Raw genomic sequence first — 42,615 nt, forward strand, 5'->3', positions numbered from 1 at the left:
GAAAATGGCGCCAATACAGCGGCGCGGACGAAGGCAACGATTCATCGCCAAAACGTTCATGAAAAATTCGTCTGTATGTTGTAGTATTTAATTGTGAGCCGTGTTGTCAGCGCGTGGCTGCTCGTCATATGGCTGCACGCGACGCCGATCCCGGCGATGGCAGATCCCGGTCCGATTGGCGGAGCGCAGGGCGGAACTGTCGAACCGGTGGCTGAAGCGCACCCGGAGATCTTTCTAGTAGGGTGGCGCGATAGCTGGCGGAAAGAGGCTCGAATCGCGGCTCATCGACGAGTCGGGGCGCAGTTTATCCGTGAGTTCAAACGCTCGAAAGTGGACGTGGTCCGCATTCGCCGTGAGGCCGACCGCGAACGCGCCATCAAGGCCTACCGCAGCCGTCGTGAGGTCCGATTTGTTGAGCCTAATTACCGGCTTCGAAAATTAGTAGTCCCGAATGATCCGATGTTTTCAGACCTGTGGGGTCTACGAAACATAGGACAGGGTGGCGGAGTTCCCGGAGCCGACATTAATGTGACAAATGTTTGGGCGCTCTATGGTACCGGAAATACAAATGTCATCGTCGCTGTGATCGATACGGGAATCGACGTTACACACCCCGACCTCGTCGCCAATCTCTGGCAAAACCCCGGTGAGATTCCAGGAAATGCGGTAGATGACGATGGAAACGGTATTGTTGACGACGTCTTCGGCGCGCGTTGGACCAACGGTGATGGATCTCCGACCTCCGGCAATCCGATGGATGGAGATGGACACGGAACACACGTCGGGGGAACGATCGGCGCTGTCGGCAATAACAATCTCGGCGTCGCAGGAGTCAACTGGGCCGTTCGGTTGATGGCTCTCAAATTTCTGGACGATAGTGGATCCGGTTGGACTGCGGATGCGATCGCCGCGATCGAATACGCGATCTCAAAGGGCGCCCATATCCTCAACAATTCATGGGGTGGAGGCCGTTTTTCGCAGGCCCTTGAGGAGGCCATTGAGGCAGCGGGGGACGCAGACCAGCTTTTTATCGCCGCTGCCGGAAACAGCAACAATGACAACGATTCAGTTCCAATGTATCCCGCCTCTTACGATGCGTGGAACATCATCGCTGTGGCGTCCAGCGATCGAAGGGATAGGATGTCATCATTCAGCTCCTATGGTCGTTCATCCGTAGACCTGGCTGCGCCGGGCAGTGCAATTCGCAGTACGGTGCCCGGTGCCGGATATGACGACTACAGCGGGACATCAATGGCCACTCCGCATGTCGCCGGCGCGGCCGCTCTCCTGAAGTCAATTTTTCCGAATGCTACGGCGGAACAATTAAAGCAAATGATCCTCGATGGAGCGCGCCGCCTTCCTGTCTGGGAGGGGAAGACGGTCACTGGTGGTCGTTTGGATGTCGGCGAAAGCGTGCGGATCGGCCTGTTGCCGCCGGTCGTTCAACCGGTATCCTCCTTTTTCGCGAGCAGCGCTGATTTCTCCAATTATGTGGATCTGGTCTGGTCAAGCCCGACGTCGGCTTTGTTCTCTCATGTTGTCGTTCGTTCGAACACGAATGGCTATCCCGGCAATTGGTCCGAAGGTGCGCTGGTTTATACCGGGGTTGCTGAAGCGGTACGGGATGAGCCGCTGGAAGTGGGGCAGCGAAGATTCTATTCGATCTGGGCGGTATACTCGACCGGGTCCACGACCTTCTATTCCGCGGCTCGCCACGCGAGCGTAACAGTGGGTGGGGACCCGACCGATTATTTTACGGAGATCTTCTCCGCGAACGACAACGACCTCTCCTACAAGACCTTGACGCTGATCCCCGACGGTTCACTAAATCGATATTCGGCCTTCTCCGACCCGGCGACGAATTTTTTTGTCGATCCCTCCGGAGGTGTTCCGCTTTCTCTCGGGGATGATTCCTTCGTCGCCGTCGCCATCACCGGCGGTCCTTCTGTGAAACTTTATGGTGTCGCCTACACAAATTTGTTTGTTGGATCCAATGGATATATTTCATTCGGTACGGGAGACACCCGCTACGTTGAACGTCTTTCCACTCACTTTGACCGGCCCCGCATCTCGCTGTTGTTCGACGACCTGAACCCGGCGAGCGGCGGAATCGTTTCACGCAAGCAGTTGGCAGATCGCTTTGTCCTCACTTATCAAAATGTCCCGGAATACGGCGCAAGCTCCCCAAACAGTTTCCAGGCGGAGCTGTTCTTCGATGGCCGAATTCGCATCACTTGGCTGGCTTTGGCTGCGCGAGACGGCCTCGCCGGCATTTCGGCCGGGAATGGTTTACCGGCGAATTTTGCCGAGAGCGACTTGACGTCTTATCCGCCGTTCGACGAGCTGCGAGTATCCCCTGCTTCGGCTTATGAGCCTGCCGGTATCGCCGGTGGTCCGTTTGCGCCGGCCGAATTCGTTTATGTTCTCTCAAATTCGATGGCCCTGACCATTTCATGGTCGTCCGGACTTTCGGTCAATTGGCTTGAGATCTCACCGCGCTCGGGCGTTCTGGCTTCGGGGGAGACCGTTAGCGTGACAGTGTCCGTTTCGGCTGTGGCCCAGACTTTGGCGCCGGGCCTATATGAGGGTTGGATCTATTTTACGAACCAGACTAGCGGGCGAATCCATGCGCGGTCGGTGCGATTGAGTGCCGCGCGTCCGGATTATACCGCCCTCTACTTTGCGGATCGTCACCGCCGCCCGGATCCTGTATTGCCGGCCTTGCGGAGCGTTGGATATCTGGTGCGGGTGGCCACCAATTGGCCCGCATTTGTGTCGAGCTTGCAGACCGGCGAATACTTCATTGCTGCAGCGGTCTCGCAGAATGGCCCGCCTTCGCCGGCTGCGTTTTCGGCGATGTCCAACTATTTGTCGAACGGTGGGCGCGCTCTGCTCATTGACCGCTCCAAAAATCCGATGTGGGCAGAGTTATTCGGCGCGGCGCCGGTCGGGTCGGACAATCGAAACCCGGTGATCATCACGGAGCCGGATCTTTCCGCAGGTATTTCAAACCCAATGACTTTGTTCAATCCAGGACAACCCCGATTCTCGTGGGGTCTTTCCCCGCAGACCGGTTCGGAATCAATCGCGGAATACCGCGACGGCCGCTCGGCCCTAGTGTGGGGAAATCAGCGCAGGACCGCCATTCTGGGTTTCACCGCTGATGCCCTCCCCACGAACCAGGCAATCCGCTTTTTCGAAAATTTGATCAGACTGATTGAATCCGGCGAGGTCGCGTTATCGGTCGAGCCGCCCACGCGCTGGGAAATTTCCGGATTTGAAGGGGGGCCTTTCAGCCCGGATGAGCGACTGTTCACCGTACGCAATCATTCCTCGAATCCGATCCCCTGGTCTGTAGCGGCGTCCGCTTCATGGCTGTCTTTGGCGCCATCAAACGGAGTTGTGGCGCCCCACGACGCCCAGATAATCACGGCGAGAGTTGCCTCTTTGGCGGATGAATTGCCGCCGGGCGAGCAGCACCAGATGCTCGTGTTCAGCAACACCGTGTCGGGCGGCGTGATCAAACGACAGGTGAGGATTCTTGTTCAGCAGCTACCTGGCGAAATCATTGTATGGGACAGCATCTCGCCGACCAATGACACAGCGATGCCGTTCGGCGATCTGACGGTGGGAAATTCACGAAGTGAGCAGATCCGGATCGCCAACATCAGCGCGGACCGTCCGTTGGAGATTTTCGGTATCGGCCTGTTCAGTGCTGATGCCTCGGAGGCCGGGGGGTTGACGGTTGACTCGGTGCCGAAGTTCCGCCAGACCGACCGCCCTCGTGAGCCTTATCATCCGCACATTCTTATCGTAGGTTTCAAAGATGGAATTCAGGCGGCTCAACGGGACGCGATTCATCGTCGGATTGGCGCGGAGAGGCTGCGGCGTTTTCGACGGATTGCGGCCGATGTTGTGGAGTTGAACAAACAAGCGGACATTCACGCCGTCCGAAAACAGTATCTCGCGGATCCTGCGGTCGCCTACGCGGACCTCAACTACTTGGTGTCCACCCTCATAATTCCAAACGATCCGCTCTTCGGGCAGCTTTGGGGCCTCCGAAACGTGGGTCAGACGGGGGGAATGCCCGGCGCGGATATTCGCGCGCCCGCTGCATGGTCGCTTGTGCGGGGCGGGAGCAACGTCATCGTGGCCGTTATCGATACGGGGATCGATTACTCCCATCCGGATCTAGTGGAGAACATGTGGCGAAATCCAGGCGAAATTCCGGACAACGGGGTTGATGACGATGCGAACGGCGTTATTGACGATGTGTACGGTGCACGATGGACCTCCGGGACCGGTGTGCCCGTCAGCGGAGATCCGATGGACGACAACGCCCATGGCACACACGTTGCCGGCACGATCGGCGCGAGGGGCGACAATGGGATCGGCGTGGTCGGCGTCAACTGGCGTGCGCGAATGATGGCGCTAAAATTTCTGAATCAATCGGGTGCGGGGTACACGGCGGACGCCGTCGCGGCTCTTGAATACGCGATCGACATGGGCGCCCGAATTTCGAACAACTCGTGGGGCGGCGGGGGCTGGTCCCACGCGCTCAAAAACATGATCGATGCGGCTTCAGCGGCAGGGCACCTCTTCGTTGCCGCGGCAGGAAACTCCAATTCTGACAATGATGTAGCTCCTTCCTACCCGGCTTCCTATCCCTGCTCAAATATTTTGGCGGTCGCCAGCAGCGACCATAACGACCAACGTTCGGCGTTTTCTTCCTATGGCCGGACTACCGTCCATCTTGCGGCGCCCGGGTCCACGATCCTGAGTACCGTACCTGGTGGAGGGTACACGAATTTTAGCGGCACTTCGATGGCCACGCCCCATGTCGCAGGGGCTGCCGCGCTGATCTGGTCACTCAATCCGCTTCTCTCCGATCAGGCCGTAAAGGAGGCGATCATAAGCGGCGTGGATGTTTTGCCGGAGTGGACGAACCGCGTGTTGTCGGGAGGTCGCCTCAATCTTGAAAGGGCGTTGCGCCGAATTTCCCCCCATTTCCATATCGAAGGCGCTGAGATTCTTCCCGCCATAGTGCCGCCGGGGGGCGAACTGCCGCTCACGGTCCATTATGCGCCTCGAACCCCCGGCAGCCACACGGGCCGGGTGTGGATTCTGTCGAATGATCGGTTTTCTCCGACAACCACCGTCTGGCTAGCCGGTTCGGGATTGCCCGACGCTCTGAACATTTCACCGCCGGGCGGAGCGCTTATGAGAGGTCCGGAAGGCGGCCCGTTCTCTCCGCCATCCATCATCTACAGGCTGTCGAACCAGGGTACTTCGCCGATCTCTTGGTCAGCATCCGCCTCCGCCAACTGGATGAGTGTCTCACCCTCTGAAGGGCTGCTGGAGCCACTGCAGACCTCGAGTGTCCAGATTACGATCGCGCCCTCGGCCTTTTCGCTTTTGCCTGGAAGCTATGGCGGTTCGGTTGAATTCGTCAATCAGTCGTCCGGAGTGACCAACATCAGGGAAGTCCTGCTGTTGGTTGAGCCGCAACTGTGCGACGCCGTGGACGCCTGCGAAATGGTATGGTCTTCCGGAGGGGCGGTCCGCTGGATTGCGCAAACCAACGTGTCAGCCGACGGGGTCGATGCCGCAGAGAGCGGCGCGATCGGAGATGATGAAGCCAGTTGGATTGAGACAACAGTGGAAGGCCCGGGGATCTTGTCGTTCGATTGGAAGGTCTCTTCGGAGGAGGGCTATGATTTCCTCAACTTTGAGGTCAATGGGATTACGCGGGCCAGCATCAGCGGCGAGAATGATTGGGAAACACGCCATGTTGAGCTCTCCAATGGGGTTCACGAGTTGCGATGGACCTATGTAAAGGATTTCAGCATTGCATGGGGTGAAGATCGCGGATGGCTCGACCGGGTTGTCTTTCGCCGTTATATCTTTGCGCCCGCATCAGACCACGCTGGCAATTACGGCGCGGCTCCGTCCAATTTCACGCACGGCGCGAACCAGGGGCGCGGCTTTGGTCCGTGGGTCATCGACTCCAGCGGGAATGCCACCGCGGATCTCTTCAACTCGAGCGCGGCGAGTGCCAACATCAATTCAGAAAATGGCGCGGCTTTTCGCTTCTTCGGCGGGGCGGGCGGCGCTTTCGTAAATGCGATTCGAACCTTCGGGTCGCCGCTCAGGTCCGGGGATACATTCAGCGTGACTATCGCATACAACTGGAACGGCGGCGCCCGCGGCTTGAGCCTGTTGGCGAACAACGATGAAGAGCTGTTCAACGTCAATTTCGGACCGGGTGACCTCCTGACTTTCAGGTGGACAAACGGGTCTCCAATCCATCTCTCGACCTACTGGTCGCCCACCACGATTCTCCGAATTGCCGCAACGCAACTTGGCAGCAATCAGCTCACCGTTTCATTGGCGCGCAACGACGGTTTTCAAACGAATCTGTTGTCCAGCAGTCTATTATATCCTGCGGCCAAGGTCAGGTTCTACAACGGTGGTCACCCGGGCGATAACATCCGATATGCGCTATTCGCAAACTATCTTGGGATCGCCCGCTCTAATGCCCATGACGCCGACCAAGATGGTCTGCCGGATTGGTGGGAGTCGGAGTATTTTGGAAATCCGACCAACGCGAGCCCCGATGCGCTCGCCGCGGAAGGTTCCTACACGTTGCTCGAGGCGTGGGTGGCCGATTTGAATCCGCTGGATCCGGCGGCCTCCTTCCCGCGAGCCGGCATAACGCTGGGCCCCGACTCGAGCCCTCGCGTTTGGATTGAACCGACCTCGGTCCAACGGCTCTACGGGGTCGATTCGACAACAAATCTGGCGACGCCGATTTGGATTCCGCATCTGCCGATGGCCACGGGCACAGGCGGTTCGGTGACGATTCCCGTCACCCATGAGGAACCAGCCCGCGTGTATCGAGCCACCATCCGCCTGCCCTAAGGTCGGACCACGGCGTTGATGGGGCCGGTGCTCGAATCAAAAGGCGTAAAGGATGCCGAGGCCAATCCCGTAGGAATCAAGGGGGAATTCGCCGAAGGCGAACGGCTCATCGGCATTTTTGCTGTAGTACGCCTTGGCGTCGACTGTGGCGTTGAGAATCGCGCGGGTGTAAACGTTCAGCGAGAAGTTTTCGGAGAGCGAGATGTCGATACCCAGTCCCACCACGGCAGCCAGCGGATCATCTATATCCATGACGCGACGACCAAAGGGTCCGGCCCGACGCCACGATTCGTCAGCCTCGAATTCGGTGGAAAAGAGACCGATTCCCAGTTCGGCGAAGGGTGAGATCCGCTCTTCCACCTTCATGCGGCCAATTGCGTAAACGATTGGTCCGTAAAGATTGATATATCCGTCAGACCCATCCTCGTCCCGAGTGTCAATATCCATTTCGTCATAGGACAGCCCGACGCCGAAATGTTTGTGGAAAAAATACTGCGCGTAGATTCGGGTAGGCATGTAGTTCTGGTCGACTTCCAATTCACTGATGGTCCCGATGAAACGACCCGAATACGAGGTCGGGCGGGACGGGTCGGCAAAAGGGTTGAGCGTTCCTTTACGCGTATCCTCGGCGAGCCAAATGTGGAGAGCCCGAGTTCCGACTTCCAAATTCTCCCACCATCGGGCGGCTTGTTCAGTTTCTTGAGCTTTCGCCGCGAAAAAGCCGGCAAGATAGATGGCGAAGATCCGAAAAATACGAGTCGACATTTGAAGCCTCCGTGAAAAGATCTCAGTGGGTGTAATGTCTCCTTTCGAATTTGGCAAGAAACCATTGCATGATGACGTTCAAACCAGCCCCAACTGATGGGACCTTCTACCGACTTTCCGAGGCGGAATGGACCGCCCGTCGGGCAGCTCATGAGGAACGGCTGCGGCCGGTGGTCGAACCTCATCTCGCGAGGCAATCCCGCCATGAATCGCACCCGGTAATCGATTTCCTATTTCAGTATTACGGGTATCGGGCGTCGGCGCTCCTGCGCTGGAGCCCGGGACTCGGCGTGATTCTAGAAGGGGATCGAGCCCGTGAGTTTTTGCGGGACCCTCGGTATGAAGAACGCGATGGCGGAGTTGCCCTCAGGAGTCCACGCTTCTCGCCCACTCGTCTCGAGGGGATCCGTTGGATATTGAATCTGCTTGAGACGACGGCGAGCCGGCCGCCGCGTTTCGGATGTTTCGGCATGCATGAATGGGCGATGGTCTACCGCGCTTCTTCTCGCCGCCATTCGGGTGTCCCGCTAAGGATGGGGGACGACGAACTGGCAAAATTCGTCGAGGTGCAGCGCATCGCTTGTTCCCATTACGATGCATTTCGCTTTTTCACCCCCGCGGCGCGTCCGCTCAACCGGTTGCAGCCCTCTGCGCAAAATCGAATCGAGCTCGAACAGCGCGGCTGCCTCCACACCAACATGGATTTATACAAATGGGCGATGAAAATTTGGCCCTGGGTCGAATCGGAGCTGGTCGGCGACGCATTCCTGTTGGCTCTCGAAATCCGAGAGCTTGACATGCGCGCAAGCCCCTACGATCTGAGTCGATATGGTTATGCCCCCGTACGGATTGAGACGCCCGAGGGACGACTAGAGTATTCCCGTTTGCAGCAGCATCTCGCTGAAAAGGCCGTTCCTGTTCGTCTGCGGCTCATTGACGCCTACTGCAAGGTCTTGAATTCGACGACACCCAACGTCGAGTACGCCGGATCGTGCTGTGGCGAATCCCTGAGTGGGACTGCCTAGCCGTCCAACTCACTTCGGCAAGGCCGGCGAGCCCTCAACCGCTGCAGAAGCAGTCAGGAATTTTGGGGGCTCTCCATCGGCCGAGGATTGAGGTGGTCCGTCCCGTCGGGCCGGCCGACATCCTCCTCTTCGCCTTCTCGGACTAGACGCGCACTGTTGAAGACAACAATCATCGAACCGGCATTGTGAGTGAGGGCGGCCAGGATGGGATGCATCCAGCCAAGGCCGGACAGAGAGAGTCCCACGGCGATGAAGACCAGACCGATGGCGAGATTTTGATAGACGACCTTGCGGGCCGAGCGGGACAGTCGAATCAGGAAGGGGATGCGCCGAAGATCGTTGCTCATGAGGGCAATCGCCGCACTGTGAATCGCCACGTCGCGCCCGGCGACCCCCATCGCAATGCCAGTATCGCTTGCCGCGAGCGCGGGGGCGTCGTTCACGCCATCTCCCACAAAAGCGACCCGATAGCCTTTCGCTTTTAGCGAATTGACCCAATCCACCTTTTCGGCAGGTAGGCATTCGGCTCGCCATTCAATCGATCCGGCTGCGGCGCCGATTTCATCTGCCAGTCGTCGCGCAACGGCCTCTCGATCTCCCGTGACCATGGCCAGTTTTCGAATGCCGGACATGGCGGCTAACTCGGCGAGGGCCTGACTTGCTTCCGGCCGGATCTGATCGCGAAGACCGATCCAGCCCAGATAAGCGCCGCCTTCCGCCACGTGGATGGTGCTCAAGGATTCCACGCGGGCCTCGGAGTCGGATTCGAGCGACGGATCGGTCACCCCGTTTTCCCGCAACCATGAGGCCCGCCCGCACACGAGAAGCCTGTCTCCCAAACGCGCGCGGACCCCACGGCCCGGTTCTTCGTGAAAATCGGTGACGGAAGCCGGTGCGATTCCCGCCTGTTCCGCGAGCTGGAGAATCGCGCGGGCCGCCGGATGCTGGCTAAGGGACTCGGCGGCAGCGGCCGCTCCGAGCAGCCGCGCGGGCTCGACGTTCCTAACCGGGGCGAGACGGACCACGCCCAGCATCCCGGAGGTCAATGTGCCCGTCTTGTCGAAAACAAACGCATCGATTTGCGCAGCACCCTCGAGATATGCCACGTCTTTGATGAGAATCCCCCTTCGCGCCGCGGCGGATAACGCCGCGACCATCGCGGTGGGCATGGCCAGGATAAAAGCACAGGGGCACGAAATCACCAAAAGGGCAACGACCCGGTCCCAATCATCTGTAAAGTACCAGACGATCGCCGCAAGCATCAGGACGGCCGGGGTGTAGTAACCGGCGTATCGGTCAACAAGCCGCATGACCGGCAGCCGGGTCTTCTCCGCGGCGAGGATAAGCTCGCGAACGCGGCCAATTGTTGTGTCTTCCCCTGCTCGAGTCACCTCGACGTCGATGGCGCCCGTCAGATTCAGGGTTCCGGCAAATACCTCGTTGCCGGGTTCACGGTCGACGGGTAGCGATTCTCCCGTAATCGCAGATTCGTCGAGGGTGGTCCGTCCGCCGCGAATCACGCCATCGGCAGCCACGTGGTCGCCCGGGCGGATTCGAATTAGGTCGCCGGGACGAAGATGGCTGGCGGGCACTTCCTCTTCCGTGCCGTCGGGTCGAATTCGCCGCGCCACTGCTGGGGTAAGACGGATCAGGCTTTCAATCGCCCGGTGCGCGCCCTCGGCTGTGCGAGTTTCGATCACGAGCGAGAGCAACATGAAAAAGGCAACAATGCCCGCGGTTCGGAAATCGCCCTGCGCCATGGCCGCTAGGACGGCCAGCGCGACCAGTTCATCCATATGCAGGTGCCCGCGGATAAGGTCGCGCAGAGCGGCGAGGAAGATCGGAGCCGCCAGAACCAGGGCCCCCGCCGCCGCGCTCATCTCCGCAGCCAGCGGATTGTCAGGCAGAAGCCAGTCCGCTACATAGGAATTGAGCACCAAGGCCGCCCCCGTCCAAAGCCATCCCGCCCGAACCCGATGATGGGCGTGATTTTCAGGTGCCGCCGGTGAGCAGCCGCACGAGGCTGATGGGGCGGTACGCTTCACGGGGCAGTCGACTCCCGTACCGCGGAAGGCGGCGATCCAAAATTCATGCGCAGCTCCGTTTCTTTCCCGCCGGCAACAATCACCTTTCGCCCCGCGTTGGCTAGCGCCTCTCGGACCGCATCCTGGCGCAATGTTTCCCTGACGAGCGCAGGATCCTTCTCCCAGGCAGATTGAAGCGATCGAAAGGCGTCCGCCCGAGCGGTTACCGTCGCCACACGCCGCTCCTTTTCGGACTCGGCAGCAACGCGGGCCCGGTCAGCCTCCGCCTTCGCTTCGTTCAAGGTTCGGGTTGCCTCCGCCCTCGCCTGGTTGCTCTGCTGGTCGCGCTCTTGGGCGGCCTGAATGACTGAGTCGAATGCGGACGCCGTCTCCTTAGGCGGCGCAACCGCGAGTAAATCCACTCCCTGTATTCGCAGGGCGAGCCCGATTTCGTCCATGCGTCTTCGAAGCTCGGCCTCGACATCCGCGCGAAGCGAATCGATATCGCCCCGCATCGCACGGTCGATCGGATAGGCCGCGCTGACGCGGATCACCGCCCGCTCCAACTCCGCGAGCAGGGTGCGCGTCGGATCCTCATGCCCGAAAGCGTACCGCCTCGGGTCAGCGATGGTATATCGCACGGCCCATCGGGAGTGCAGGACATTCGCGTCCCCGGTCATGGCATAGCCCGGGCCTACTTCGTCCAGGCCTTCCGCCATGCGAGCGGAGCGAGTCGCCTCATCGACGGAATGCCAAAAACGGGCTGTGGTAACGCTTTGGACGCGCCCCGCCGGAATTCGGATGATCTCCGTGAAGGGTCGGGGAAGCGTCCAGTGCAATCCTGGTTCGGCGATGACATCGGCGCCAGTTCCGGCAGCCTTCCCGAAAAGCAGCACGATCGCACGCTCATGCTGGTCGACGATGAATATCCCCGAGGCCGCATAACCGATACCGACCAGTACGAGGAGCAACCGCAGGATGCGAAAGGCTGACCGCAGCGCGTTAGCGAGCGCCTCCTGTCCGGTAGCCGGTATTTGTTTAAGAGGTCCTTGTTTCACGGATCGGGAATTGTCTTGGAGGACGTGTTGCCTGGAGGGGTATTCGGTGTCGGCAGCAGGAGGTCGAAAGGCTCCACATCCGCTCCGAGAACCAGCGTGGCACGCTCCCCGACGGTCTCCCGAAGCGCATCTAGCTTGCGGAGCCAAAGGGCCAGCTCAAGATTTTCAGCGAAAATCCGATAGGATTTGGCGGCCTCCGCTTCTGCCTCGGCGCGAATCCGGCGGGCATCCGCCTCCGCGCGGGCCAGAAACTGTGCGCGCTCGCTGTCGGCCCGCGCTCGAATTCGAATGGCTTCCGCCTCGCCTTCGGATCGATACTGCTCGGCCAACTCTTTTCGCTCAGCGCGCATGCGCTCATACACGGATTGAAGGATAGAGTCCGGCAGACCCAATCGCCGTATTCCCACGAAGCAAACCTCAATCCCGTATCTGCGGTCCGCCTCACTTCTGACCGCCGCCAAAACCTCCCTTTCGATCTGGTCGTGCACAAGCCGCTCCGCCGCTGTGTTGACCAACTCGGAGAAGAGTGCCTTCCCAACGGCCGCGCTCTTGTATGTTCGAATCAGGCCGTCCAGACTGGCTTCAGCCTGCTCGACTGAACCCAGGCGCTCGAGAAAGAGAAGGGGGTCGCGAATCCGCCATCCGCAATACATGGACATCAGGATATTTTTGCCGTCGGCCGTAAGGGTCTCCTCATAGGCGCTCCGGAGCGTATGGATCCGGCCGTCGAAGCGGTGAACTCGTTCAAGGGGCCAGGGGAGCCGCGTTTGGAGTCCCGCCTCTTTTATCGTGCGGTGAGGGCGGCCCATGCGTGTGATGACGGCCAACTCACCCTCTCGGACGATGAACAAAAACTGCAGCACGGCGAACAACGCGAAGAGGGCGCATCCAACAGCCAATGGCAAACGACGTGCGGTCATGGCGTTTCATCTCCGAGTGGAAAGGGAGCGAGCTCATAGAGTTCCGGCAGGCTCTGGCCTCTGAGGTCGAAAAACAGGCTCTTTCTCGCCTCGGGGTGTGCGAGCACAGTATACGGCCGGTCGTGCAGCGCGTCCCGAACGGCGGTAAGCCGCAGATCCTGTCGAAGCACTGCCGACGCGGCCCGATCCGATTCGAGAAGACTTGAAAAAAAAGCGGCCTCCGAAGCCGCGCGCTGTCGCACGGACTCTGCATCGGCCTCTGCCTCGAGGCGAATCTTCTCGGTCTCGGCCTGCGCACGCGGGGCGACCGAGGCGGAATAGGCCCTTGCCTCCAGTAACCGGGCGTGCCTTTGTTCCACCGCGGCAATCACTGACTGGAACGCGTCGGCGGCGGGCACGGGCGGATGGATGCCCAGGTCCATCACTGACTCAATTTCCACTCCGATCCCAAGGCGGTCAGCGTCGCGCTGGATTTCAGCACGTACATGCTCGGCGAAATCGCGTCGCCCCCCTCCGAGCAGGTCAAGAAGGTCGCGGGCAGCGAAAGTCCGCGTCACGACGCGATACGCACAATCCCGGAGCAGTTCACCCGGATCACGGTGTGTATAGGCGAAGGCGAGGGTGTTCGTGACGCGATACTCGACCGAAAGATTGATCGTGGCGACATTGACACCGGCCGCTTCCGAGTCAATTCGACCACCACGCGGCCGGGCTGCCGTCACGAAAATTTCCTCATCCGAGTAGTGGGGCACTGTCCAGAGTATCGTCGCAGGACGTTGAGAGGCCGTGCCCGCTTCGAAACCAACGTCGAATCGCAAGATTCGCTTGGCTTCCACCCGGCGCACGGTCTCGATAGGCCAGGGCGCCAGCAAGTGGAAACCGCTGTCCAGTCTCCATTCCGGCGAAACGGGTCGACCGAGGCGCTCCCGGATGCCAACTTCGTGAGGCTCAATAAACACGAGCGAAGTCAATCCGTACAACAGGACTGCCTCCAGCGCTACGATGGGCAAAACGCCCTTCCGAAGAAAATGGCGAAGCGCTTCCTGTCCGGATCGGACGCCGAATTGGTAATCCACAGATGATGCAAGCGACCGGGACCATCCGGTCGGATCGGTGAGCCACTCGCCGATTCGACTTTGGATGGTCGGCAGTCTTCGATGGACCGGCACATAGAAAGCGGCCAGAACTAATACAGCCTGCTCGATCGCGAGCACCCCTCCGGCAACCAGGAAAAGAAGTTGCAGAATGCGGTCCGCCTGCCACCCCTCCACACGTGAGGCAACGGAAGCTGCTGCGGCGGCGAAGGTTGCCAACGAAATGATTCCCAGCGCGATCCCCGCCGGGCGCGCAGGGGCAGTCGATTTGTCTCGTGAGATCGCGATGAGGAAGCGGCTGCAGAGAAAGAAAGCGAAGCCCTCCGCGACGAGAAAGGCGGTTGCGACAAGCGGATCGACCTGCAGGTCGGCCGACGGGGCTGTCGGTCGTTGGAGCCTGATCCATGCCCACGCCCCGAGTCCGAGCGCCAGGGCAACTGAAGCGGAGGGGATCCCGAACCTTTCGAATCTCGCCAGGGAACGTGCCGCGGTGAACGGCTCGTCGGATCCGGTGCTGAACAGCGCCGTCTGAGCCGGGCTCTGGGTGCTCCGCTCTTGCGACTCTTCATTGGCAAGCCGGCGAAACCGGGCGTGCGCGAGTGACAATGCGCTGACAATCGCGGCCCACGCCGTCAACGCCAGCCAGCCTTCCCAGAAGGCGAGGGGAACCTTTGAAGCAAGTGCCGCATTTACGGCGGCGCCCAAGGCCAGGGAGCCAAGCCCCACGGCGATCGCTTGTTCAGCGGTCGACTTCATCCGCGCAGTTCCATGCCTCGAAAGGCAGCGATTCCGGACGAGATTACCGCCGTGAGATACGCCAACGTATAGAGAGCAGCCTTTCCCACATAAGCCCACGGGATGCCATCGCCCGCCAGCGCGTCTGCTGCCCAGAAATGTTGGAAGTTGGGAAGAACCGCATCAGCGAGACCGAAGAGCGGAAAATTAGAGGCGCGGCGAGCAAATAAATAATCCGACATGAGCCCTAGCATGAAAATTGAGCTGCAAACGGCGAGCGAAGGCACGATGTCCAGCCTCGTGGCGAGCGAAGTCGCAATCCCCGTCAGCAGCAGGATTGCAAGCGAAATCAAGGCTGAGGCCGGAACAATTTCGAGAGGCAGATGGAACGATTCGGACGCATCCCCCGCGTGACTTCCCGCGAAGCCGCCGACAACGACAGCGGCCGGCACGAAAAGGAGCAACGCGCCAAACGCGCGCGAGGCAAACGGCACGCGCAGGAAAAAGTTCTGAACGCCCCCTGCTGCCAGCGCGAGGAGGATGGCCACAAGAAGCGGGCCGGAGCCCCACAAGTCATAACTGAATTGCAAGGAGGCCGTCCGCGTGGCGAGGAGCACAGCGCATCCCATCAGCAGGGAAAACGCCATCATGACAAAAGCCACACCAACGTATTTTCCGATGAAAAATACCGGCCGCGCCACCGGCTTTGACAAAATCGCGGATGCCGTTCCGCCGCGGAGTTCAGCGCGAAGCGCAGCACAGGCGATCAGGACGCCGAGGATGAGCCCGAGCACAAAATGAAGAGCAAGGGCGCTGTCGCGCACGAGGCGTTCGCCCTCATGCAAAGTATGCGTGAACACAAATGGCATGCAAGCGATAAAGGTGAGCGCAGCCGCCGTCAGCAACACAGTGATTGGCAGACGCACAGCTTCCAGAGCCGTTAACTGAGCAATCGCGAAGCCTTGTCGGACTGCAAGACGCATGAGATTAAGTGTACGCACGGCGCCAATTTCTGCCACGCGAATTGTTGGAGATGGGCGATATCGCGACAGTTCCTGCTGATTCGCATGTGTTATCTTCAGAATTATCGAGCGCATCGGGACAGCGGGATTGACCCTCGATGAGCAAGCTGGCACCATCCCTAATCGGACTCCGGAATAACCGCCCATCTACCCGGCGCGAATGGCAGCTCGCGATTTCATTGAACGAGCCGAGGCCTATGTCCTCAGCGTCATCGAAGATCGTCGGCATGGATTCTGGCCCGGATTGCTGCGAGCCTTCCTCTGGGTGCTTTCACTCGTCTTCCATGCGCTGGTTCAAATTCGACTGTGGTTGTACCGCGTGGGCATCTTCCGTCCGCACGCCCTAGGATGCCAGGTGATCAGCATCGGCAACCTCACCGTCGGCGGGACCGGCAAAACGCCGATTGTCGAAGTCTTCGCCCGCACGCTGCAGCGCAGCGGCCGGAAAGTGGCGATCCTCAGCCGTGGATACCGCAAGGAAGAAGATCCTCTCCTCACGCGGCTGTGGCGCGCGATCACGTTTGACGTTCAGCAGACTCCGCCGCGCGTAGTCTCGGATGGTAAACACCTGCTGCTTGATGCGGCGCTCAGCGGAGACGAGCCCTTCATGCTGGCACAAAATCTCCCCGAGGTCGTGGTTCTCGTGGATGCCAATCGCGTGAAGGCTGGCCGATATGCCATCAAGAAATTCGGATGCGACACGCTGATCCTCGATGACGGATTTCAATACCTGCATTTGAAGCACCGGCTCGATATCGTGCTTGTCGATCGGACGAATCCGTTTGGGAACCGACGGCTGCTGCCGCGGGGAATTCTGCGGGAGCCGATCTCCAACATCAATCGCGCCGGATTTATTTTCATCACCAAATCGAATGGCGACGGCGCGACCGAACTCAAGCAACTGTTGCGGCGATACAATCCGCACGCGGAGATCTCGGAATGCAGGCACTCTCCGAAATATCTGCAGGACATCTACACGAAGGAGCGACTTCCGCTTGACTATCTCAAAGGGTTGCCGGTCGCGGCCGTCTCCGGCATCGCTTCGCCAAAAGGGTTCGAGGACGAACTGATCCGGCTCGGCGCGCGCGTCTTGTACCACAAGCGCTATGCTGACCATCACCGCTACACGCAGCTCGAAATCATTGATGTGATCAACAAGGGATTGCAGCGGGGCGCGCGGATCGTCGTTACGACGGAGAAGGATGCCGTTCGGTTTCCGATGCTCGAGCGGCGCGACCTTCCACTGTATTTCCTGCGGGTTGAAATTGAAATGTTGTCCGGAGCCGATGAATTCCGCGCGTGGATCAACCGAATCTGCTTCAAATAAGGGCGCCTGCCTCGTGGTCGGCGTCAATTGGATCGGCGACGCCGTCATGTCGATGCCCGCCCTGCAGGCATGGCGGCGGGTGAATCCGGGTACACGTCTGTTGCTGCTAACCAAATCACCGCTGGCGCCGCTTTGGATGCTTCATCGGGCGCCCGACGAGATTTTGTTGTATGGAGATTCTATCTCATCGATCGGATGCGCCGCCCGCGAAATCGCCAAACGCGGCATTTCCCGCGCTGTGATCATGCCGAATTCATTTCGCGCCGCCCTCCCCCCGTTTCTCGCCCGTGTGCCGGAGCGCGTCGGGCGCGCCGGCCATTGGCGGAGGTGGCTGCTTACGTCGGTGGCGCCCGACCCGGCGCCGGGCCATCAGTCCTTGGAGGCCTATGATCTGTTGGGATTGGCTCGGCCGCCGACGGGACCGGAAACGCCCGCGCTCCACGTGCCCGAGGAGGCCATGGTGTCGGCCCGCAGAACAGTCGGACGTCTTGCTCGGCCACTTCTGGCGGTCATGCCCGGCGCGGCGAGGGGTCCATCCAAGCGTTGGCCCGCCCTTTCGTTTGGGCGCGTGGCCTCGCGCTGGCACGCGGAGACCGGCGGCGGCGTGGTGGCTCTCGGGTCCGCGGCCGATCGCGAATGCTGCGATCAGGCGACAATCGGGATTGAGGAATCCCTGAACCTCGCAGGTCAGACGAGCCTTTTGGAGTGGGTGGCGCTGCTCGCAGTCTGTGACGCCGTGGTTTGTAATGACAGCGGAGGAATGCACGTCGCCGCCGCGCTCGGTCGGCCCGTGGTGGCGGTCTTCGGCGCTACGGATCCGGCCGTCACCGGCCCGATCGGCCCCCTCGTGCGGGTTGTCACGGACGACGGTCCACGATCGCGCGATATCGGCCGAAGGGACCGGGACGCGGAAAAGCGGCTCGCCGCGTTGCCGCCGTCCCGCGTCTATGCGGCGTTGCGGGAGCTGGTTCCGTGAAGACTCGGCCGAAAATTTCCGCATGTGTGACCACCTTCAACGAGGAGAGGAATATTCGCCGTTGTCTCGAAAGCGTCCGTTGGTGCGACGAAATCGTTGTGGTGGACAGCTTCAGTTCCGATCGGACCGTTGAAATATGCCGCGAGTACACGCCGCGCGTCTACCAGCATCCCTGGCAGGGGTACATCGGTCAGAAGAATTACATTCGCCGACTCGCTTCGCACGAGTGGATTCTTTTCATCGACGCGGACGAGGAAGTTTCGCCAGAACTCCGAGAGGAAATTGAAAGGGAACTCGCCTCCAACGATGGGCGAATCGCAGGGTATCGCTTTCCTCGGATGGTCAATTATCTCGGCAAATGGATTCGCCACGGCGAGTGGTATCCGGATTACAAACTTCGTTTGTTTCTGCGCGAACGGGGCCGGAGCGGCGGCACGGAGCCCCATGACCAGGTCTTTGTCGATGGGGAGGTCAAAACCCTCAAGAGCCCGCTCTATCACTACACCTACGACGATATTCATGACCACCTGGAGACCATGAACCGCTTTTCCAGCATTACCGCGCGTGAAAAGTTCAAAATTCACGCCCGATTTCGTTGGCGGGATTTTCTGTTGCGGCCTCCGTTGCGCTTTCTAAAGGCTTATATTTTTCGGGGCGGTTTCCTCGACGGGCGGCGCGGGTTCCTGATCGCCGTCATCAGCGCATTCGGCGTGTGCATGAAATACGCCAAACTGTGGGAACTTGAGTACCGACAGCAACAGGGCGAACGGCCCGATGTCTGAAGCCGAACGCCGATCGATCCTTCTGATTGAAAAGTCCTTTCTGAAGCCGCCCCCCGATCCATTGAGAGGTGGCGAGTTGTTCACCATGGCCTTGGCGAGGGATTTGGCCCGAACTATGAGGCCCCTTCTCGTTCCCGCCCATGTGGCGTGGCGATCCGAGTTCAGCTTTCGCGGATTCGGCGGATGCGCCGTTTTCTCGCGCACTCCCCTGCGCGGTTTGTGGAGCACGCCTGTGTGGCTTCGCGCCATCGGAGATCGGCGATTTGCTACGCTGATCCTAGGGAATGTGGCCAACGGGCTCATCCCGCTGTTGACATGGCTGCATCTTCGGCGCACGGCTGAGAGATTGGTGCTCATTGCGCACCGGACCCCATCAGGGCGATTCTTACGAAGCCTCCGCCGCTGGCAGGTCCGAATCGTTGCCGTCAATTCAGAGATCGCTCGGCAGTTTTGCGACCACGGCTTTCGAGACGTTTCTATCGATTACGGCGTTGCGGATTGGCAGCGATTCCGGCCCGCTTCGTTTCGCGAGGGGCAGCCTGTGCGGTTCATCGTGCTCGGCGCCCTCGACCAACCTTGGAAGGGCGCAGCGGAGGCGGTCCAGGCGTTTTGCCGCTTATCCCCACGGGCGCGCGAGCGAGCCGAACTCCATCTCGCCGGATATCTTCAGCCTCCCTCGTTTGAAATCCCCGGCCTTTTCGTGCATCGATGGATGCGGGAAAACGAGATTCCCGACTTTTTGCGCGAGATGGATGTGATCGTGTGCCCTTCGCGGGACGAGGGCGTGATGCGCGAGACCTTCTCTCAAGCCATGGTGCAGGGAATGCTGAGTGGGCTGCCGGTTCTCGCGCGCGATTTGCCGGTATATCGGGAGAAATTGGAGCAGGGCGGGGGATTCCTATTCGCAGATGTGAATCAACTTTCTGCTCTGATGGAACTTATGATTTTCAATCCGGATTCCCGACGGCGCGAGGGGAATCGGGCACGAGCGATCGCGCTTGAGCGGTATTGCTGGGACACGGATCGATTTTTGGCCAGCCACATAGATGTTTCAGGCGGATCGTGAACGGCGGCCTCCAACGATTTGGGCCATGGATCGGGCAAATTTCTCCGTCGTTCGACACTCCGGTCGTCCGCCGTCGGCTCGAGCAATTTGACGAATGGCTGTCGAAGGCGAGGCAGAGGCGGCCAGGGCACGCCGAACGGATTTTCTTGGCGGACCTCGATATTGGAGATCGCACCGTGCCCGTCGTCATTCGTGTCGGTGCGCCGGTGTCGGCGTTGGTGTCCTGGGCGGCTCAGGCATTCGGGCTTTCCGAGGCCCGTGCGTTTGCCGCCGCGATGCGATTGATGCCTTATGGACCAGCGGCGCCGGAACCGGTAGCGTGGTTGATTCGCTGGGAGGGCAGCCGAATCGCCGCTCGTTTTCTAATCAGCCGCCGTATCGACCCATCCACCAGCCTTCGAGATGCGCTTGACGAAGCGTTCAGACGGCCCTGCGATTGTGACTTCGTTCTCGCGATGCTATCGGCCGTTTCGCGCACGATTCGCGCAATGCACGACGCCGGCGTACAACACCGCGACCTCGGCAACCAAAACATCCTTCTTCAGCAAGCGGCTCCCGACGACTGGCGTGCAGTGGTTATTGACCTCGGCCGGGCACGACTGTTCGACCGCCCGTTGCGGATCGGGGAGCGAGCGGCCGACTTCGGACGCCTGGACCTGCCCGGCGAGCTGTTTCGCATCTTGTGCGAAATGTATTTTGCCTCGCGCCCTACTAAGTCCTTTTATCGGGCCGTTCGGATCGCGCATTCATTGTATCAGATTCGGGCACGAACTCGATGGTTGCGCCATCCGATTTCTCATTGGCGGAACAGGAAGAAGGAGGCAGCTCATCGCTTGGCGCCGGACCCGCGCGATATCTGGATCTGGGACGAAAAGACGGCGCAGCCAGTTGCCGCGTGGTCTCGTCGGGAGCGCATGAGGTGGTATCCCCACTCAAATTTTGTCGCGATCGGAACCACTGCGATCCGCCTTTTCCCCGCGGCTGCAAAAGCTTTTTCGGATTTGGCGTCACGCGCCTTCGGTTCGCGGCGTAGAATGGAGTCGATCTGGGGAATAGCGGTGGAGCCAAGGCCCGAATCGTGGGAGGAAGAGCGACAGTGGCTACAGCAAATGCCAGGATTGCCCGTGCTCATCCGCGTTTATCGGCACAAAGGCCAGGATCACTGGCGTTTTGTTTGCGAAGCCGGCCGGCGCCTTGCCCAAGATGGTTTTTCTGTCAGTTATTCACTCTGCCAGGACCGCGCCGCGGTGCGCGATCCGGCCCTGTGGCGTGAGATGTGCGATTTCGTGGTCGATCGTTCGGCCGAATTTGCCGAAGCGCTCGAAATCGGGCACGCCATCAATCGGGTGAAATGGGGTCTCTGGCATATCCGGGAATATGCCCAGCTCGCGGCAGCCGCTGCGCTTAGCGCGCGCCGCGTTCCGAGGTTGGCGTTGATGGGGCCCGCATGCATTGATTTTGAGTTTCACCAGGCGGCTGCATTTCTGAAGGTCCTGCCCGAGGAACTTCGGTTGGATGCTTTTTCCCACCATCTCTACGTAGACCGCCGGGGTTCCCCGGAGACGCGCCAGTTAGGGTTTTCTACGGTGGAAAAATTTGCGCTCGCCCGGGCCGTCGCCGCAGCGTCAGGCCGATGCGGGGAGCGAGTGGTGGTGTCAGAAGTGAACTGGCCGCTAGCAGATGCCGGCGAATACTCGCCCGTCGGCTGCCCCTACCTTTATCCCGGACAATCTCTTGGCCGTCCGGCCGTCGATGAAAACACCTACGCTCGTTACATGCTCCGCTACCTCCTGCAGGCCGCATGCAGCGGGCTGGTCGACCGCGTGTACTGGTGGCGGCTCGTCGCGCGCGGGTATGGGCTGGTGGATGATCTCTCAAATCCCTGGCGACCAAGGCCCGCGTATTTCGCCTGGCGACGACTTCTCGAGATGCTCGAAGGCGCAGAATTCGTGCGGAATATTGAAGTCGGAAAAGGAGCCTACCTCCACCAGTTTCGACGCCGCGACGGCGAATGTGTGGCCGTTGGCTACTCGTGGGAAGGACCTCGGCCGCTTCCCGCCAGCCTGCATTTTCGGCGGGCTGAATTATGGGATGGAAAGCTGCTCGAGCCGTCGCGGCCAAGCCTCGGTGAAGACCCGATCTATCTTCGTGGTGTGTCGATGGGGTCTGACGCGGTCGACGGAGGCTGAGTTTTCCAGCGTCGGTGAATCCAGAGCCATTGTTCAGGATGCGCGCGGATGATGCGTTCGAGGACGGCGGTGTACCGCGCGGTGTATTCGCGAATGGTGGCCGATCGTAGATCTGGCGGCGGCTCGATTGGCGATTCAAGATGAAGCTGGTGGCGGCCCCTTTCTTCCCGAATCATGTATGCGGGAAAGACAGGCGCCCTGGCCAGCGCGCTCGCGATCGCCAGGCCCGGCGTTGTGCAGGCCGGTCGCCCGAAAAACGGTACGAAAATGCCGCGCCTCAAACGCATGTTTTGGTCCAGCGGCATGGCAACGATTTCGCCGCGTGCCAACGCGCGGAGGATCGGCCGTAGAGATCCATCCCGCGAATAGAGTCGCAGGCCCATCCGCTCGCGTCTCCGGCAAACGAACGCCGACACACCTCGCGCCTTGATTGGTTTCACGACGCAGCCGACCGGGCCCCAGCGTGAGGCCGCTGCCGCCATGAGCTCCCAATTCCCGATGTGCGCCGTTAGGATAAGCGCCCCCTTGCCGGCGGCCAGCGCGGCTTCCAACGCCGAGCCGCCGGTGATCGAAACGTGTCCGGCGAATTCCCTGGAGCGATGGCCGCTGTAGCGCAACCACTCGACCGCCGACCAACCGAGGTGCCGGAACATCGAGGCAATCACCTTACTGGCGTCATCTTGCCCGAGCCCAAGACTTTGCATGACGGCGGATTCTGCTTCGCGCCGTCGGTTTCGGAGGGCCACCGAAAGCGCGAATCCCGCCGCAGTGCCCAACGGGCGAAGTGCCTCGTCGGGCAATCGTTCCGCGGCGAACGCGATGGCTTCGAGCGCGAGGCTTGCCGGGTACCGCATGACGTCATTGCCGACGAGGCGCGCCCGCTTGTCAACGCCGGCGAATCCGCGCTTGCGCGGTCGGCGGCATCGCACTAGCGTCATTCCTACATTGCCTGCAGTCCGACAGATGGCGTCCACCAGGTTCCGGCGATGCCTTTCCACCCGGAGGACAGAGTCGGGGGGCCGAGGTCTTGGCATAGCGCCATGAAAGTCCTCTACCTGACGCGCGAAAGTGATTTGCCGGAAACGCATTTGATGATCGGACTTCAAGCGGCCGGTTTCGAGGGATCCGTGATGGGATCCCTGTTGCCAGCCCTCGAAGCAAAAGTGCGTCAAGCAGGTCTGCTGACCGAACTGCTGGAAATTCGCTCCCGGCTGGATGCGGCCGCCGTGCGGCGGGTTCGTCAGCGCATACGCGAGTGGCGGCCAGACATTGTCCAATGTTTCACCTCGCGCGCGCTGACGTGCGCTCTTGCCTCGCGCCTGCCGGCGGATGTCTGTCTAGTCGCGTATAGAGGAGCGATTGGCCGGCTCTCCCGCTTTGATCCCGCCAATGTTTTCGGCGTCTTTCACCGCCGTGTGGACGGAATCCTGTGCCTGTCCGACTCTATTGTGGAAGCGCTGGCCGCGCGAGGAGTGCCGCGGTCAAAGCTGTTCAAGATCCATAAGGGCCATGAGCCGTCGTGGTACCCTGCGGAGCCGTCGGAGCGGCGGCGCGATCCCAGCGAATTTGTCATCGGGTTCATCGGGAACATGCGGAGGGTGAAAGGCGCTCATGTACTTCTTGAAGCGGCGCGTCATCTCGATTCTCGCTTGAAATATCGCCTCGTACTCATCGGAGAGATTTTGGATCCGCTGGCGCGCGAGTTGATCCGTTCGCCAGAGCATGCCGGTCGCATCGAGGCGCCTGGCTTTGTGCCAGATGCCTTCCGGCGCATACGAGAATTCGATGTGCTGGTGGTTCCCTCGCTGGAGGGCGAGGGACTTTCCAAAGCCGCGATCGAGGCGATGGCTCAGCGTGTGCCGGTGGTTGCCTCCGCGTCCGGAGGGCTGGTGGAATTGGTCGAGGACGGCGTATCGGGCAGGCTCGTTCCACCGGGTAATCCGAATGAGCTGGCCCGGGTGCTCATGGATTTGGCCGGCGATCCGGCTGCTCGGGAGCGGCTTGCCGAGGCGGCGTATGCGCGGATTACCCGAGAATATCACATCTCAAGGACAGTTCAGCAGGTGGCAGAGATTTATAGATTGTTGCGGTCGGCCCGTCCCGCGCGAAAAAGCAGTCGCGGCATATTGCCGTCATGAAATTGGTCAATGAGTTGCCAGCCAGCCGCTTCAAGCTCGGCGCGTAGGGCCTCATCTCTTCCGGCCATCAGGTAGCCGAACGGCGGGTCTGACCCGGGTTCCCAGAGTGGTATCGTTCGTCGCGAATATAGTAGCATCTTTCCGTCGGGTGGCTCATAGGCGTCCGGGAGGTTGGGGGACATCGCGTAGGCCAGCGGTTCATCGCCCACTATAGCCATCACGCGGGCGACTTCGCCGCGTTGTCGGTAGCGGCTATGGTGCGAATGGGCGTAGTCGTACAGCAGCGGTGTCGCAGCCACGGCCATCCAGATAGCCGTCCAGATCGCCACGCCCTCCAAATCGAGCTTTTGCGCGTGGCTGACAACCCGCCGCGCTAGGGTTGCCAGCACGGCCCCCAGAATAATAACGAACCACGCGGGCAGGACCGCGATCTCCGGCCGATGGAGTAGGCCGGCATTGAGCAGCGCGGGCTGCAAAAGCCCGAAGAGAGCCAGCGCGACCGAAACGGCGAAGAGCAGCCAACCGTGCGCCGGCGCGGCGACCCTCAACCACCGCGGCATGGCGCCAGAACAACCGACCTGCATGGAAGCGACGGCGACAAGCAGCCCCGTGGCCGCGAGGATGGGAAGGATGTAACGCTGTTGCTTGGCAGCAGGCAGGGACATCAGCAAAAAAATGGCGGCAAACCAGGCCGCGGGAACCTTCACGGCATGGGCTTGGATGGAGATCCTTTTGCGAAAGATTTCAACCCACGCCGCAACCAGCCAGATCGACCACGGCGCCACCAAACCGATCAAACCGAGGTAGTACCAGGGAGGCTGGAATTCGGTGCGCGCTGCGCGATATTCGCCCCCCATGATTCGCGCCGCTTCGGGCACGCTGGAAATCGCAAACACATACCAAGGCGCGGTTAGCAACCCCGCGAGGATCAGGGCCGCGGCCAACCCCAACCACTGACGCCGCTCCGGTCTCAGAAGGCCGATCAGGACTGCGGCGGGAATCAGGGTCATCACCAAAGAAATTGGGCCTTTCACGAGATGGGCGCAGGCCGTAAACAAGCCGAAGCCCGCCCAGCCAGACACTAACACGAGCCGGCTCTCTTTTTCGCTGCTGCGGCGCTGAAGTATGGCCTCCAGCGCGCACAGTATGGCCAGCGTGGAGAAGGCAAATAGGTAAGCGTCGTAGGTTGCCATCCGAAGATTACGCAAAAACAGCAGGCTTGTGCCGGTGGCAGCAGCCGCAAGCCAGCCGAACGCGCTGCTGTGCAGAAGAGTCCCGATACGCCAAATCGCCAGCAGCGCAAATATCCCGAGAGATGCCGCCACGAGCCGCGCACGGAATACCAGGACGTCCACTGGATCTTTCGAGGGATCGAGGTCCCGCCAGGCCAATAAATGCAGCCAGACGGCGAGGGGCGGTTTGTTCACTCGCGGGGATCCGTTCCACGTAGGCAGCTTCCACGATTCGGAATCGGTTTGGAGGCGAAGCCAGGTTTCCTGCGAAGAGGCAAGCGTCATCACCTCCATGTGGTATTCGCAGTCGGCCGATCCCAACCCGGCAAAGAGCGGCGGCATGACCAGGAGCATTAAGAGCGCTGCGCGGGCGGCGAACGGCGAAGGAAGCTTCATCGGGCGCGTTTATATCGGCTGCCCCGGCCAAAGGAAAGGCACGGATGCGGAGCGCATCAACGTTCGGGAAAAGGGCGGGACGCATAATTTTCGTTGATTTCGAAAGCGGCGCGGCACCTAGTCTCTGCGTGGAAAAAAATCGGGTAGTGCGGTCCGCTTTCAAGGTGGGCGGATTCACATCGTTGAGCCGCCTGTTGGGGCTGGTACGCGACGTTCTCACGGCCAACGCATTTGGCGTCAGTTCGGTCATGTCGGACTTCGTCGTCGCCTTCCGGCTGCCGAACTTGTTTCGCGCGTTATTCGGCGAGGGCGCGCTTTCTTCCGCTTTCGTTCCGGTGTTTGTTGCGACCCGTAGGGAGCAGGGTGAAGCGGAGGCGTGGGAGGTTGCACGCAAGACGGCAACGGTCGTCGCTTTTTTTCTGTGCATCCTGGTCGCGATCCTCATTGTGGGAACCTATGGGTTGGAGGCGTGGAATCCAGATTTGGCGGCGCGCGCGCCACATCTTCTGCCGCTGGCGCGCGTGATGATGCCCTACCTCTTGTTTATCTGCCTTGCGGGCTTGTTCATGGCCATGCTCAACGCCTGCCACCATTTTGCTCTTCCGGCGTTCGCCCCGAGCCTGTTGAACATGATTTGGATAGCTTCTGTTGCGCTGGTCTGCCCGAGGCTGGGCGACCAGCCGGACCAGCAAATCTATGGCGTTGCGGCAGCGGTACTCGCGGCCGGTCTAGCGCAGATGGGCATTCAACTTCCCGTCTTGATCAAACTCGGATTTCGGCCCCGCCCCGTATGGGGATGGGCCGACCCGCGGGTCAGGCGGGTATTTCGGCTCATGGCGCCAACCGCCCTGGGTCAATCGGTCACACAGGTCAACGTCATGGTCAACGCCTTGTTGGCCCGCTGGGCGGCCCCTTGGGCGCCGGCTTCTCTATTCTATGCGGAACGGCTTCTCTACTTTCCGCAGGGACTGCTGGCAACAGCCATGAGCACGGTGCTGCTGCCCGTTTTTTCGGGCCACGCCGCGAAGGGAGATCATGCCGAACTTCGGCAGACCTTGAACCATTCCCTGCGCACGCTGCTTTTTGTGATGGTACCGGCAGCCGTGGGTCTGCTCACCCTGTCAGGTCCCATCGTGCAACTGATCTACGGATCAGGCCGATTCGACGCCGAGGCGGCGAGTCGGACTGCGGTGGCCTTGCGGTTCTACGCGCCCGGTCTGATGGTTTTCTGCCTCGCGAAGGTATTCGTTCCAGCTTTCTATGCCCTGCAGGATACGGGAACGCCCTTTCGTATTGGCCTGAGGTGCGTCGCTTTGAATTTTGTGTTGAATGTCCTGTTCGTGGTTACGTGGCCCGCAGAGTTGAAACATGCCGGCCTCGCATTATCGACCGTCATTTCCGAAGCGGTGAACGGCCTGACCCTCGGTTGGCTGCTACACCGTCGCCTCGGTTCGCCCGGCTGGGCCTCAATCCTTGCCTCTGCGGGGCGGGCCCTGCTTTGTTCGGCGGCTATGGTTCTCGCAATTTGGATCTCGATGGAAACCATGGCGCGATTCATAGGATCGATCGGCGTGCGCGGCAAATGGGGTGAGGCGGCGACGGTCTTGGCGACCATCGGATTCGGGATGCTCGTTTATTTTACCAGCGCCCGGCTGATCCGAGCCCCGGAGTTGCAGTTCGCTGCGGATGCGCTTCGGAATCGGCGCTGTTCAAAGGCTGTGACGGGAGAAGAAAGCCCATAACTCTCGTGTGGCCGAAAGTCGGTCTGACGGCCTGCCCACGAGCGCCTCCGGAAGCAGCCGATGGCCGCCTGGCCAGACATGACCGAGGTCCTCGATGGCCGTGAAAACAACTTCGGCAGGGTGCCCGGGTTCGCCCCAACGTTCGCGGTAATAACCTTCACCCGCTTCGTGGGTCGGAGGATGGCTCCAGCCGTTTCGGTTCGCCCATGAGACCGCCGAATCTCGGGCCGGCGGACGCAATTCGGTCGGCCCCCAAGGCAGCTTCACCAGGCCGCCATGGAACGGGCTGATCGGATCCTGCATGCCGAAATAGTGGGCCAACGGAATGGGCCTTGTCGGGTGACCGGCCTGATTCTGACGAAAGTGGCCGGCGACCGTCCCCAAGGCTGCAAGGCGCTCCGGGATTTCTGAAGCGAATCGGAACGTCATCGAGGCGCCGTTTGAGAAGCCGCACATGTACAGGCGCGCGGGATCCGCGCCCCGCTGAATGAGGTCGTCCAAAAGCAGATTCAAAAATCCGACGTCATCAACATGAGAGCGCTCCGCGTCTGACCCTCCGGACCCGGCGTTCCACATTTGCGGATTGGTCAGAAAATGAAGCGGACCATGTGGATCAATCCGGGTTGCCTCGGGATATGCGACGAGAAAGCCCTCATCATCGGCAAGCGCACTCCATCCAGTGCTTTTCATCGCCGTCCATGGCGTGCCGCCTCGGCCGTCCAGCATGATCACGGCGGGTAGGGGGGTTCCTTGATGGACAACCGTGGGTCGGTGCAAAACATATCGCCGACGGATGCCGGGTGCATCTAAATAAATAATTTGATCCCCCGTGCTCATTGCTGTCCCAAACTCGGGCTAAAGTGCCAGATCGCGAGAAGGATGGCGATAACGGCCTCAACCGACGCGATCCACACCAGTCGGCGCGGTGGGACCACATGAGCCAGCCGTTGAGCGTTCCAAAGTCCAAGCCCGGCATCGAGCAACAGGAGAATCGCAACCCATATTTTCCAAGCATGCATGATGGCGCTCGGAGAGAGAATGGCGCGCTGGGAATCTAACGCAAATCTAACGAAGTGCAAAACTGGATTCAACACCTCCGGGTCACATTCATATGCAGTTTTGAGGAGGAATATCGATGAGAAAGTTATTATTGGCTGTCGGGTCGTTGTGCATGGTTGGAGTCGTTTCAGTTTCGGCTCTTTTGTCTCCGGGCGACATCCTTATCATCATGGCCAACAGTGATGCGCCGGATAGTTTTGCCTGGGTACCGTTGGTAAACATTCCCGCGAATACAACCATCAGTTTTACCGATTCTTCGTATGGCTCGGGCGATGGATCGGGAATCACAAATACGAATTTTCGGTGGTCGGAACATTTGGATACCTCTGGTGGCGGTCCTTTGACATGGACGTATGCCAATCCACTTGCAGCGGGGACGGTAATCATTTTCAATGGGACCACTTGGAACATTGGCACCGGTTCTGGTAGCTTTATGAATCTTGCCACGGCTGGCGATCAAATATTCGCCTTCACTGGTCCGGTCGTTTCAAACCCGGTCCCCGGCCAATACAGCGGGATCATCACAGGTCTCTTGTACGGCGTTCAATTCTCGGGCGGAAACTGGATCACAAACGGGCTCGGAACCACGTCGGCCAGTTACCTTCCCTCGATGCTAAGCGGGGCGAATGTTGCCTTGGGAACGAACGACAACTGGATTTATGTCGGAATTCGTACGGGAACGCCGGCCGAGCTTCTGGCCGCAGTCAACGATCCGGCGAATTGGCAATCTGATAATGTGAATCCGTATTCGTGGACATTCGGTAATTTTGAAGTTGTTCCCGAACCGGCAACTGTTGCGTTGGCCGTCATCGGCATGTCGCTGGCCGCCATATTCCGCAGGCGCTACGGCGTCTGAGCCTCGAACACGCAAAGTTAGACCAGCCAATGCCATCCCGCATGCGAAAGCTACGGGCTTTCACGCTCATTGAACTGCTGGTCGTCATCGCGATTATAAGCATTCTTGCGGGGTTGATCTTTCCGACGGTCCGTTCGGCGTTGGCCCGGGGGCGTGCGGCGTCAAGCCTGTCGAATTTGCGCCAGTGGGGACTTGCCATCCACCTGGCGATGACCGATCGGGATGACCAGTTACTGCCCTGGGATGGGCCGGACAATGTTTCGGGCGCCATCACCAATATGAATTGGTGGGCGAACATGCTCCCCCCGTACGTCGGCCAGAAAACCTATTTGGATATCAATCGGGAATCGATGGGCCAAAAGGTTCCGCTGCCTCCTGAAAAGAGCATTTTCGTGGATTCGTATGCCAAACGTCCGCCCAACGCTCCGTATAAATCCGGCCAGTTCGCATTCTTTTTCTGCTATGTGATCAACTCAAAACTAAATCAGTCCCTGCCGGCGGGCAGCCGGGTTTGGATCGGAAGCATTCCGCGCCCGTCCCAGACGGCGGTCATGGTGGAAATGCGAACGGTTCCAGAGGAACTCCCTGCGGGGGATCCGCATAGAAACGCCTCGCTCGACCGCGCGAAAGCCGATTGGCAGCGATTTGCCGCGCGGCATCGAAACGGCGGTCACATCGCGATGGCCGATGGGTCCGCCCGTCACTTTGAGAACAGATACGTCACCACTCCGGTCGGGGGGAACTACAACAAGGATGACATCATTTGGAATCCTCTCGGCGTCGCGAATTAAGGAGGAGCCTGCCGGATGAAAATTCCACAAAGATTACTTTCCCTTTTCCCTTTGTTTTACGCAGTTTGCGCAATGGGCGATACGATCACGGAGTGGAACTTCGAACAGACCGATCTCACTCCGAACATCGGCAGCGGCCTGGCTACAAATGTCGGCGGGACCTCGTCAGCATTTGCAAGCGGTAACTCCAGTCTGCAGGGTTGGCAAACATCCAGCTATCCGGGACAATTTACAAATTCGGGATCGGCGGGCGTCGCTTTTTTTGTCAGCACCGTCGGATATTCGAACCTAGCGCTTCGCTTCGATCATCGCGCCTCGGGCACCGCATCCCGCTGGGCCCGAGTCGACTACACAACGAACGGCGGAGTGGCCTGGGTTCCCTTCTGGACGAATGGAGGCGGACTTTCGCCTCACGATACATTCTACAGTTTTACGAACATCTCCTTTGCCTCTGTAGCAGGGGCGAACAACAACTCGGGTTTCGGCATCCGTATTGTGTCAATTTTTTCACCAGTGACATTCACGGATGAATTCGCAGGGGTACAAGGCCCGAACACCGCCTATCACCGCGCCAGAATCTCCGGCGGTTCCGCATACTCCCCCTCAGGAACATGGCGCTTCGACAACGTGCGGTTCACGGGGGACCCGATTTCACCATCGCCGCCGCTATACGCAACAAACAGCGCGATCTTGATCAATGAGATTCTCGTCAATCCGATCGGCACGGACGATTCGAGGGAGTACGTCGAGATAAAAGGTCCGCCCGGGACCCCGCTCCAAGGGCTCTCGATTCTAGAAATAAGCGGAAATGGTACGAACATTGGGAAAATCTTCTGGGCTCGCGATCTTTCCGGATCTTCGCTGGGTTCGAATGGTCTTCTTCTGATCGGCGAGATGTACCAGTCGTTCTGGCCGGCGTGGACTGGAGTGCCGCCCGCGACGGCCCTTATGGACATGAATCATCCGCGCGGCCGGCTCGACAACGACACGACGACATTCCTCCTTGTCACGAACTTCACTGGATCCGTCGATCAGGATCTTGATACAAACGATGACGGCACATTCGATGTTACGCCGTTCACCCAAATTCTGGACAGTGTCGGCTGGCTCGATGGATCAGTGGGAGACCGCGTCTATACGCCGGCGTCGCTGACGCAATCTTCGGGTACACCCGATGCCGCCACCCGCGTGGCGACGAACATCAATCCCCATAGCTTCGCCGCGTGGTTCAACGGCGATTTGATGACGAATGCGTCGGATAGCGCCGGCATAACCTACAATCCGTTCCGGGGATCGGTCATTATGCCTGCCGGCGCAAAGATCACGCCGGGCCAAACGAATCACTGGAATACGGACCGGCAACCGCCTCTGATCGCGCCGATTCCGGATCGCGTCGTCAAAGTAAGCAATACGGTCGTAATGACCGTTCAAGCGCTGGCGACGGACGGGGACCCGGTGACTCTCGCCCTGCAAAGCGGACCCTCCGGTGCGACCTTCGGGTCAACGGGGACCGTGGGAACCCTGACGTGGTTCGCTACGCCCACGGGTGTTTATGCGGTCATTTTCACGGCGACCGACGTGGACGGCACAAGCACGGCACAGGTTCAGATCATCGTCCAGACAGCGGCCGTCGCAACGATTCGAATCACGGAGGTGATGTCGAAGAGTTCGCATCCGGCCGATCGGGACTGGTTTGAAATTTACAATTACGGGGATTCGCCCGTCGACCTGACGGGCATCTCCTGGGATGACGATTCCAATATCCCCGGAAGTGGCCACTTCAACGGATATGTCATTCCGCCCGGCGGCACCTATGTGATTTCCGCGAGGCCTGCAGGGACCGAATCCATTTTCCTACAAGAGTGGGGCTTGCCCTCCAATGCGCCTGTCTGGTGCGCGGGTCCCGCCGTGTTCCAGAATTTCAGTTCCGCGGGGGATGCTCTGTACATCTACGACCAATATGGACTTGAAATCACCAGCGTCGTGATCCCGCCGGCCACGATTGGTTACTCGTTTGAATGGGCGGGCGATGGTTCAAACTTAGGTCTCAGTGTGGCTGGCGAAAATGGCGCGTACATCGCGCCTGACAATGGCGAGGGCTCCCCCGGCACTGATGTCGCCTCGCCCGGCTATGCCCTACCTGTCCATCCGACGAACGATTCCGATGGCGACGGCCAGACGGATCTCGAAGAGTGGATCGCCGGCACGGATCCCAACTCCGCCAGCAGCGCTTTCTTGTGGACTGCCCATTCTGCAGGGATTGCTTCCGTGGGGTTGGTCAGCGGGCGGTGGTATGAGGTTCAGTCGACAACCAATCTCATCACAGGTCCATGGCTCAGCGTGACGAATTTTGTCGCTCCGTCGAATATGGTGTGGATTACTGGGCCCGGAACAAACGGGATGGAGTTGCGCCGCATTCGCGTCAAGCGGCCCTGATCCGAGCATGCGCCGCATGGCAAGGGGCGCCGACTGGCGGCGCAGCCGCCCCGATCACTATGCCTGCATTTCTTGAGATCGAAAGGGCGGAGGTCACTCTCGGCTCTCTCCGAGTCCTTCAGGGTGTGAGTGTTTCGATCGGAAAGGGCAAGTGCCTCGCGATTCTCGGCCCCTCCGGCTGCGGCAAATCCACTCTTCTAAATGCGGTGGCCGGATTTGTCCCTCTCGATGCGGGTCGCATTTCCTGCAACGGACGTGCCTTGGACGATCCGGCGGCGCGTCGCTTCGTCCCGATTCCGAAACGCCGGTTTGCGACCGTCTTTCAGGACTTCAGCCTCTGGCCTCATATGAGCGTCGCAGAAAACGTCGCATTTGGTCTCCGCGTGCAGGGTCTCGACACTGCCGAACGGGAGCGCAGAACACGCGATGCGCTAACCAAGGTGCGCATGTTGGATTATGCCAATCGCCTCCCGTCCGAGCTCTCCGGCGGTCAGCAGCAGCGCGTTGCCATCGCGCGCGCGCTGGCCTTTCGCCCCGATTTGTTGCTTTTTGACGAACCGCTGAGCGCCCTGGATGCCCGTCTCCGCGCCGAGTTACGGGCTGAAATCGCACGGCTTCTTCGCGATGAGGGCCTAACCGCGGTCTACGTCACGCATGACCAGGCGGAGGCTTTTAGTCTTGGCGACACAGTCGCGGTGATGCGTGAAGGACGGCTGGAGCAGGTGGACGACCCCGAAACCCTGTACCGGTTTCCGCGGACCCGCTTTGTCGCTTCGTTCATCGGGGCGGCGAACACCGTTCCCTTTGAACAGCGGGAGGGGCGCCTGATTCTGGATGGGCATTTTCGCCTGCCCGCCCGCAAGGATTGGCCTCCTCGAGGGTGGTGTTACATCCGCCGCGAAGGGGTCCATATTCGGGGCGTTTCCGAGGATGCCCGCGAGGTTGCCGTGTGCGCAGATCGGCAATTCTTGGGCGCGCGGGTCGAAGCGGTCGCGCGGTGGCCCTCGGGTTTTGAGCTGGCTGGCGAGGCGGTCGGCCCCGTATTTCGCGGAGACCGGGTGTGCGTCGAAATCGATCCCGCCCACATGGGCCTGCTCTACGACCCTGCATGAAGACATGTGCGGCCATGACCATTGCCGCGCTGCTTGTCGGCTGCTCGCCCGCTGCTGAAAAGGATGTCAACCGACTAATCGTTTACAGCGCCGGTCCTCGCCCATTAGCCGAGGCGATCTGCACCTCCTTTGCCTCGAACGCGGGCGTTCGCGTCGATTTGTTTCAAGCCACCACCGGCCAGATTCTCGCTCGACTGGAGGCGGAGAAATATCGCCCACGCGCCGACGTGATCCTCCTGGCGGGCGAGGTCCCCGCCCACGCGCTCAAAAAACAGGGGCGTCTGGCGCCCTTCCGCCCGGCTTGTGCAGATCGTCTGCGAGCCGAGTGGTGCGACCCCGACGGCGCATATTGGGGATCAGCGGCAACCCTTGTCGGTGTGGCGTTGCGCCAGGACAGAGCCCGCGAGGCGCCGCGAAGTTGGTCGGAATGGTTCCAGATCGACGATGCTCGGCGGGTCGTTATGCCGTCGCCATCCCGGTCCGGAGCCACGGGCGATTTTGTTGTAGGTCTCGCGCTGGATTTGGGAGAAACCGTTCTGCCCGGATTTGCGCGGTTGAGACTTCGAGGAATGGACTTCGCCGCCGCGAACAACCAGGCCATTCAGGCGCTGTCTATGGGCGTCTATGACGCCCTTCTCGGCGCGGTTGACTACATTATTTACCAACAAATTCTTCGTGGCGAGCCGCTGGAGATGATGTATCCCGAGGATGGCGCTGTCCTGGTTACCCGCCCGATGGCCATATTGTCATCCTCGCGAAGGCAGGAACTGGCCCGGCGATTCGTGGAACACTATCTGAGCGAAGAGAGCCAGCAGCGCGTCGCTCGCGCCTGCTTGATTCCGGCCCGGCTGGATGTGCCGGCTCATCCGATTCGTGGAGCGGAACCTCAACGGGTCATCCGACCGGATCCCGATCTGGCGGTCGCGCGACAGGCGGCTCTGCTCCGAAAATTCCAACTCGAAATCGAGCGCGCTGCATCGAGGCGCGCTCTGCAACGCGCGGCGGGGGAAGTCCGGTGAGCGGGCGACGCCGAGAGTTCGGCCGCGCCCGGGCGGGGGCGGTGTTTGCACTCGCGTTCCTCTCGCTGGCGTGCGGCTACCCGCTCGCCCTGTTGGCCTTTCAGAGTCTATTCCCTGAAGGACTTGGGGGAGATTTTTCGGGATTTCTGGTCCCGTTTCGCGTGTTGGGGCAGACACCGGACCTCGTGCACATGCTCGCCCATTCAGCGGCATGGGCGGCGGCGACCACGCTTCTCGCCTGGCTCTTTGGGATCCCCTGTGGCTTCCTCCTGGCGCGCTGCGCCCTTCCGGGGCGGGCGCTGGCGCGGATAACCTTGTTGGTGCCCATCATGACGCCGCCGTATGTGGCTGCGCTCTCCTACGTCGTTTTTCTTCAACCCGGCGGATTCGGCGACATGTGGTTCGGCGTGCCTGAAAGCTTGCGCGACTGGTTTTTTTCCTTCCACGGCGTGACGCTTGTCATGGCGCTGGCGTCCTTTGGTTATGTGGCGCTGGGGGTGGAGGCTGCCCTGTTGCGCATTCCCAGCCGGCTCGAGGATGCCGCGCTTCAGCTCGGCGCGTCGCGTCGCCGGCTCTGGCGCGAAATCCGGCTTCCGCTCCTCGCGCCGGCTATTCTAAACACGGGTCTGCTCGTCAGCCTCGATGCGTTGTCGAATTTTGGCGTGCCGGCGGTGCTAGGTACTCGGGCAAATCTCGCGCTGTTGCCCGCGGAGATTTACAACCTCGTCACAAGCTGGCCGATCGATCTACCCGCCGCCTCGGCGCTTTCCTCCGTGCTTGCGGCGTTTGCTTTGCTCTCCGCCCAAATTGGCCATCGCTTTTCTCGCAAGGCCGCCCCGGCTCCCGCCCGTGCGGCGCCTGTGCGGACCGCGCGGCTAACCCCCTGGCAGGCGGCGCTGGCCTGGCTGTGGTTTGGCGGCTTGTTTGTCCTAAGCACGGGAATGCCCTACGCGGCCATGCTGGCGATGAGCATGGTCGATCGCTGGACCGAAGACGGGCCAACTTGGAACCTGCGGCATTATGCGGCTTTGTTATCGCCAGGTTCCGGAGGGCGCTCGGCGCTAATGACCAGCCTGGGTCTCGCGGCTATCGCGGCGACAGTGTGCGCCCTCATTGGCGGCTGCATCGCTTATGTCGCGGCACGGTCCGGACCCGCGATGCGAAGGGCGATTGAAGCGCTCGGCATTCTCCCGCGCGCGATTCCGAAGATTGTGCTGGCGGTCGGCCTGATCCTCGCATGGAACGCCCCGTGGGTGCCTATTGATGTGTACGGCACGCTGGGCATGCTGCTGCTCGCGTATGTGGTCTGCTATATCTCGGACGCGCTGGCCTATGCCGGAGCGGCTGTGCGCAGGATTGATCCGCGTTTGGAGCTGGCCGGCGCCCAGCTTGGGGCGGGGCGGTTCCGCATTCTCCGGGCGATCGTGCTTCCTCAGCTTGCTCCCGCGCTGGGGGCCGCCTGGCTGACGACGTTCATCGTCTGCGTGCGCGAGCTGGTTTGCTCCGTGTTGCTCCTGCCGCCGGGGATGGACACCACGGCTACTTTCATCTTCAACCAGTTCGAGCAAGGTGATGTCGGCGCGGCGATGGCCATGGCCACAGTTACAATCGGCGCCACGACGGCCACCCTACTGCTCACCCAGCGATTGCTGAACCGCGTCACGGAATCTCCGCATTGATTGGCCATCGAAATGCAGCATCCTCACGCAATATGAAGACCGACCCTCGCATGGATTCGATCCGCTTGGTTGCGCTGGATTTCGATGGGACGGTGATGGTGTATCCGGATCCGACCGGCGTCTTTCATCCAGACATCATCCGCGCGATCAATGCGCTGGAGGCGCTAGGTATTCGCTGGTGTACGAACAGTGGCCGGGATATTATCGACCAGAAGGTTGTGTTGGAGCGGAGCCGAATGGCGGGGTTGACGCACCCCCCCGACGCGCTGATCTGCTCGGAAAGTTTTGTCTATCTGCGGTGCGGCTCGGAATACGAGCCGCTCCAACCGTGGAACTTCGACGCGGAATCCCGGCTCTCGCGCTGTTCGAGGGAGGCTCGTGCTGCTCTCGAGCCCCATCTGCCTCGCTGGGCCAGCGATTTTCCGGGTCTGTTTTACGTCGAACAAGGCCTTTTTCCCGCTCTGCGCGCGGCAGATGAAGGCGCGCAGGCGGAAGCCCTCTTCATGGAAGTCCGGCGGGTTACTGCGAACATTCCTAGGGTTTTCGTCAGCCGTAACGGTTGCTGGGTGGCGGTCCTGCCGGAAGGGCTGGGCAAAGGTCCCTCGCTTTCCGCATATGCGAAGGCTCGAGGCTTCGGGCCGGACCACATTCTCGCCGTCGGCGACCATCAGAACGACCTCTCGATGTTGGACGGCCGCCACGCGGGCCTGGTCGGATGTCCCGCCGATGCGCACCCGGACATCCGAGAAATCGTCCTCCGCGCAGGCGGAATCGTCGCCACTTCCGCAGGGCCCGAGGGCACGCTCGAAATCCTCGACGCGTTGTTGCGCGCTCGAGCTCAACCTAACGAATGCGCATTATGTGATGCGGAGAATACTTCGGAACCCGCGGACGCCGGACCCGCAGCTCGAACTCCGCACATTCCATAGGTCTGAATTTCCATAGCATGGAATTCGTAAAGCCCATTTTTTCCATAGGATGGAAACCATGAAGCATACTTTTTCCATAGCATGGAAATTCTGGCTCATCGCGATTTGGCTCTGCACTCAGGCATGGGCTGAGCCAACTCAAATTTTCTTCAGCTTTACCGCTGGCGCAGCGGGCGGGCTTGGAAGGATCGAAGTCGATGCGGATTCTGGCGTCGTCCTCACGCAGGAGATTGTGTACGCTTCGCCCGCTGCACGCGAGGGCGGCAAAGTGGCCCAGACGAGAGAGGGTTGGGCGGTGCTGGCTGTCAATGCAAAGGCGCCGGGAAACTTGGTCATCCGAAACCCCACCGGGCTGGTGTCGACCCTCACGATTTCGGACAAGCTCGATGAAATACGCGTCCGGGCGAGCCGGGCGATTGTCGGGGGCGAAGAAGGCGGGGTATATCTGATCGACCTCGCTGAAGGTAGGGTTCTGCGCGATTGGCAGCTCAAGAGCGCCCTCAATCCGCCGGGTCGCCGGCCCGAGGATGTCCGCTTCGACCCGAACGGTCGCCTCGCGTGGGTTACGCTTCAAAAGGACAGCAAGGATGGTAAACGCCTCGGACATCGGTTGGTCGCTCTGGACCTTGAAACCGGAGAAGTGGCAGCCGATTTGCGCCTCCCGCGCGACCGAAGCGAACTTCATTTTGGAAGGGACGGCGACCTGAGGCAAAGCGGACCGGGACCCGAGGTCGTCTTGTTGTTTCCGCGCTCCAACACGCTGTTGGTGACCCTGGATTTATATGGCGCGGTCGGCTTGATGGATCTCGAGGCGGCTCGAAATGGCGAATTCTCGCGGTGGACGACGATCCCGACGTCGCTGGACGGATCATGGGGGACGGCGTTTCCGGACCGAGCAGTTGGGGTGGACATCGGTGGGCGGGATCATGCCCTGGTGCTGAATGCGGGACCCGAGGGCGGGGCTGTACTCATTGACCTGACTGCGCGCAAAGTCGCGCAAGTTATCCCGGTCGGCCATGGCCTCTATTCGCCCGAACCGATTCCTGCACTGGGCGCGATCGCCGCCGCCGCGGGTGGCAAGCTCAAGCGTCGAGGTGAGGACGACGTCGAAAAATCGTTCGCGCCCCGGCCGGAGGTCGCCATTTTCGAAATTCGTGAAGAGGCATCTGAGCTGAATCTTCGCCTGATTGCGCTGGACCAGCCCACGCACACGCTGCGAGCGGTGGCGCCGCAGCGGAATGGTTTGCTCCTCGTCAATGTCGGTCTCGGAGCCGATCAATGGATCGTGATTGATGCCGTGGATGGGCAGATTCGAAGCCGCCAGTCCGCACCGGGCCGTGTTGTCCGCCTGGCCCCGTCGCCCGAGTGACGATCGAATTCAGCGGTCCGCGTGGCTATCGGTCGAGCTGCCGGTCGACCGGTATGGCCAAGGACCTCGAGGATGGCCAAGGATTTCATCCAGCGTGAGGTGGATCCGACCGACCGGCGCCTCGACACTGAGCCTTAGCAAGACGTAGGGGGGATCGCTGGAAATCCACAGTTGCCGCGGAATTCGCCCCAAAAACAGCGGGTCATTCCCGACAATCGGGCGAATGAAATACGCGGGGATCCTGCCGTAGCGAGGATGCTCAAAAGTCTGATGCGAATTGACGTCGATTCCAACGGTAATAATGCCCTCGTCGCCGGACACCACATACCAGTTTGTTTGCCCGGGTCGGAAATCGGCCGATCGGAGGGAGTACATCAGGGAGAGGATGTCTCGGATGTCCCGTGGCGCGGGAAAATCGCGCCGCTCGGGCACGAGCAAATTGTGCCAGAAGACCCGGCCTTCCTCGCGGTTGTAAAACGTGATGTCATGGCGTAACGAGCCGCCCTCCTGAAGGCGTTTTTCGAATCGGATGGGCAGAAAAGTTGTCGGGTCGACGATCGATTCGACCACATCGTCAATTCGATAAAATCGGTCCAGGAATGCATTGGATCGGACGTGAACACGCAACCGAATCAGTGGCGGTTGATCGTCGGTCCACTCCGATTCGATCATGGCTTCGCCGACGGGGATGCGGCCCCACGTGAGGCGGGCTCTGAGCGATTCACCGACCGGGAATGGCGGCTCATGGCCGGCGCCAAGCTGCGCAAAAACGGCCAGAAGGGCTCCGAAGAGACGGATCGCGCTTAACCGGATCCGACTTCGGTATGGGCGGCTTCGCGGATCCACCGCTTCACCTGCAGGCGCCGGTGCGGGGGAACGTGAAGCATCGTGCCGCGGCAGCGCGGCGATGAACAGTGGCAGCGGTAACGCAGGACGTCTTCCCGCGTAAATCGGCGGCCGAGTGTCAGCGCGTAGTCGAAAAGAAGCTCCTCGCCCACTTCGATGTCCCGCAGCGCGTAAAAGAACACGCGCCCATCCTCGATCACCGCCTCGCAATTTGGGTCGCAGGAGTGGTTGATGAAGCGGGAGACGTTGCCGCCCTCCCTCGGGTTGATGACATGGGTCGGGCTGACGTGCATGAGCTCCGTGTGAGATCCCTCACCGGCCGAATGATCGCTCCATTTTTCCCGGAGGCCTGTATACTCGATGATTCGTTCGCCTTTTGCGATCCGGCGTCGTGCAAACACTCCGGTTCCATGAATCAGCGATGCACGGGCCTCAACTGTCGTTTCGACATCCTTCATATCCGAATCGGATATATCGGGGCAGTCCGACAAATCAAGAGGGCCGGCCGCGTTCCATATAAGGGCAGCATAGCCGGCCGGAGTGATGGAAATATTTACGGCCCGAGGGAAACGACAATCGATCCCTCACCGTTTTGGAATGACGTGGGTGCCGTGGCCGAAGAAGATTTCGGCAGCCTCCATCATCGTTTCCGACAGGGTGGGGTGGGCGTGGATAGTCATCTTCAGGTCCTCCGCGCGCGCGGCCATTTCCACGGCGAGTACCCCTTCCGCGATCATCTCGCCCGCGCCGACGCCGACAATCCCGACGCCCAGGACCTGTTCCGTATGCGGGTCCAAGATAAGTTTTGTCAACCCCTCATTCCGGCCCATGGTGGCTGCGCGGCCTGACGCCGCCCATGGGAATGAGACCGTCTTGACTTCTCGCCCCTCCTGCCGCGCCTGAAGTTCGGTCAGACCGCACCACGCCATTTCCGGGTCGGTAAAGACCACCGCGGGAATCGCACGGGGATCAAAAATCGAGGGGTGTCCGAGAATGGCTTCAACGGCCACTCGCCCCTCGTGAGAGGCTTTATGGGCAAGCAGCGGTTCACCGGCGGCATCGCCGATGGCGAAGATGGTCGGCTCGGCGGTTCGGCGCTGTTTGTCGGTTTTGATGAATCCTTTCTCATCGAGCTGGACCCGAGTGTTCTCCAGACCGAGGTTCTCGGTATTCGGACGTCGTCCGACCGAAATCAAGATGCGGTCGAATTCCTGGACGGGCTCGTCCACGTGGAGTCCTTCAAAACGGACCTGGATCTTGTCGCCTTTGTCCACGAGCTCGACGACCTTGGTCTTGAGCATGATCTTGTGGAATTTCTTCTCGAGGACGCCGATGAGCACGTTGGCGAGATCTCGGTCTGCGCCCGTGAGGAGCTGCGGCAACATTTCCACCATCGTGACCTTGCTGCCGAGCGTCGCGTAGACCGTGCCCAGCTCGCAGCCGATATAGCCGCCGCCGATGATCAAGAGGCTCCCCGGAATGTCCGGAAGGTTGAGGGCGGCGGTGGAATCCATGACACGGTCCGTCCGAAGGTCCATGCCGGGAGGGATGACCGGCCGCGAGCCGGGCGCGAGAATGCAATGGTCGAAAGTTATCGTGTGCCGGGATCCGTCTACACAGGCGACTTCCGCGCTGCGGTTCGATAGGAGGTGCGCGCGCCCCTGGATGAACCGAATATTCCGTTTCCGGGTTAATGTTCCAAGGCCGCCGGTCAGTTTCGCAATCACTTTATCTTTCCACGCCCTCATGCGATCGAGGTCGATCACGGGTTCCGAATAGGTGAGACCCCATTCGACCGATTCCCGCGCCTCGCTCATAACCCGCGCGACATGCAGCAGGGCCTTCGACGGGATGCATCCCCGGTAGAGGCAAACACCGCCGGGGTTGGCATCCTGGTCGACCAAAGTGACCGACAGGCCATGATCAGCGGCGAGAAAGGCGGCGGGGTAACCGCCGGGCCCACCGCCAATCACCAGCAGGGGCGTATGGAAATTCGCAGAACTCACGATTTCAACCCTCCAGGGAAATCAGGACAGGGTTTTGGATGGCCTCAATAATCCAGCGTAGAAATCTGGCGCCGTCCGCTCCATCGATGATCCGATGGTCAAACGACAGGGACAGCGGAAGCATCAGGCGCGGCTGGAAGAAGCCGTTAATCAGAACCGGTTCGTGGGCGGCGCGGCCCACTCCAAGGATAGCAACCTCCGGATGGTTGACAATGGGGGTGAAAAAGCCGCCGCCGATTGCCCCGAGGTTGGTGATCGTGAAGCAGGAGCCCGTCATGTCGTCGGGGCTTAATTTACGGGAGCGGGCTCTGTCGGCCGCCCGCTGCAGTTCGACCGCAATTTGAATGACATTGCGGCGGTCCACGTCCCGGATCACCGGGACCAGCAATCCTCTCTCGGTGTCCACGGCGACGCCGATGTTGTAATACCGTTTGAGAATCAGCTCGCCGCGGGCCATATCGATGCTGGAGTTGAATTTGGGATGCACTTTGAGCGCCGACGCGGCGATCTTGACCAGGAAGGCCGTCAGCGTGAGTTTGGCCCCAGCCGCCTCCGCCTTCGGTCGGGCTTCCTGTCGGAGTTTTTCGAGTTCGGTGATATCGGCCTTATCATGCAGCGTCACGTGCGGGATCGTGGTCCAGCACAGCGACATTTGCTCGGCAGTGGCGATGCGCACGTTGTTGAGGGGTTGATATTCAACTTCGCCCCATCGTGAAAAATCCGGGAGTGGCGGCTGCGCCGGCCGTCCGCGTTGCTGGATGAGTCCGGCATTCAGGGCCCTTGCGTAATTTTTGACATCGTCGATGGAAATACGCCCGCCCGGCCCTGTTCCGGGGACCTGGGTAATATCGACCCCGATTTCACGAGCGAATTTGCGCGTAGAAGGTGCGGCAGGCGCAGCGGCCCCGGATTCCGCGGCCGGTGGAACCCGCGGGATCGCCGCCGCCGGCTGCATGGGGGCCCGCTGCGGGGCAGGGGAAGGAGGCGGCTGGGGGGAGGGGGTGGCCGTCAAGGTCACCGGCTCGGACTCGCCCACAGCGGGAGCGGTTGCGGGAGGCGACGGAGGCGGCGGAGCTTCGCGGGAGGCCGGAGGCGGGGGCG

General features: G+C 60.4%; 31 protein-coding genes. 17 read left to right on the top strand and 14 right to left on the bottom strand.

Features of this window, described 5'->3' with window-relative positions:
- Positions 1–93 precede the first annotated feature (93 nt).
- Positions 94–6,921, top strand: a complete 6,828-nt coding sequence (locus tag NZ740_08765) for a S8 family serine peptidase (protein ID MCS6772098.1) — start codon at positions 94–96, stop codon at positions 6,919–6,921.
- Between the two features lie 36 nt (positions 6,922–6,957).
- Here NZ740_08765 and NZ740_08770 read toward each other — a convergent pair whose 3' ends face one another.
- Positions 6,958–7,686, bottom strand: a complete 729-nt coding sequence (locus tag NZ740_08770; GenBank protein MCS6772099.1) for a hypothetical protein — start codon at positions 7,684–7,686, stop codon at positions 6,958–6,960.
- Positions 7,687–7,754: 68 nt separating this feature from the next.
- Between NZ740_08770 and NZ740_08775 the strand changes: the two genes are divergently transcribed.
- Positions 7,755–8,711, top strand: coding sequence for a 3-methyladenine DNA glycosylase (locus NZ740_08775; GenBank protein MCS6772100.1), 957 nt, complete (start codon positions 7,755–7,757; stop codon positions 8,709–8,711).
- Positions 8,712–8,764: 53 nt separating this feature from the next.
- Here NZ740_08775 and NZ740_08780 read toward each other — a convergent pair whose 3' ends face one another.
- Genes NZ740_08780 through NZ740_08800 form a run of 5 tightly spaced genes read right to left on the bottom strand, consistent with a single transcriptional unit; the run spans position 8,765 to position 15,468 of the window.
- A complete protein-coding gene (locus NZ740_08780; GenBank protein ID MCS6772101.1) occupies positions 8,765–10,756 on the bottom strand; it encodes a cation-translocating P-type ATPase in 1,992 nt (663 codons plus the stop codon).
- On the bottom strand, positions 10,753–11,793 hold the full coding sequence (locus tag NZ740_08785; GenBank protein ID MCS6772102.1) for a protease modulator HflK: 1,041 nt from the start codon (positions 11,791–11,793) through the stop codon (positions 10,753–10,755). The genes NZ740_08780 and NZ740_08785 overlap by 4 nt, the downstream gene beginning before the upstream one ends.
- On the bottom strand, positions 11,790–12,713 hold the full coding sequence (locus NZ740_08790) for a protease modulator HflC (GenBank protein MCS6772103.1): 924 nt from the start codon (positions 12,711–12,713) through the stop codon (positions 11,790–11,792). Before NZ740_08790 ends, NZ740_08785 begins: the two co-directional genes overlap by 4 nt.
- Entirely contained in the window at positions 12,710–14,563 is a 1,854-nt protein-coding gene (locus tag NZ740_08795; protein MCS6772104.1) for a protease modulator HflK, read from the bottom strand. Before NZ740_08795 ends, NZ740_08790 begins: the two co-directional genes overlap by 4 nt.
- Positions 14,560–15,468: a hypothetical protein gene (locus NZ740_08800; GenBank protein MCS6772105.1), complete on the bottom strand. Its 909-nt coding sequence runs from the start codon at positions 15,466–15,468 to the stop codon at positions 14,560–14,562. Before NZ740_08800 ends, NZ740_08795 begins: the two co-directional genes overlap by 4 nt.
- Positions 15,469–15,724: 256 nt before the next feature.
- Between NZ740_08800 and lpxK the strand changes: the two genes are divergently transcribed.
- The 5 genes from lpxK to NZ740_08825 are packed head-to-tail and all read left to right on the top strand — an operon-like array spanning position 15,725 to position 21,904.
- Positions 15,725–16,891, top strand: a complete 1,167-nt coding sequence (gene lpxK, locus NZ740_08805; GenBank protein ID MCS6772106.1) for a tetraacyldisaccharide 4'-kinase — start codon at positions 15,725–15,727, stop codon at positions 16,889–16,891.
- 13 nt (positions 16,892–16,904) lie between these two features.
- Entirely contained in the window at positions 16,905–17,867 is a 963-nt protein-coding gene (gene waaF / locus NZ740_08810) for a lipopolysaccharide heptosyltransferase II (protein MCS6772107.1), read from the top strand.
- On the top strand, positions 17,864–18,649 hold the full coding sequence (locus NZ740_08815) for a glycosyltransferase family 2 protein (protein MCS6772108.1): 786 nt from the start codon (positions 17,864–17,866) through the stop codon (positions 18,647–18,649). Before waaF ends, NZ740_08815 begins: the two co-directional genes overlap by 4 nt.
- Positions 18,642–19,715: a glycosyltransferase family 4 protein gene (locus NZ740_08820; protein MCS6772109.1), complete on the top strand. Its 1,074-nt coding sequence runs from the start codon at positions 18,642–18,644 to the stop codon at positions 19,713–19,715. Before NZ740_08815 ends, NZ740_08820 begins: the two co-directional genes overlap by 8 nt.
- Positions 19,712–21,904, top strand: coding sequence for a lipopolysaccharide kinase InaA family protein (locus NZ740_08825; GenBank protein ID MCS6772110.1), 2,193 nt, complete (start codon positions 19,712–19,714; stop codon positions 21,902–21,904). The genes NZ740_08820 and NZ740_08825 overlap by 4 nt, the downstream gene beginning before the upstream one ends.
- Here the strand turns inward: NZ740_08825 and NZ740_08830 are convergent.
- Positions 21,856–22,842, bottom strand: a complete 987-nt coding sequence (locus tag NZ740_08830; protein MCS6772111.1) for a lysophospholipid acyltransferase family protein — start codon at positions 22,840–22,842, stop codon at positions 21,856–21,858. The two genes, NZ740_08825 and NZ740_08830, sit on opposite strands and share 49 nt — an antisense overlap.
- 102 nt (positions 22,843–22,944) lie before the next feature.
- Between NZ740_08830 and NZ740_08835 the strand changes: the two genes are divergently transcribed.
- A complete protein-coding gene (locus NZ740_08835; protein ID MCS6772112.1) occupies positions 22,945–24,042 on the top strand; it encodes a glycosyltransferase family 4 protein in 1,098 nt (365 codons plus the stop codon).
- Here NZ740_08835 and NZ740_08840 read toward each other — a convergent pair.
- Positions 23,979–25,670, bottom strand: coding sequence for a phospholipid carrier-dependent glycosyltransferase (locus tag NZ740_08840; GenBank protein MCS6772113.1), 1,692 nt, complete (start codon positions 25,668–25,670; stop codon positions 23,979–23,981). The genes NZ740_08835 and NZ740_08840 overlap by 64 nt on opposite strands.
- Before the next feature lie 44 nt (positions 25,671–25,714).
- Between NZ740_08840 and murJ the strand changes: the two genes are divergently transcribed.
- Positions 25,715–27,412, top strand: coding sequence for a murein biosynthesis integral membrane protein MurJ (gene murJ / locus NZ740_08845; GenBank protein MCS6772114.1), 1,698 nt, complete (start codon positions 25,715–25,717; stop codon positions 27,410–27,412).
- Here the strand turns inward: murJ and NZ740_08850 are convergent.
- Together NZ740_08850 and NZ740_08855 are read right to left on the bottom strand one after the other, a co-directional pair.
- Positions 27,380–28,249, bottom strand: a complete 870-nt coding sequence (locus tag NZ740_08850; GenBank protein MCS6772115.1) for a hypothetical protein — start codon at positions 28,247–28,249, stop codon at positions 27,380–27,382. The two genes, murJ and NZ740_08850, sit on opposite strands and share 33 nt — an antisense overlap.
- On the bottom strand, positions 28,246–28,431 hold the full coding sequence (locus NZ740_08855) for a hypothetical protein (GenBank protein MCS6772116.1): 186 nt from the start codon (positions 28,429–28,431) through the stop codon (positions 28,246–28,248). Before NZ740_08855 ends, NZ740_08850 begins: the two co-directional genes overlap by 4 nt.
- Before the next feature lie 116 nt (positions 28,432–28,547).
- Here NZ740_08855 and NZ740_08860 point away from each other — a divergent pair, with 116 nt between their 5' ends.
- The 8 genes from NZ740_08860 to NZ740_08895 all read left to right on the top strand — a co-directional run bounded on the left by NZ740_08860 (position 28,548) and on the right by NZ740_08895 (position 38,662).
- Positions 28,548–29,327 (top strand): PEP-CTERM sorting domain-containing protein, encoded by a 780-nt coding sequence (locus tag NZ740_08860; protein MCS6772117.1) that lies wholly within the window; start codon positions 28,548–28,550, stop codon positions 29,325–29,327.
- Between the two features lie 41 nt (positions 29,328–29,368).
- Entirely contained in the window at positions 29,369–30,118 is a 750-nt protein-coding gene (locus NZ740_08865) for a type II secretion system GspH family protein (protein MCS6772118.1), read from the top strand.
- A gap of 72 nt (positions 30,119–30,190) precedes the next feature.
- Positions 30,191–32,554: a lamin tail domain-containing protein gene (locus NZ740_08870; GenBank protein ID MCS6772119.1), complete on the top strand. Its 2,364-nt coding sequence runs from the start codon at positions 30,191–30,193 to the stop codon at positions 32,552–32,554.
- Between the two features lie 59 nt (positions 32,555–32,613).
- A complete protein-coding gene (locus NZ740_08875) occupies positions 32,614–33,666 on the top strand; it encodes an ABC transporter ATP-binding protein (protein MCS6772120.1) in 1,053 nt (350 codons plus the stop codon).
- Positions 33,663–34,685, top strand: coding sequence for an extracellular solute-binding protein (locus NZ740_08880; GenBank protein ID MCS6772121.1), 1,023 nt, complete (start codon positions 33,663–33,665; stop codon positions 34,683–34,685). The genes NZ740_08875 and NZ740_08880 overlap by 4 nt, the downstream gene beginning before the upstream one ends.
- Positions 34,682–36,364, top strand: coding sequence for an iron ABC transporter permease (locus tag NZ740_08885; GenBank protein ID MCS6772122.1), 1,683 nt, complete (start codon positions 34,682–34,684; stop codon positions 36,362–36,364). Before NZ740_08880 ends, NZ740_08885 begins: the two co-directional genes overlap by 4 nt.
- Positions 36,365–36,396: 32 nt before the next feature.
- On the top strand, positions 36,397–37,293 hold the full coding sequence (locus NZ740_08890) for an HAD family hydrolase (protein MCS6772123.1): 897 nt from the start codon (positions 36,397–36,399) through the stop codon (positions 37,291–37,293).
- A gap of 58 nt (positions 37,294–37,351) precedes the next feature.
- A complete protein-coding gene (locus NZ740_08895) occupies positions 37,352–38,662 on the top strand; it encodes a hypothetical protein (GenBank protein ID MCS6772124.1) in 1,311 nt (436 codons plus the stop codon).
- A gap of 9 nt (positions 38,663–38,671) precedes the next feature.
- On the opposite strand, the gene NZ740_08900 is transcribed toward NZ740_08895, so the two are convergent.
- The 4 genes from NZ740_08900 to NZ740_08915 all read right to left on the bottom strand — a co-directional run.
- Complete coding sequence (locus tag NZ740_08900; protein ID MCS6772125.1) at positions 38,672–39,508, bottom strand: DUF3108 domain-containing protein; 837 nt, start codon at positions 39,506–39,508, stop codon at positions 38,672–38,674.
- Complete coding sequence (locus NZ740_08905) at positions 39,466–39,966, bottom strand: SET domain-containing protein-lysine N-methyltransferase (GenBank protein ID MCS6772126.1); 501 nt, start codon at positions 39,964–39,966, stop codon at positions 39,466–39,468. Before NZ740_08905 ends, NZ740_08900 begins: the two co-directional genes overlap by 43 nt.
- A gap of 126 nt (positions 39,967–40,092) precedes the next feature.
- A complete protein-coding gene (gene lpdA, locus NZ740_08910) occupies positions 40,093–41,514 on the bottom strand; it encodes a dihydrolipoyl dehydrogenase (protein MCS6772127.1) in 1,422 nt (473 codons plus the stop codon).
- 4 nt (positions 41,515–41,518) lie between these two features.
- Positions 41,519–42,615, bottom strand: a 1,097-nt coding sequence (locus NZ740_08915) for a 2-oxo acid dehydrogenase subunit E2 (GenBank protein MCS6772128.1), incomplete at its 5' end; no start/stop codon positions are given.

Source organism: Kiritimatiellia bacterium (assembly GCA_025054615.1).
Classification (GTDB): Bacteria; Verrucomicrobiota; Kiritimatiellia; order CAIVKH01; family CAIVKH01; genus JANWZO01.

What these genes read in the sequence shown, in the direction of transcription:
- NZ740_08770 (MCS6772099.1), bottom strand. Translation starts at nt 7,686, where the DNA reads ATGTCGACTCGTATTTTTCGGATCTTCGCCATCTATCTTGCCGGCTTT.
- NZ740_08865 (MCS6772118.1), top strand. Translation starts at nt 29,369, where the DNA reads ATGCGAAAGCTACGGGCTTTCACGCTCATTGAACTGCTGGTCGTCATC.
- NZ740_08895 (MCS6772124.1), top strand. Translation starts at nt 37,352, where the DNA reads ATGAAGCATACTTTTTCCATAGCATGGAAATTCTGGCTCATCGCGATT.
- NZ740_08860 (MCS6772117.1), top strand. Translation starts at nt 28,548, where the DNA reads ATGAGAAAGTTATTATTGGCTGTCGGGTCGTTGTGCATGGTTGGAGTC.
- NZ740_08905 (MCS6772126.1), bottom strand. Translation starts at nt 39,966, where the DNA reads ATGAAGGATGTCGAAACGACAGTTGAGGCCCGTGCATCGCTGATTCAT.
- NZ740_08835 (MCS6772112.1), top strand. Translation starts at nt 22,945, where the DNA reads ATGAAAGTCCTCTACCTGACGCGCGAAAGTGATTTGCCGGAAACGCAT.
- NZ740_08840 (MCS6772113.1), bottom strand. Translation starts at nt 25,670, where the DNA reads ATGAAGCTTCCTTCGCCGTTCGCCGCCCGCGCAGCGCTCTTAATGCTC.
- lpxK (MCS6772106.1), top strand. Translation starts at nt 15,725, where the DNA reads ATGGCAGCTCGCGATTTCATTGAACGAGCCGAGGCCTATGTCCTCAGC.
- NZ740_08875 (MCS6772120.1), top strand. Translation starts at nt 32,614, where the DNA reads ATGCCTGCATTTCTTGAGATCGAAAGGGCGGAGGTCACTCTCGGCTCT.
- NZ740_08850 (MCS6772115.1), bottom strand. Translation starts at nt 28,249, where the DNA reads ATGAGCACGGGGGATCAAATTATTTATTTAGATGCACCCGGCATCCGT.
- NZ740_08795 (MCS6772104.1), bottom strand. Translation starts at nt 14,563, where the DNA reads ATGAAGTCGACCGCTGAACAAGCGATCGCCGTGGGGCTTGGCTCCCTG.
- NZ740_08790 (MCS6772103.1), bottom strand. Translation starts at nt 12,713, where the DNA reads ATGACCGCACGTCGTTTGCCATTGGCTGTTGGATGCGCCCTCTTCGCG.
- NZ740_08820 (MCS6772109.1), top strand. Translation starts at nt 18,642, where the DNA reads ATGTCTGAAGCCGAACGCCGATCGATCCTTCTGATTGAAAAGTCCTTT.
- murJ (MCS6772114.1), top strand. Translation starts at nt 25,715, where the DNA reads ATGCGGAGCGCATCAACGTTCGGGAAAAGGGCGGGACGCATAATTTTC.
- NZ740_08890 (MCS6772123.1), top strand. Translation starts at nt 36,397, where the DNA reads ATGAAGACCGACCCTCGCATGGATTCGATCCGCTTGGTTGCGCTGGAT.
- NZ740_08870 (MCS6772119.1), top strand. Translation starts at nt 30,191, where the DNA reads ATGGGCGATACGATCACGGAGTGGAACTTCGAACAGACCGATCTCACT.
- NZ740_08880 (MCS6772121.1), top strand. Translation starts at nt 33,663, where the DNA reads ATGAAGACATGTGCGGCCATGACCATTGCCGCGCTGCTTGTCGGCTGC.
- NZ740_08855 (MCS6772116.1), bottom strand. Translation starts at nt 28,431, where the DNA reads ATGCATGCTTGGAAAATATGGGTTGCGATTCTCCTGTTGCTCGATGCC.
- NZ740_08775 (MCS6772100.1), top strand. Translation starts at nt 7,755, where the DNA reads ATGATGACGTTCAAACCAGCCCCAACTGATGGGACCTTCTACCGACTT.
- NZ740_08830 (MCS6772111.1), bottom strand. Translation starts at nt 22,842, where the DNA reads ATGACGCTAGTGCGATGCCGCCGACCGCGCAAGCGCGGATTCGCCGGC.